This window comes from Brevibacterium sediminis, assembly GCF_013623905.1.
Taxonomy (GTDB): Bacteria; Actinomycetota; Actinomycetes; order Actinomycetales; family Brevibacteriaceae; genus Brevibacterium; species Brevibacterium sediminis.
Genome location: NZ_JABKDD010000001.1, coordinates 917,766 through 960,133, shown reverse-complemented (window position 1 = coordinate 960,133; position 42,368 = coordinate 917,766). Strand labels below are relative to the sequence as shown.

Sequence of the window (42,368 nt, the reverse complement as noted above, 5' to 3'; positions counted from 1 at the left end):
TTCGAGCCCGCCCGATTTTCCATCGCACTCGTGACGCGATCGAGGCGCACCTGACGGTTGTGTTCACGGCGCTGGCTGTATCGAGGTTCATGCAGGAAGCGACGGGGATGTCCTTGAAGAAGATCGTGACCACGCTGCGGCCTCTTCGTGAGTTCGTGGGCGAGATCGATGGGCACGAGCTTGTGTTCCCTCCCGAACTTCCGCCATCGGCCGCGAAGTTGATCGAAAACGTGGAGAATTTCGGGCCCGTGCTGGGACACTAAAGTGAATCAACTCAGGTCGCAAAATCTCGCAGCTGCAGCGGCGTCTTTGGGCCTCGCAGACAGCTACGAGGACCTCGAAACCAAAGCGAAACGATGCGTCGCTCAACGGGTGACTGAAGTTGACAGTGCGGTGCTCAAGGAGAGTGCAAAGGAAAACATTGATGCTCTTCGCCTGCTGATCTGGCCCGGCAGCAAGGACCCTACTGTCTAACACTGCTGTACTTACCTCCCGCGGTCGACTTCTGTTAGACAATGTCATTCTGCTCCTCGCAAACGCAGCTCGCGATCGCACGGAGGTTGTCTAGACCGCGGTTGGCCGAGGCCGTCGTGGTTAGTGACAGCTCCCGGTTAGCCTCACTCCATAGCAAGTTCCGATACCAAGGCGTCTCATAACTTTCGTGTCTTGAAACCCATGCCTTCGAGTACAGTCCAGGTTGAGCTGAAGCGTCAACACTCAGCTCATACGAAGTGGCTCGACGCCGCGATGTTTCGCAGATTCCACCTTGCCCAGGCAAACAGATGCAACTTAACCCAGGAAACTACTAGGTGATTATGATGCTATGCTCAAATTCCAGGTCTGTTCCTGGATCCCCTCAAAAAACGGAGAATCTATGCGTAAGCGCATATCATTGCCTGCAATTGTTGCCTTGGCACTTGCATCGTCGATCGTTGCGATGCCCGCTTCAGCGACATCAAGCGAACCAAATATTGATTACAGCGATCACCTGGAGGTGACTGCCGGGTCCAGCAAACTGGAAGTCGCCAAGGAGGACGAAGGCACGACCTTCTACTCGCTTCCGGCAAAGAAGCTATCGGCGCGAAGCGCCTCAGCAGCCCCGCTGTCGGAAGTAGAAGCATACGAAGTGCGGAGTCCGTTTCAACTTGATAGTGAGATGGGTCCGGACGAAGTGACTGACTGGACCAAACCTGAGCAGTGGGACTCGTCCGAAGGTACTTCGGAGACCAAGGAGGTCACCGCGAAGCCACTGCCAACGATGAAGGCCACCGTGCCCCAGGTTTCCCGGATTGATACCAGCGATGGTTCAACAATTAAATGGCCTGAATCGGCAACTGGTGAAAAGACAGTGATTGTCAACGGAAACATTGTCGGGACAAGTGAGGGTAGCGAGATCGAGGTCGATTCTGAACTCCTCGACGAAGAGTCGACTGTGCAGGCGGCAAGCATCGACGAAAGCGGCCAGCCGGTCACGTACACGCTGCCGTCAGTCGAGGCAGCGAAGGCGAGTTCTAAGAAGGCCACTGTTTCCGCGGTTTCGCACAAGACTTTCATTCCGTACAAGTGGGTGCATCTCAAAGGTTTCAAGGGCCTGGGCTGCAGCGTCAACTCCGGTAAGCTCCCCAAAACTGACATCTACCATGCTGGTAATAACCGCAGTTACAAGTTACCGACAAGCTTGAGTACCGTGACGGCTGAGAAGAACTATAAAACCGCTATGCTGGCCCGGGTGGCCTGGGAAGGTCCAAACGGTGGAAAGAATATCCTCACCATGAAGGGCGTAGGGGCAACCAAGATGTATGACTTCAAGAAAAAGCATCTGGCCACTCGCACCGCCTCTTCGAAACACATGTATTTCAAAGACGCGACCAAAGGGTCAAGCCTCGCTCGCATCACCTTTGAAGTCGAGGTGGGGAATCCGTTCTGTGTGACTGGGGCGATCAAGCACCGGTCGAACTTCATCCTCCACCGATCGGGTGTCATTCAGGCCAGCGGCCAGGGCCGAGACGTACCAAATCACGAACTCGCAGGATTTGCTGCTTCGGGAAACAAATTCAAGTGGGGCTGGCTGAGCAAGTCGAAACTGAATAGTTTCGATTGCCTCATCTCTAACCGCAGTTGCAAACCGCAGAACTGGAACGGTAAGGTCACGCTCCCCTAACTCTAAGCGCTCTACGTTCCATTCAGGCACCGTCTCGCGCTGACGCAGTAAGTTTTATCGCAGCGCGGGGCGGCGCCACTAATACCGAAAGGACAGTTGTGCACAAGGAAAAGCACGCTCCGCTTTTTTACGTAGTAGCGACCTCAGCAATCGCGGCAATAATTCTATTCGCGACATCTTTCGCTTTTTTTAGCGAAGCGCCTAATTTTACTTCATCTCTGATATTCCTGATTTTGTTCGGACCGGTCGCGATTGTTTTTCTGATCGCGGAAGTGCTGATTTTCTCTCTCCCGGGCTTCAGCTTTGCTTGGCGGGTGAAGAAGAATGACTCGTTGATGACGTTTATTTGGTGTATTGGGGTTCCTGCGGTCGTCGCCTATGTACTGGGAACTGCCGGTGCTGGTCTGATGGATAGACGACGTGAGTACTTTTCGTATTTTGAGCTCTTTCAGTATTACAGCGCAATTCTTGCGTTGCCGACAATTGCTTTGTTCGTATCTGGAATAGTCTCGGTTCCTGTTCTTAGGCGTTCGAGGGCGCGCAAAGAGAAGTGACTCCCTTTCGTTGCTGAGGCGGGGGCGCCGGTGTGAAGCCGTATTCTGAGAGTTGTGCAAACGTCTTCTGAGATTGACATGCGGGGACGATCAGCGGCCCGAAAACGATCGTTTTCGCGACGTCCCATCTTCATCAGTGCATTCCTCAGCCTTTAGGCGGCTTCAATGTCGCACAAACGTGTACCAGAACCGGAAACGACCCTCGGACGGGAATTGACACAGCGTCTGTGAAATTGATTGCCCAACAGTGTTCTTGGTTCAAGACTCTTCGGTAATAGATATGCCCATTTCCCGGTAGCGTTCTCGAGTGCGTGCTGAAGCTCCGATAAGCACCACGCTTGAAGAGGCTTCTGCAGTGGGAAAGTCCGTCAAAGAATCGGTGATGAACTGTGCCTTTTCAATCGAAACACCAAGTTCGAGTAACGCAGCCAGTTTCCGTTCGCCCACACGATGGTCACGGACTGTCAGACCGTTCGCCCGCGAACTAAGGAGTGAAGCCGACAGCAAGTCGTAGGGGACTCTAGCGCCTTCGAGTAGTGCTTCAGCAAGACGTCTTTCAGAAGCCGTGGCGATGACAATCCGAGCGCCCTGGGCGTGTTGACGACGAATGCGGTGAACAGCTTCAGCGCGTATCCATTTCGGGTCACTGGCGAACTTTTGCCCCAGCTGCTCAGCCAGGGCGGTGTATTCCCCGTCTGTTATGCCATCCAGTGCGGTCTCAGCGATCCTGCGGGACAACGACGCCTTGCTCTCACCCGGCATTGTCAAGGCCGTCCAAACTGATCGAACTAGGCACAATGGGGAGCGGAAAAGTCGGTATGCGACAAGCGCGGTAAATGTGTCTTTGCGAGTAATCACACCGTCGAGGTCATACACCACCAACTCAGGCCCATCAGATCGCGCGCTACTCATAGCCACCAACGCTATCAAGCTCGGTGATGACGATGGATCGATGCTATGACAAGTCGCTGTCGGCGTGTGGTAATTGTGGGGTATGAGTTCGTCTCGCACCAGTTCCCGCAGGCTTGGTTATGGTCGGGTCCCTACCGTCGGTCAGAATCTCGAACAGCAGCTCGACTCCCTCAAACAAGCCGGATGTTCACGGGTGTTTTCCTACACTGGATCGGGAGCAAGCTCGGACCGGCCCGGAATCAAAGCTCTGCGCGACCACGTGCGCCCCTGTGACACAGTGTTAGTCACATCTCTCGACCGCTTGGGGCGCTCGATGTCGGGCATCCTCGGTCTCATCCACGAATTCGCCGAAGAAGACGTCTCCGTTGAGACGCTGGACGGCTTATCCACCGACCCTCGCAAGCCAGGGGGCAAGATCCTTCTCGCCGTCACAGCAGCAATGGCAGAGGTGGAGCGAGACCTCATCCTCGAACGCACCAACGCTGGTTTGAAGTCCGCACGCGCCAGAGGACGAACCGGTGGCCGTAAGCCCAGACTGGCGCCGTCACAGGAACAGGCGTTACTTTCCATCGTCGACGCCGGGCAGCAAAGCCTGACAGCCATAGCCGATGACTTCAACATCTCTTGGTCAACGCTCTACAGGGTCCTCGAGCGGCATCGGGACAAGTCAGGCGCCGGTCCTACCGTAAGCAGGCCAGGGCCTGACTGAAACGAAGAGTCCCGTCGACCACAATGCGGTGGAGGGTGGCACTGGTTAGCACCACCCTCTACCGCGTGCAACTACTCGGTCTCAGATTACTGTCTCTTCAGACCGGTGACTGTCACCTTCTTCGTCAACTGCACCGCTCGGTTCTTCGGCGACCAGGTCTGCCACTTGCCGTTGTACTTCACAGTTCCTTGTTTGTTGCCGGTGTGATACCACCTGATGCTCTTCCACTTTCCCGTTTTAGTTCCGGTTCCTTTGAAACCGTAGTAGTTGGCGCCACGCATACAAAAGAATCCCGATGCGGCGCTACAGCCTGGGCCTACGATTGAGATCTTGTGCGCTGAGATACCTGATTCACCTTTAGCAGCGACGACTTTCCCGTCGTCAGGATCTACCACGACTGTGGCCGGGACCCCTGATTCATCAATCTTCTTAACTTGATCGGGATCGGTGGTGGCTCCAGGTACGAGCTCGAGGGGATCGACTTCTTCGCCGCTTTCCAACAATTCGTCGACACGGTTACTTTCGCTCACGGGAGACGACTCAGTTTGCTGAATGCCGTCATCCGACGCTGCTACCGCAGGGCCGGCAGATATTCCAGTACCAGCAACTAATGCTAGTCCGCCAATTATCGAGATAAGCTTCCGCATGATCTTCTGTTCTATCAGGGAAGCGCGAAGTCCGGTGCTTCCTTCCGACTCCGTATCTCCTTGTTGGGGATTGTCATTACTTTCGAGCATCTGGCAGTAGTGGGAAACTTGCCGCTGATCGCCACGCGACTAGCCGACGTGTATATCCCAACAGCTGTGAACGTCTGCTCACGACGAGTCTACGGGAAGCCTTCAGCGTTTGGTTAGATGCGCCACAGGGAATTATCACTTCACGCCCACTCAAGCTAGGCCAAATTCCCAACCACATTTGGCTTAAAGGCAGCAAGCAGGGGTCTTGGTGGTAATGGAACAGGGTTGAGCGCTAAGCCCTGCTGGGTTTCGTTTCGGTGAGGGTTTTATGGACGACGCCGACGGAGATGCCAAGGCCAACGGCGATGGTCCGGATGGACTCACTACGGGTTCGGCGCGCGTGGTTCGCGGCCCGTTTGTCATCATCAATGACAGTGGGTCGCCCTCCCGGCGGGCTGCCACCCAAAATCCCTCCGCTAGCGCTCCGTGATTTCGGCTGCCCTTAAACATCACCCTGTCGCCAGCCGGCCCGCGAGAACCATGGAGGCCAGAGGCGGATTTCCTGGTCAGATCATCTCCGAGGGCGGTTCGCGCTCCACTAGAGAAGTGGCTCAGGTCACTCCAGCTGCCGAGTGAAAAGGGGTTGGAATCTCATCCTTTTAGGGGATGTGCTTTGCGAAAACTTCCGTTAGCGTGACTCAAAGGTCAATCCTGACCGTTCACTGAAGAATGATTGATAGAAACACGAGAGTGGAGTGAAGACTTCAAAGACGATAGCGACGGTTGTTCTCGCGCTTGCCCTGTCGGCAACTGGTGCGACTGGAGCAATGGCGAGTGACACCGCCTCCAGCAACGTCAGCGCCTCAAGCGAACAGGCAACCTCAGGTGAAGCCATTGTGCAAGATGAGGCAACCGGGGGAGGCTTCACTACCCAGGCGAAGAAGAGCCCGGGCGGCGGAACATGGAACTACGGTAGCGAGAAAGTGACGACGAAGGCCGGAAAGCAGAAGAAGTGCTACTCGCACTACTTCCACCGCACAAAGCGCCACTCTGGCACCGCAATCATCGGCTCCGTCAATGTGACGAAGACCGCGAGCAAGGGCAAATGGGCCAACGCAAACGCCTACGGCAAGAGGTCACAGACCTGCAAGACGAAGTGGAGCGCGAACGCGTAATCAAAGCCGTTCGAGTATTCTCACCCGAGCTGGGGTGAACCGAAGAGTCGGCTCACCCCAGCTCGGGTGATCTTCTGCTAATGATAGGAAACCTATGCGGATACCCTTCAAGGGTGGCATCAAGACTTTGGCGGCATTCGGGATAAAATCGTGTGCCGCGGGGGTGCTCATTGCCGTGACTGTCGGCCTCTTCAGCGCCTTCACGCTCGTTTCAGACGATGCTTCGGCGCTCAATGACTGGAGTGAAAGCACAGACTATGCCGTCTACTTCCCCCGAAGCAATGGAGACGACCTCCAAGCCATCAAGGACGGCACTGACGGGATCTCCAAAACCGTAGCCGAGCACATCTACCCCGAGCTTGACGATCGCGGAGGGATCTACGTCGAGGCAGCTGACATGGATGTTGTCGGAGACGACCCTGTGCTGCCCTATGTTCAGATGAGCGTGAACTCCAACTATCTTGAGAAGTATCCGATTCTCGATAGCTCGGGAAAACCCATCGTGGTTTCAAATGAAGAAACGGACTGGGTGATCGCTGTTCCTGAGTCTCTCAAGGACCGCGAGGATCTGATCCGGGACTATGTCCAGGAATCCCGCAATGGCCCATCCGACAGCGACGTCGAATACTCAGAAGCAAATGGCTACGAAGTCAGTGATGCAGTTCGCAAACAGAAAGTGCGCATCATCTGGACACAGACCGGCCAGGATCTGTTCACGTTTAACACCCAAATACGACCGGAAGAGGGCAACACGTTGCCTGATCCCATCGTCACGGTAATGACACGTTCGAACACCATCGCCAGCGACTGGGAGAACACGATCACCGGTGAAATCGACACTCCAATGAAGGTCAGAGTCGATGGAGACCCTGAGAAGGTCTACCAAGAGCTTCTGCCCCTGTTCGAGAAGTACGAACTCGATGACAACTTCACTGCACTCGTCTACCCTGCCGATGCAATCAACGAGCAGTTCTCCCTCTCATCTGAAGATGCACGTTGGTTGATCACTGCCGCAGTTGTGGCGGGAGCCCTGACCGTGGTCTTAAGCATCGTGGCTGTTGTAGTCGCCTATGAACGATGGCGTGTGTACTCAGCTATCCGCAGGCTCCACGGCTACTCCAGGCTTAAAAGCTTCGGGGAGGTCTTCGCAGGGCTCGCAATGTCCTGGTTGCTCCTCATCCCTGCCGCCCTGGTGGCAGCCACCAGTTTCTATGTTCTCGGAGGCCATGTGGCAATCCCAGAGTATTTCCATCCTCTGGTGCTTCTCGATGAATGGCCGACTCTGCTTGCTGTCACCGGCTCCGTTGTGCTCGTGGAAGCAGTCATAGCCATCACTGTTGTCACGGTCTTCGATCGCCGCCATCCCGCTCTCCGCCTCAAGGAAATCTGATATGCCCAGCCGTCAAGAAGTAGACCCTGTCGTTTTCGATAACGTCGAAAAGACCTACACCGGGCGGACTGTACTCAGTCACGCTAGTTTTTCTGTCAGCCCTGGGGAAATGGTCGCATTCACTGGGCCCAGCGGATCTGGGAAGTCGACAATCCTCAATCTCGCTGGACTCCTCGACTCTCCCGATGCGGGCGAAGTTCGACTTTTCGGCACCAAAGCACCACGGCCCCGCTCGCGAGATGCCACTCTGTTCTTGCGCCATCGCCTCGGGTACCTGTTCCAAAACTTCGCTCTCATTGACTCCGCAACGGTTCGCGAAAACCTGAAAGTCGCTTTGACCTACTCTTCCGACCGCAGCGATCACACAAAGCAGATCGCCCGCATTCTCGAGCGCGTGGGTCTGCCTGGATACGAGAATCGTCGCGTCTACTCTCTCTCCGGAGGGGAGCAGCAGAGAGTAGCCATCGCGCGTCTTTGGCTGAAACCATGCGAACTCGTCCTCGCCGACGAACCCACCGGATCACTCGATGAAAACAACCGCGATGAAATCGTCAAACTCCTGAGGGAAATGAGCGCCGACGGACGGACCATCCTCCTCGCAACGCATGACCTTCGGGTGGCTGAAATCTGTACTAGAACCGTAGAAGTCGCCTCCCTGAGTAAACCCAAACGAACATCAAACCAAGATGCAGGCCGCGAGGACGCACATTCGTGAGAAACTTCGTCGCGATCACCCTCTTCCTCACCTTCATCATCACAGCAGCTCTTGGACTGACCACCGAAATCAAGCGTGCGCAGGAAACCGCCACTGAGAATCTCACCCAGGACATGGCGGTCTTCATGTGGCCCCGCGATGTACCCGTCCAGGATCCCTCGGCGACAGAACGAATTCTCACTACCGCGGCGGATGAGAACAATGTCAATCTCGTAAGAAGAACCGTTCGCCAGGCAGATGGAAACGGCCTCGACCTCACCTACTACATTCGACTCAACCACTCAACGAAGATCTTTGACCGCGCAGGCCTCACAGGCGAAAACACGCTCACCAACTCCGAAACGCAGGCGACAGGGACAGTGCTGTCGACGAAACCCGGCGCTACGAAAGAGACTCCGCAGAGCCTCGCGAATAGCTACGACCTCACATTCCGCCCGTTAGAAGACATGTTCGCGAACCTCCCAGCAATTGGTGTCTACAAAGCCGAAACCGATAATCGCAGAGATTTCGAGGGCTTCCTTGGAGCGATCAGCCGGCAGGTGAATGAAGAGATCCTCGAAACAGATCCAGATGCAGCATTGACCACTCCTACCACGTTCGTTGAAGACACTGACGATGCAGTGGATGCCCAACCGTTGTCGACAACGCCCCTTCTAGCGCTTTCTGGAACCTTCGCCGCGCTGGTCATTGTGGCTACGATCGGTGCGCTAGCTCGCGACGCTGCAGCGCTGGGAGTGCAACGGTTGCACGGCTACTCCCTCATGCGAGCATGGTGGTCACGGCTAGGACTGAGAGGGGTGCTCAGCACTGGCACGGCCGCACTATTGTGCATCGCAGCGCTGCCATGGATACCTGGAATGGATATCGCAATCGCGGCGCGAGTTCTTGCAGTCCCATTCATCAGCACAACCGTGCTCACCGCAGCAGCTTCGCTGTCCGGGGTGCTGATCATCAACCGGGTCCGCGTCAGCGATCTTGTCAAAAAACGCTTCGCATGAAATCGACTGTCGTCACCTCGTTTGCTATTAAAGGATTGAGACGCTTAGTTCCTCAGGGATCGGGAGAATAGGCCCCGGCTCCTTTGAGTGCGTTGTAGAGAGTCTGCCGAGAGACCTCGTATCGACGGGCGACTTCGGCCACGGAGATCCCCATGTCGATCATCGCTCGGCAGGCTTGCACGTCCTCGTCGGTGAGCTTGCGCTGATAGACGCCTTGAGCTTTGGCCAGCTCGATCCCTTCACGCTGGCGCTCGAGGATCCGCGCACGCTCAAACTGTGCCATCCCCGATAGGAATGTCAGGAAGAGTTCCTGCATGGGGGAGCTGCCATCTTTGGACACAGTGATGTTCTCCGAGACGAAGGTGACGGTGCAGCCCTTCCCGGTGAGCGTGTCGACAAGCGAATAGAGATCTCGGGTGTCTCGCCCGAGTCGATCCAGCGAGGCGACACGAATATGGTCGCCCTCTCGTGCATAGTCGATGAGCTTGTTCAGGCCGGTCCGGTTGGCGCGGGACTTCCCGCTGAGCTTGTCCTCGAAGGTCTTATCGCACCAGCCGATGATCTCGTATTGCCGGCCAGGATTCTGATCGGCGCTGCTGACGCGCACGTAGCCAAGCGTCTGCCCGAAGAGAGCATCTGAGGGGTTCTCGGAGTCGGTAGGCATATCTGTCCAATCGGTGAAATCAGGACCCGTTTGACAGCATTCTTCCGGCCGGGATCTCGGATGTCAAAGGGGTATACCCATTAGGCAGTCTTCCGGCGAGATGGCTTGCGCTCCTCAGGCGACGAGAGTTTCTAATCGGTCTTCTTGGGCCTGAATCCTGGTGACTTGCCACATTGGCATGCGGCGACTACTGTTGCCAACATGGCAAGTGGATCTTCTGACCATGAGCGCGACGAAAGGCGAGTGTTCGACGAGGTGATTCACTCGCCCATCCGGTTGCAGGTGTGCGCTGTGCTGGCGGCCTCGGCAGATCCTGTTCGATTCTCAGAGGTTCAAACAGCTCTCGGCATCACCGACTCGCATCTGTCGAAGAACGTGCGGGTATTGCTCGACGCCGGGTACGTCGACCAGTCGAGCCGCTCTGCCCAAGCCGGGGCTCGTTCGCGCTCGGTCACCATGCTTGCCCTTACCGGTGAGGGGCGGGCAGCCTATCGAGGTCACGCCGCCTGGCTGGAGCACCTCACCCGCGCTCCTGCGCAGTCATAGAAGCACGCCGCAATCAGGTTGAGGAGAGATCATGCCTACACTGGAAGAAGCGCTGAACGAGACATTGTCGGCGGAAGCTGTGGAAGCGTCGTTCGTCCACGCGGTCGCCGGTATCCGAACAACTGAGAATGCCTATGTGAGCCCCCGCGAAGGTGTCGCCCACTCACGCACTCGGTTCGAGATGCCTGACGCGGACGGTCCTGGTGCTGACAACCGTGGCGAGAGCATTGCCATTCATGACGTGCTGCACACCCGCGCTGCGGGCAGTGATGACTGGATGACGGTCGATCTTCCTCGACCTGCGCTCGGGCCTTTGGCGCTTCTGACGCTTCTCTACGGCGCGGAGCTCGAGCAGCCCATGGACCTCGACTCCGGGTTTCTCGAAGTTGAGGTCGAGGCCTCTCGCGCGCTGATGCGCGTCCCGGACAGCCTTCGCAGCACGCTTGACGATATAGTCTCCGCGCGACCGGAGGCTGGGGTCGCGGCCTTTCCAGAGGCGAGCACCGCCCGTGTGTCTGTCGGTGGCGGGCCGCTTCATATCTCGGAGATGGCGATGACCGTGTATCGCGGCGGGGAGGCGGAGACCTTTGCGCTGGAGGTTCATCCCGTATCAGCGAGGACGGTGAGTATCCCCCGGGGGATATCGCCAAGGCTCGCCTGAATGACAGCCCCTTCAATTCACCTGCCCGACGAGGCCAAACGTCGGGACGACGAGTTCACTACGGCCACGAACTCCTTTCCGACCCCTCCGAATTTGGGTGAGTTTGGGTTTAGCCGTGGTCAGCGATCCATGATCCAGGCAATCCGCGGCGCGGCCTGCCGGGGATATGGTCTCAAAGACCAGAACCACGGCACTAGATGTGTCAGATGGGGCGAAACATACCTGCCCCTCGGTCTTCTCCTGTGTTTCCAGAGTGGCGTTAGGCATACCACCCTCTCGGGTCATCGGTACAGTCGCGCCGAAACGGTCAGCACTGTTGTCCACGGTCTGAAGAGTGAAATCATGTCTCTGCGCGTTTCGCGGCTCGGTCGCGTCGTTAATGTAGACAGCATCCAAGCAAAGCAGGTCCCGATTGTCGTCACGGTCGGCATACAGGTCGCTGACTGTGACCGTGACATCACCCTCGCATTGGGTTGCCTGGTAGACCCCGCCGAGGATGTCATCGGGCATCTGACCATCGAACTTGGCTTCGTCGTCAGGGAGTGGAATCGAGTTCGCCCGCTCCTCCTCTAAAGCGGCTGCTTCCGCGTCGGGGCTCGAATCCGCCGCCTCACTACTCGTACCTTCGGCTCGGTCGCTGGAGATCTGGTTAATGAGGTTTCTTCCGACGATAGAGGAGACGATCGCGAGGATCACCGCAAGACGTGCAGCAATGAGTCCGACGAGCGCTGAGCTCCGATTCGTCGCAACACTGCGACGGACCCGACGGATCCCGATTATGCCGAACACTGCGGCGACGATGGCAGCCGGGATCGCGGTGAAAATCGAAACGAAAGGGATGAGCGCCAAAGCGACGGCAACGATCCCGAGGATCAGCGCGTGAGCCCGAACCCGTTCTGTTGGAGTTGTGGCGGGTAAGGGAGTCTCGTCGGTTCGAAGCCTGAGGGGAGCAATGGGTCACTCCGTTGGGACATGGGTCCCTTCCACGAGAATCATGGGTGGGCGTAACGAGACGGGACCTGACCACTTTAAGACACTCTGAAATGAAAGTATTTCCTTGTCTCATGAGTGGTGAGCCCTACCGCCAGTCCCTGACCGAGCCTGGGTGGGCGAGATTCTTGTCGGGCAATTGTTCGTTGCTTTTGTGGGCATTGGGATTCGGAAGTCATTCCGGCTCTTCGCAAATGAGGGGGTAGCAGCGGGGCGTGGGGTGGGCGCGTTGGTGCCGGGATAGACGTCGAGGTCTCCCGATGATGGAAGTTCTACGCTCGCCATCAGGAAGACCTCGACGTGCCCAACGCTACCTTCGACAGCCCCGACCTGACGACCTTCGCCCGCCTCGGCGAGCTCGGTCTGGTGGTGGTAGGTCAACGGCTCACGCCCCGGCGGGCGGTGCTGGAGTGCCGGCTCGCCGAGGAGGATCCGTGGTGCCGCGCCTGCGGAGCCCGAGCGACCTCGCGAGGATCCATCTCCCGGTCCTTCGCCCACGAGCCGTTCGGTCACCGACCCACCACGTTGCTGGTGCGGATCCGCCGCTACCGGTGTGATCACTGCGGTGACCACTGGCGCGAAGACACCACCGCTGCGGCGGCTGAACGGGCGAAGCTCTCCCGGGGCGGGATGCGATGGGCGTTGGAGGCCCTGGTCATCGACCACCTCTCGATCGCGCGGGTCGCTGCCGGGCTGGGCGTGGCCTGGCACACCGCGAACGACGCCGTTCTGGCCGAGGGGAAACGCCTGCTGATCGATGATCCGGCCCGCTTCGACGGAGTCCGCGTGATCGGCGTCGACGAGCACGTCTGGCGGCACACGCGCCGCGGCGACAAGTACGTCACCGTGATCATCGACCTCACCCCCACCAGGAACAAGACTGGGTCGGCAAGGCTGCTGGACATGGTCGAAGGACGCTCCAAGGCAGCGTTCAAGGCCTGGCTCGAAGCGCGCCCCAAGAGCTGGAAGGACCGCATCGAGGTGGTCGCAATGGACGGATTCACGGGGTTCAAGACCGCGACAAGCGAGACCCTGCCCGGCGCGGTCGCGGTCATGGATCCCTTCCATGTCGTCCGCCTGGCCGGGGATGCTCTGGACGACGGCCGCCGACGCGTCCAACAGAAGCTCCACAAGCGCCGAGGTCGGAAAGACGACCCTCTCTACAAGGCCCGCCGCACCCTCCACACCGGGATCAAGCTGTTGACCGAGCGCCAACGCGACCGCCTCAGCGCCCTGTTCGCCCACCATCCGCACGCTGCGGTCGAGGCGACCTGGGAGATCTACCAGGCCATGATCACCGCCTACCGAGAACCCGACCGGACCAGAGCCAGAACGAGGATGGAGAAGGTCATCGCGGCCCTCAGCGGGAAAGTCCCAGACACACTCGTCGAGCTCGAGAAGCTCGGCCGGACGCTGACCAAGCGCGCCGACGACATCCTGGCGTTCTTCGACCGCCCCGGCACCAGCAACGGCCCCACCGAAGCAATCAACGGCCGCCTCGAGCACCTCCGCGGTTCTGCCCTCGGCTTCCGGAAACTCACGAACTACGTCGCCCGCAGTCTCCTCGAATCAGGCGGCTTCAGAAACCAGCTACACCCTCAGATGCGATGAGGCAGTAATGCGCCCGCGCTCCCCCGAGGGCGCCTTCCCGCTTCGACTGCGCGACGTCATCTCCAGGAGCGAGGCCAACGAGAGAAGGAGCGCGATCTCCGGTGCGTAGAAAGGTCAGCCCAGTTCACTGCCAATGACGGACAGGAGCTGCAGCTTCTCGTGGGCCTCGCTTCCCGGCGCCGCGGTGTAGACCAGCAGCAGGTGAGCCTGTTCGGGTTCGACAAGGGTCTGGCAGTCCAGCTCCAAGAGGCCGACCTCGGGATGGATGAATCGTTTCCCCGTTCCCGGGCGAAAGCCCACCTCATGACGCTCCCAGAGGGTGCGGAACTCCTGGCTCTCCTCGAGGAGGCCTTCAGCCAACGCCGCAGCGTGAGATTGCGGTCCGCGCCTGCCGATGACCTCGCGCAGGCGGGAGACAAAGACACGGGAGAGATGGTCGTGCTCACCGCTGGCATAGCGGGCGCGAGCGGACGGGTCCGTGAACCATCGGTACCCGATGCTCCGTGCAGGCCCTTGGTAGACAGTGAGATCACCGGTCAGCGCGATGCCCAGGCGCGTCTGGCGGAGGGTCTCGCCGAGCTCGGTGACGATCTCCGCCGGTGTGTCTTGGAGGCGGTCGAGGATCCTCAGTAGTCCCGGAGCGATGTGCTGCTCGCTCGCCCCACTCCTGCTCGGAGATGTACGACCGGCGAGGTGGAACAGGTGGTCGCGCTCGGCATGGTTCAGATGCAGTCCTTGTGCGATCGAGGCGATCATCTGCTCTGAGGGTCGCGGTCCGCTGGCGCGTTCGAGGCGGGCGTAGTAGTCCGGGGACATGTGGCACAGTGCCGCGATCTCCTCCCGGCGCAGCCCAACCGTGCGGCGGCGCACTCCGCGAGGGAGCCCGACATCCTCGGGCTGCAGTGCTTCGCGTCGGTGCCGCAGGAACTCCGCCAGTCCGTCTCGGTCGATGTCCATGTACGTCCTCTCGTCCCCCCCCCCCCCCCCATTCTGACGCGAGGGAACCGGGTGGATCCAGGTCCTCCCGATCCACCCCTCCCCACGGTCGACCACCGTGATGGATCTGCTCAGCCACTGATCGGGAGGTCCTGGATCCGCCTCCGGCAATGCGTCAGGCTCGCTAGAGACCGAGGAACTTCCTGAGAGAGCGCAGAATTCATGACCCGGAGCCCCATCGACATCACCCTTCCCGATCTGACCGGCAAGCGCGTCCTGCTCACCGGCGGCAGTGACGGTATGGGGCTCGTCATCGCCGCGCGCCTCGCCGCCGCCGGAGCCGACCTCGTCCTCCCCGTCCGTAACCAGTCCAAGGGAGAGGCGGCGATCGCGACGATCCGGGAGCGAGCACCGAAGGCGAGCGTGTCCCTGCGTTCCCTCGACCTGTCCTCCCTGGACTCGGTCGCAGCCCTCGGCGAGACCCTGAACTACGAGGGTGATCCGATCCACATGTTCATCGGCAACGCCGGCATCATGCATCCGCCCGAGCGGCAGACCACCAAGGACGGTTTCGAGCTGCAGTTCGGCACCAACCACCTCGGCCACGCCGCCCTCATCGGGCATCTCCTGCCTCTCCTGCAGGCGGGAGGCGCCCGGGTGACGCTGCAGATCAGCATCGCCGCGAACCAGGGGGCCGTGAACTGGGAGGATCCCAACTGGGAGCGCTCCTACGATTCCATGGACGCCTACTCCCACTCCAAGATCGCCTACGGCCTGTTCGGACTCGAACTCGACCGACGCAGCAGAGTCGCGGGATGGGGCATCACCGCGAACCTCTCCCACCCCGGCGTCGCACCCACCAGCTTGCTCGACGTCCGCCCCGAGATCGGACGCACCCACGCGGTGCGCTCTCGAGGACTGATCACGCTGCTGTCCCGGATCGGGATCATGGGCACCGTCGCCAGCGCTGGCTTGCCAGCGCTGATGGCCGCCACGACGCCCGGCGACCAGGGCGGAAAGTTCTTCGGTCCCAGCGGCATCCGCGGGCTCGGCGGCCGCCCTGCCGAGCAGAAGCTCTACTCCCGCCTGCGCAGCCCTGACGACGCCACCCGCATGTGGGACCTCACCCAGAAGCTCACCCAGGTCCGGTTCCCGAGCCGCTGACTACACCCTCGTCGTCTGTCAACCACGATCATCTCCCCGGCCACGAGGCCGCTGGACAAAGGAGCACCATCATGACTGACCTCACCGGAAAAGTCGCCCTCGTCACCGGGTCCGCCCGTGGCGTCGGCGCGGAGATCGCCTCTCGGTACGCATCTCTCGGAGCGAAGGTGATTCTCAACTACGCCTCCGACGCGACCGGCGCTCGTCGTACCCTCGAAACTATCCAGGACGCCGGTGGCGAGGTGATCGCCGTCCAGGCGGACCTGCGAGACCTCATGCAGATCGACGCATTGTTCGAGGCCGCGATCGCCGAGTTCGGAAAGATCGACATCGTCGTCGCCAACGCGGGCGTGGAGATCATCGACCAGCCAGTGCTTGATGCCACCGAAGAGGACCACGACCGCCTCTACGCGATCAACACCAAAGGCACATTTTTCACCCTCCAACGCGCCGCGCGTCATATCGCCGACAACGGCAGGATCCTCCTGATCGGCTCGAGCACCACCTGCGGCCCCTTCCCCGGGGTGGGACTCTACGGGTCCTCGAAGATGTCCGCCCGCTACCTCGTCCGCGTTCTCGCGATGGAGATCGGACACCGCGGAGTCACCGTTAACACGATCCTCCCCACCGTGATCGAAGGAGCAGGCGTGTTCACCGAGATCGCCGCCGACGACCCCTTCAAGCTGCAGAACCAGGCTCGGCCCATCGGCGGACGTATGGGACGACCCGACGATGTCGCCGACGCCGCCGAGTACTTCGCCGGCGACCTCGCCGCATGGGTGAGCGGCCAGGACCTGCTCGTCAGCGGGGGAGCAGCACAATGACCTCGAACGGTTCAACCCCGCGATGGCCGACCGGGCGAGGTATCCGCAGCGGCATCGTCCTGCAGTTCGGCGCCGACCGCGCCGACATCCTCGCCCGCGCACTGACCACCGGCGACCCCCTCGCAGATGCCGTCGTCGACGTGGAACACACTGGTGACGGCAAGGAGGTCCGCAGTCAGCTGCGTCAGGGCGTCACCCAGGGTCTCGCATCCATCTCTGATCCCCATCCGGCCATCGCGGCGCTCCTCGCCGACGCCGAGACGCTTCCCGACTACGCCAGCGACGAGGTCCTCGACACCGGATCGCTGCCGTTCTTCACGATGCCGTCCGCCGCACACATCGTGTCCCTCAGCGCCGGTGCCCTCATCCGCGTCTACCAATCACCGTCGATCGCGGAGGTGCTCACCACCACCGGCAGGCTCATCGACGGCGCTGACCGCCGCATCCGCGAGACCGGGACCTGGGTCAGCACAGCGATGCTCCCAGGGTCCCTCCGCCCAGGAGAAGCCGGATACGTCGCGACGCTGCAGGTGCGCATGCTGCATGCCAGAATGCGGCACCTGGCTCTCACCCGGGGATACGACGAGAATGTCCATGGGGCACCTATCAACCAGGTCGACCTCGCCCGGACCTGGATCGACTTCACACTGACCTCCCTCGAGGCAGAAGCACAGATGGGCCTCGGGCTGACCACCCCGGAGACCGAATCGCTCTACCGCTACTGGTGGGTCCTCGCGCACCTGCTCGGCATCAGGCCAGAACTCGTCGAAGGAATCCAGAGCAACGCCCAGGCCCAACGCCTGGACGACATGCTCCAAGCCGTCACCGGCCCCCTCATCCCCGAAGCGCAAGCCCTTGCCACGGCAACGCTCAAGTCCGTCTCCGAACTCGTGAACGACTTCTTCAACGTGCCCACCGCACTGGGAACCCCAGTCCTGCACGCACTGGCACGGCGCTTCCATCGATCCAACATCAGCGACGAGATGGGACTGCGACACAACGCAACCGCCGACCGCGCCCTGAACATCGCCATCACACGAATCCGCCGCCACCGCACCAAGCTCCGGAGCGACCCAGTCCGCTGGCAGCAAGAGCAGGACAGACAGCTCGAAGCCAGTCGAGCTCAGCTATCCACAGACCCGGGTCTGCTGTATGCGCAGTAAGTTTCGACAAGCCGTGTTCCTCGGAGTGAATCGGCCTAGGTCTGATGCCGCTGCTGTTTGAGTCCGAGAGGATGGACAGCGTGCCGAAGAAGATCGATCCCCAGCTGCGCGCGAGGTGCGTGCGGCTCGTCAGGGAGCACCTCCAGGAGTACCCCACCCTGACTACCGCCGTCACCGCAGTGGCTCGGCAGGAGGGCGTCTCGCGGGAGTCTGTGCGGCGCTGGCTGGCCCAGGCCGAGGTCGACGACGGGACCCGTCCCGGCGTCACGACCGAGGAGTCTGCCGAGGTCAAGAGGCTGAAGGCGGAGAACAAGCGGCTTCGCGAGGACAATGAGATCCTTCGTCGGGCGTCGATTATCTTCGCGGGGGAGCTCGACCCCCGAAACCGATGATCTGCGCGTTCATCGACGAGATGCGCACCCAGGGCTATGCAGTCGAGCCGATCCTCCGCGTCCTGCGCCAGCAGGGCCTGACGATCGCTGCACGCACCTACCGGTCCTGGAGGAGGCCGGCCCGCATCGCTGCCCGCACCGTCACAGACGCCCTGGTCGAGGACAAGATCCGCCACCTCGCCTGGACGACCCACCCCGTCACCGGGGACTGCCGCGCGGATAGGTGACAGTTGGGGTGTCAGGCCGCGAGGGCGACCGGGTTCATGATGGTCTCGTGTTCGATGGGGGTCAATCGGCCCAGGCGGGCCTGCCGGCGTCGTCGGTGGTAGGTCCTCTCGATCCAGGTGATGATCGCGATCCGGAGCGCTTCTCGGGTCCGCCACCGCTTGCGGTCCAGGACGTTCTTCTGGAGCAGCGCGAAGAACGATTCCATTGCGGCGTTATCACCGGCAGCACCGACTTTCCCCATCGATCCGATGAGGTGATGGCGGTTCAGCGCGTGCACGAACTTCCGTGACCTGAACTGAGATCCTCTATCCGAACGCACGATGCAACCGACAGCGTCACGGCGCCTGGATATCGCGTTGTCCAGCGCGTTCACTGCGAGGCGGGCCTTCATCCGGTCGCTGATGGAGTAGCCCACTATCCGTCCGGAGAACACGTCCTTGATCGCGCAGAGGTAGAGCTTGCCCTCGTCGGTCCAGTGCTCGGTGATGTCGGTCAGCCACAGCTCGTTGACGTCATCGGCGGTGAAGTCGCGCTTGACGAGGTCATCGTGGACCGGCGGGCCCGGGCGCTTCCCGTTCTTGCCGCGCTTCTTCCCGAACGCGGACCACCACTGGTTGTCCCGGCAGATCTTCCACGCCGTCCGCTCGCACATCACCTCGCCGGCCTCGGCGGCTTCACTGACGAGGAACCGGTAGCCGTACTCGGGGTCGTCGCGATGGGCGTCCACCAAGGCGTGGGCTCGATAGGCCTGAACCAGTTCGGACTCGGTGACCTGGTGTTTAAGCCAGCGGTAGTAGGGTTGGCGGGAGAGCTTCAGGACCCGCAGGGACACCGCGACGGGGACCCCGCCCGCGGCGAGCTCGCTCACGAGCGGGTAGAACCTTTTCCCGGCAGGTTCGCCTGGGACAGGTAGGCGGCAGCACGGCGCAGGACCTCGTTCTCCTGCTCGAGCAACCGGATCCGCTTGCGGGCATCGCGCAGCTCGGTGGAATCCTCCCGTGTCTTGCCGGGACGGTTGCCGTCGTCGATATCTGCTTGGCGGATCCACTTATGGAGCGTCATCTCGTGGACGCCGAAGTCCTTCGCGATCTGCGCGATCGTGACGCCGTCCTCGCGGGACCGGGCCACTCGCACGACATCTTCGCGGAACTCTCGGGGGTAGGCAGCGGGCATGATGCACATCCTTCCAGGCCGCCCAGCGGGCAAGCCAGATCAGATGTCACCTATCCGCGCGGCAGTCCCCCGGACAGGTGCAGATCACGCCAGAGAGCCTGTACGGGCGTCGGAAGTGATGCGGACCCTGGGCCTGGAGGGCATACGCCGGATGAAGAAGGGCCTCATCGCATCTGAGGGTGTAGCTGGTTTCTGGGCTCTTCGCAGATGAGGGTGTAGGAGCTGTCGGCGTGGCGGTGTCGGGGTAGACGTCGAGGTCTCCCGATGATGGAAGTTCCTACGCTCGCCATCAGGAAGACCTCGACGTGCTCAACGCTACCTTCACCGCGCCCGATCTCGATACCTTCAGCCAGCTCGACCGCCTGGGCCTGACCGTGACGGGGCAGCTGATCGAGCCGCATCGATCGGTGTTGGAGTGTCGCGTGCTCGAACCGGACAACTGGTGCCATGGTTGCGGCCAGCAGGGCGTCTCCCGGGGCACCGTGGTCCGGCATCTCGCCCACGTCCCGCTGGGCTGGAGACCCACAGTGCTGCAGGTCAGAGTGCGTCGTTACCGTTGCCCGGACTGCTGCAGCGTGTGGCGGCAGGACACCACTGCCGCGGCCGAGCCCCGGGCCGTGCTCTCCCGGCACGCCGCTCTCTGGGCAATAAAAGGGGGTGGTCATCGATCGCTTGTCCGTCGCCCGGATCGCCGCCGGGCTCGCAGTCGCCTGGAACACCGCCAACGATGCGATCCTGGCCACCGGCCAGGACCTGCTGATCAACGATCCCACCCGCCTTGACGGGGTCCGCGTGATTGGCGTGGACGAGTACGTGTGGTCCCACACTCGCCGGGGCAGCAAGTACGTCACCGTCATCATCGACCTGACCCCGATCCGCGACGGCAACGGCCCGTCCAGACTGCTGGACATGGTCCCGGGGCGCTCAAAGAAGGTGTTCAAGACCTGGCTCGAGGGCCAGACCATAGCGTTCCGGGACGGGGTCGAGGTCGTCGCGATGGATGGATTCTCCGGCTTCAAGACCGCGACCGCCGAGGAGCTGCCCGAGGCGACCGCGGTGATGGACCCTTTCCACGTCGTCGCCCTGGCCGGCGAGAAGATCGATCAGTGCCGCCAACGCGTCCAACAGGCCACCCTCGGCCATCGGGGCCGATCTGGGGATCCGCTCTACGGGATCCGGCGCGTGCTGCACACCGGCGCTGACCTGCTCACCGACAAGCAGGTCATCCGGCTGAAGGCCGTGTTCGCCAGCGACGCGCATGTCGAGGTCGAGGCGACCTGGGGCATCTACCAGCGCATCGTCGCCGCCTACCGCCACCCCGACCCGGCGACCGGGAAGAAGGCTCTGTACGCCGTGATCGACGATCTCTCCGAAGGAGTGCCCACGCAGCTCACCGAGCTGATCACCCTCGGCCGGACATTGAAACGGCGGGCCCTGGACGTGCTGGCCTACTTCGACCACCCCGGCACCAGCAACGGCCCCTCCGAAGCGATCAACGGCCGACTCGAACACCTCCGCGGCACCGCCCTCGGCTTCCGCAACCTCGCCCACTACGTCATCCGATCGCTACTGGACACCGGAGGATTCAGAACCGAACTACACCGCCATCTGTGAAGAGCCTCTTTAGGTGACTTGCTGGGTGCGGTTCGAGGCTTGGGAAGTTGATTTCGACGGCGGTTGGAAGGGGCGCGATTCGTTTGTGGATATCGGCCGTGCTCGAGGTGGTAGGTGCCTATCTCGGTGATCGTGGCATCCCACTTTCCGTTGCTCTTGCTGACCTTGATGAGTTTTCGGTCTCTGAGTGCACCGGCGCTCATCTTGAACGTATCGTTCGGTGGATTGTCTATGTCCGCGCCATCGGCCACCCAGCGAAGAACTCTGAGTTGCATATCGTTGACAGGTCGGTTCATATGGGTAGTTTCTCACTGGAACCTCGCGACTAGTGCCATGCCATACTATTCAGATGAGCCAGGAACTATTCGACGAGCTGAGCCACGAATTCTTGACGTCCTCCAGTACGATGGTTTTTACTCAGCTTGGTCTGTCTAGGTTTGCTGATTCGGCCAATATTCGACCTACCGCCAGCAATCCTGATCCACTCATGACGATCAGCCAAGACGCGCCCACCACACCGGGTGCTCGAATAGATGCTCGATGGCGACTCAGCGATCTTAATGGCGCAATCGACACGAACGGCTGGTTGCGCGAATGGCTCACTCATGCATGGATCACGCTCATCTTCGCTCGGTGGGAGAATTATTATCGGCCAGAGTTCGCGAGGCTTGAGGGAGTCGAACTCAATAAAATTTCGTCAGATGTCATGGGTGATTTGCGGCACTTGAGGCACGATATTGCCCATCACAATGGGGTCGTTTCTAAAGATCATGGCGTCAAGTGCAAAACGGTGACGCGGTTCAACGTGGGTGACAAAATTATCCTCAGTCCAGACGAAATTCGTTTGCTCCGAGACAGTCTCGAAGTGGTCGTCGATCGGGAGTAGTCGGTTCGCTGGCTAGCACATAGACGACTGCGGTCGGCGAGCTATATCGGATGGTTCGGTTGCACATTCCTTATCGACTATTCGCCCCGTCGGGCAGGCGAAGTGGAGTTTCATGTCAGACCTACCTGCCAATATGTACGTATGACAGGGGACTCGCCGAATCAGGAAGACCTCGATCGGCTGCGGACTGACCAATCTGGCAAATGCTGGTGGTGCGGTGGAGCTGCTGACAGTCGAGAGCACAAACACAAAGCAAGTCTTCTTCGCCAAATGTGGGGAGAAGAGGGACTTTATCTTGGTCGGGACGGGCAAGAACTTTGGTCTGTGCCGAGTGTGAAGAGCAGCGCCGTCAAGTTTGGAAAGACGTTGTGTCGCGAGTGCAATAACGCCCGAAGCCAACCATTCGATGAGGCATACGACAAATATGCGAAGTACGTTTGGGAGCATGCGCGAAGTCTCAGCCGCGCAAAACAAATTGACTGGGCCGATGTCTATGGGCCGGATTGGCAAGAGTCAGTGCGCGATCTCGGGAAGTACTTCATAAAGGCCACCGGGTGCTGGATGGCGGACGGTGGCTTTTCTCCCCCTGCTGTATTTGTACAGTTCCTCGAAGGCGGGCCTCTGGTTGACGCGGCAGTCATGCCCATGAGGCAACAGTCGGCGACTCTGGCATATCGGGCAATGCGGCTCGGGGGAGAGCTCGATTTCGACCGGGGGATTGGTTTTCTGGATGGAAAGGCATGGCTCAATTCAGAGCGTACAGACCTGGCCGGATTCGATCAGATCTCTTACATCAGTGACATTTGTGTGCGAGTTGCATGGCACGATCAAGGCGGACCCGGGCCTGTATTTTGGGACACCCGGGTCCCGCCCTTGACGGTTATGCCAGCAATGTTCTCGCAACGGGTGCTGGCTATGAGGATTGGCATCAGGTCACTTCGGGAGCGGATGGTTGGAATTCTCCGCCGTCGTGACACGGCCGGGGCAGAACGAGGTCAGAGCGATAGAGAGTAGGCTAGGTTACCCGGCCTACCTTGGAGGATCTAGCTTTCAGCTCAGATGTGCGATCCTCGGCCCGACAAGGAACAGGCGGGCGTTGAGGGTTTCGACTCCGCGTGTGTGTTTCACCCAGCCCAGCGTTGCACATCCCCAATCGTTTGTTCGCCCCGGCTAGTAGGGGAAGGCTGCACATAATTGTTGATTAATGCTTCGGGATACTTGTGCGGCTGGGTCATCGCTACCCTTACTAAAGGTCGAATGGTGGAGTCGGTGTGGACTAGCTGAGGTCGAGGACGATCCTTTTGGTCCAAGTTGTCCGTCAGCTGAGGCAGGAGTCGTCGACGATTTCAGGTGGAATGGACCGTTTTCGGCATTGGTTACGAAGGACTCTTGTCATTCGGCTCGTGCTGGAGAATGCGAGTGAACCGCTGGTTTCTGTATAACTGTCGCTACCGCAGGACGTCGACGTAGGTGCTTCACCAACTGAGCGGAAGCGATATTTGAACGGCCGATAAGCCCCTGACCTGCACTTTTGTAAAATAGGCATTCCAATTTCGGCAAGCTTGGTCATCGAAGCATGTCTCAGTACGTTCTGCGTCAGCTCGCAGAAGCCTGATCGCAGGAGACGAGGCCTGAGCGGCGACTTCGCCGCACCAGGCTGCGCTGTGAGTCTGCGACTCGCGGCAGTCGGTTCGCGCTGAGGCGCTGAGCCGGAACACAACGAAGGCCGGTGGGATTTGTTCCCACCGGCCTTCGTCGTGCCCGGGCGCGTGTGACGGTGCCGTTGATCGAGCATCCCTCACCGTTCGCGTCACGTCCTCCACGCAGTTCGGCATCCGTCACCGTTCGTGACTAAACACACCGCTGCCAAGGAATCCGTCACCGTTCGTGGCAGATCGCCTCGTTGCAGCGGTGCGCTGTGCGGCGAAGGGTGAGGGACGGTCGCTGTCGCGCGGGATTGTCGGGAAGCGTGAGCGCGTCCGCGGGAATCCGTGCGCTGGCGGTCGGCCACCTCGGCGTGGGTGGGGGTGGGCGCAAATGCGACCATCACTCATCGGCAGTCGCTCAACACCGTGCTGCAACGGGTTGGTGTGCCATGAACGGTGAGGGGTGCGCTCGCAATGGTGCGAATTGCCGGCGCCGAGGCGGTGTGACCAGAAGGCTGAGGGGTGGTGTGCCGCGGGGAGGTGCAGCGGGAAAGCTGAGGGATACTGCGCCGAGGCGGTGCAGCGAGAAGGCTGCGGGGTACTGCAGCGCGGAGATATGTCGCGAAGGGTGAGGGACGCATCTGTGAGCGATAGGATGGGGCGGATGGAATCTGTCCGCCAACGATGTCGTCAGAACTGAGGCCGCATGACCTTTCTCGAATCCCTCGGCTCGCCTGCCGATCTGCGTCGACTCTCGGCTGGCGAATGCGAAGTGCTGGCCAAAGAGATCCGCGACTACCTCATCACGACCGTGTCCGGCACGGGCGGACATCTGGGCCCCAACCTCGGAGTCGTCGAACTGACCATTGGCCTCCACCGCACCTTCGACTCGCCGCGCGACACGATCATCTTCGACGTCGGCCACCAGACATATGTGCACAAACTGCTCACCGGCCGCCGCGAGGAGTTCCCCACCCTGCGGCAGCGCGACGGCCTCTCCGGCTACCCGAGCCGGCAAGAGAGCGAGCACGACGTCGTTGAGAACTCACACGCCTCGGCCTCCCTGTCCTGGGCCGACGGCATCGCCAAGGCCCGCCAGCTCACCGGTGAGCGAGACCGCCACGTCGTCGCCGTCATCGGCGACGGAGCCCTGACCGGGGGAATGGCCTGGGAAGCGCTCAACACCATCGCAGCCGACACCTCCACCCCGCCGAGGCGGCTGGTCATCGTCGTCAACGACAATGGCCGCTCCTACGCCCCGACCGTCGGCGGATTCGCCGCCCATCTCGACGAACTGCGCACCACCTCGAGCTACGAGAGGCTGCTCACCTGGGGCAAGGAGACGCTCCGCCAATCCGGCCGACCCGGCCGCGCCGCCTACAGCGCCATCCACGGCGTCAAACGCGGACTCAAAGACATGGTCAGCCCACCCGAGACCGGAATGTTCGACGAACTCGGCATCAAATACTTGGGCCCTGTCGACGGACACGACCTGCCCTCGGTCGACAAGGCCCTCCAACTGGCCAAACAGTTCGACGGCGGCCCCATCATCGTCCACATGATCACGCAGAAAGGGCACGGATTCGACCCGGCCGTCAACGACGACGCCGACCAGTTCCACTCCGTCGGCGTCATCGACCCCGTCACCGGGAGATCGACACCGTCGAAATCGACGTCATGGACCTCCGTGTTCGGCACCGAGATCTGCGCACTCGCCGAGGAACGCGAAGACATCGTCGCCATCACCGCCGCCATGCTCCTGCCCGTGGGGCTGGCGAAATTCGCCGAGGAGTTCCCCGACCGCGTCTTCGACGTCGGCATCGCAGAACAGCATGCGGTCGCCTCGGCGGCGGGCCTGTCCTACGGCGGACTCCACCCCGTCGTGTGCATCTACTCCACGTTCCTCTCCCGTGCTTTCGACCAAGTGCTCATGGACGTCGCCCTCCACCGGCAGGGTGTGACCTTCGTCCTCGACCGTGCCGGTATCACCGGCCCCGACGGAGCCAGCCACCACGGAATCTGGGACATCGCGATGCTGCGCGTCGTCCCCGGACTGCGCCTCGCCGCACCCCGCGACGCCGCACGGCTGACCGAAGAGCTGCGCGAAGCCGTCACCGTCTCGGACGCCCCGACCGTGGTGAGATTTCCCCGCGGCAGCGTCGGAGCCGATATCCCGGCGCTGAGGAGGCTCGACGACGGCGTCGACGTCCTCCGGGAATCGTCCGCAGAGGCCACCGCCGATGTGCTCATCGTCTCCGTCGGACCGTTCGCCAGGTTGGCCGGGCAAGTCGCTGACGTGCTGGAAGGCCGCGGGATCACCTCCACAATCGTCGATCCCCGCTGGGTGCTGCCTGTACCCGAATCCGTCGTCGCTCTCGCCGCCGAGCACAGTCTCGCCGCGGTCATCGAAGACGGAGTGAAGATCGGCGGTGTGGGTTCACAGGTCCGCTCCGACCTGCGCGAAGCCGATTCGCGGATCGGGGTGCTCGAACTCGGCGTGCCCGATGAGTTCCTGCCGCAGGGGACACGTGAAGAGATCCTCGCCGAAGTGGGCCTCTACGTCGACACGATCGTGTCCGAAATCCTCAAGGCCCTGCCCGCCGAGGTGGCCGACCGTGCCGCTCAGAGTTCCCGCCGCGCGGTGTGAGTCCATGCGCCCAGAGGCGACGGAGGACCGAAGCTCGACCCTCGGGACTTGAGCGTGAGTTCAGGCCTGGGGGAGTCCGGCCAGGGTCTTCTTCAGCGCGGGGGCACTGAGCTCGATCTGCCAGGGTCGGGCTCCCGCCTCGCCGAGGTAGCCCTCGACGTCGACGCTCGACTCCGCGGCCAGGGATTTCACGATTGCCGGCTGGAGGAGTACATCGTGGGGGATCGTCAGCTCTTCGGAGAGCTCCGACATCGCTGCCTTGAGCGCCGCCACCCGCTCTTTGAGCTCCGCCGGGTTGAATGCGCTGCGTTTCGACCGTCCGCGCTCGGACCGTCCCGGCAGCTCTTCGGCCCCCAAACGGGAGGCCTTGCGGTAGGCACGGAAGAGTCGGGCCGCCTCGGCGCGGGAGAGTCTGCGCCACTGAGCCAAGATATCGTCGCTGGACTTCACACCGGATTGGGCGAGGGCGACGAGCTCACGATCGCGCAGGATCTTCGTGGGAGCCAGATCGGCTTCTCGGGCCATGGAGTCACGGGTCTGCCAGAGCTCACGGACTCGTGCGATGTCGCGGCGGGACCTGATCTTCGACAGTCCATGCGTGCGTCGCCACGGCTCATCGAAGTGCTTCGGCGTGAAATCGAGCAGGTGCGTGAACTCCTGCTGCGCAAACTCCCACCGGTCCGAGTCGAGAAGCTGCTGGTGGAGGATGTCGCGGATCGGCAGGAGCACTTCGACGTCGAGGGCGGCATAGTTCAGCCACTCCTTCGGCAGCGGACGCGTCGACCAATCGGCGGCCGAATGCTCCTTCGCCAGCCGCACCCCCAGGGTGCGTTCGGCGACCGCGGCCAGACCGAACTTCTCCCATCCGAGCAGCCTGGCGGCCAGCTCGGTGTCGAACAGAGCCGCCGGGCGCATTCCGCGCTCCTGCAGGCACGGCAGATCCTGTGTCACCGAATGGATGACCCACTCATCAGTTCCGAGAGCCGGGTTGAGGGCGCTGAGATCACCGAGCGTCTCGGAATCGAGGAGGAAGGTGCCCGCGCCTTCACGTCGCAGCTGAACGAGGAAGGCGCGCTGTCCGTATCTGATGCCGGACGCGCGTTCGGCGTCGACAGCGATCGGACCGTTGGCGGCGGCCAGACTGGCGATCGAGGTGGAGAGGTCCTCCGGGGTATCGACGACGTCGGGGATGCCGTTCGCGGGTGTTTCCAAAAGCGGTAGTTCAGATGTCATCGACGGCGCCCGGGCAGGGCTGTGACTCCTTCAGGAAGTGGTGGCAGTCCGGCGACTGTGCTGAGCAGATCGATCCAGGCCTCGAAGTGATTGCCGATCAGATCCGGCTCGTCAATCACGGGTGTCCACGAGGCGCGCAGCTCCAAGTCTATCGTGGCCGGGCGATCGGCCAAGGTGCCGAAGCTCTCGGACAGCACGCGTGTGGTCGTCCCGCCGGCGGCGAGCACCTGGCAGTCGTTGGCATCGAGGGCATCTTCGAGCCAGCTCCATGCCACATGCCCGAGCATCGTCTCATTGCCGAGTTCGTGTTCGAGTTCGGCGCGGATATAGGAGACGACCCGGAAGGAGCCTTCCCATTCCTCGGGGGCGGCGGGATCGAAGAGGACGACGATACGGCCGGTGGCGAGTTCGTCGATGGTCTCGCCGCTGGCCCGCAGGAACGTCTCATCGGCGCTGACCTCGGCGCCGAGAGCATAGGAGTACGGGGCCAGCTTGGCCGGGGCCGGAATCTCGGAAATCGACACGTTGTTCGTGCTGCGCGCCTGACGCAGCACCGACGTCACGGCGGAGAACTCCGCCGGAATGCGATTGAGAGGTGAGGTGTTGACCACAGTTGCCACGATAGAGCAGCCGCGGGGACAGAGGAATCATCCACGCCGAGGCGGCCGCGGACAATCCGTCGGACCGTGTCCTCGGCCGAATGCTGAGACGGCAAGACGGCCCGTCTTGAAACCGCCGGCGAGTGGGCATGAGCGATCGAAGAATGGGAAGATAGCCCCATGACATCACCCCTGTTGGCTGCCCTGCGTTCGGAGCCGGTTTCACACACTCCCGTCTGGTTCATGCGGCAGGCCGGCCGCTCCCTGCCTGAATACCGCAAGCTGCGCGAAGGCACTCAGATGCTCGATGCCTGCCGCGACCCCGAGATGGTCTCCGAGATCACCCTCCAGCCGGTCCGCCGCTACGGCGTCGACGCAGCCATCTTCTTCTCCGATATCGTCGTCCCGCTCCAGGCCGCCGGAGTCGATGTAGAGATCGTTCCCGGCGTCGGCCCGGTCATCGCCTCCCCGGTGCGTTCCCGCGCCGATATCGACGCCCTGCCCGATCTCGACGCCGCCGATATCCCGGACATCACGGAATCGATCCAGCGGGTGACCGCCGAACTCGGCGAAGCCACCCCGCTCATCGGTTTCGCCGGTGCCCCGTTCACCCTGGCCAGCTACCTCATCGAAGGCGGTCCGAGCAAGAACCACGAGAAGACGAAGTCACTCATGGTCTCCGACCCAGAGGCGTTCTCGGCCCTGCTGAGCAAACTCGCGACGATATCGGCGACATTCATCGACGTGCAGCTGAACGCCGGCGCCAAGGCCTTCCAGCTCTTCGACTCCTGGGCCGGCTACCTCGCTCGGGAGGACTACGAGAACCACGTCCTCGAACACTCCACCGCAGTCTTCGACGCACTGTCCGGACACGATGTGCCCAGCATCCATTTCGGCGTGCAGACCGGTGAGCTGCTCGGCTCCATGGCACAGGCCGGATCGACGACCGTCGGCGTCGACTTCCGCGTCGACCTGGCTGATGCCGCCACTCGCGTCAATCCCGGTCAGGCACTCCAGGGCAACCTGGACCCGGCCCTGCTCTTCGCTCCGTGGGAAGCGCTGTCCGCCCGCGTCGAGGCGATCGTGCGCAAGGGACTCGAACTCGACCGCGGATTCGTCTTCAACCTCGGCCACGGCGTCCTGCCCGACACCGACCCCGAAGTGCCCGGACGCGTCGTCGACCTCGTCCACCGCGTCTCGGCCGAGATCCTCGGCAGCCGCGGCTGATCGAATGACTCGGATCACCGTCGTCGGAGGAGGGATCTCCGGCCTCGTCGCCGCCTATCGTCTCTCCGCCGAGCACCAAGTCACAGTGCTGGAATCAGGCGACCGCCTCGGCGGCTGCCTGAAAGCGACCACGCTCGATGGAGCCGTGCCCGTAGGAATCGACTCGGGAGCCGAAGCGAGCCTCAACCGGCGTCCGGAGACGAAGAGCCTGGCCGCCGAACTCGGCCTCGACTCGGTGTTCCCCTCGACCCGGCACAGTTCGCAGGTGCTCAGCCGGGGAAGCCTGCACCCGATTCCCAAACGGACGATCATGGGCGTGCCCGCCGAAGCGGCCGAGGTCGAATCCCTCATCGGCACCGAGGCAGCCGCTCGCTTGGCGGCCGAACGGATCACCCCGCCGATCGAGGGTGATGACGTCTCGCTCGGGGACTTTCTGTCCGCGCGCCTCGGCGGCGCCATCGTCGACGAACTCGTCGATCCGCTGCTCGGCGGGGTGTACGCCGGTCGCTGCCGGGACCTGTCCCTGGCCGAAACGGTGCCCGCGCTGCTGCCCGCCGCCGTCGAAGGCACCTCGGTGCTCGACCTCGTCGCACAGCTCCTCGCCGCCCGCGACGCCCAGACCGCGTCGGCAGGGAACCCGGAACCGGTGTTCATGAGCTTCGAAGGCGGAATCAACCGCCTCATCCCGGCCCTGCACGAGGCGATCGTGCTGGGCGGCGGGACGGTCCGCCTCGGTGCCGGTGTCACCGGGATCGACCGCGAGGGCGAGAGATGGATCGTCCGCGGCGAGGGGGAGGACATCGAATCCGATGGGCTCGTCCTCGCCACGCCCGCTCATGTGACTGCCGGGCTGCTGGCGTCGGTGGCCCGGGAATCGGCGAACCGCCTCGGCGAGATTCCCTATGCCTCCACCGCCTTGGTCGCCGCCCTCGTCGACCTCGGGGGAGTCGAGCTGCAGGGCTCGGGGTTCCTCGTCCCCGCGACCGAGGACACGTTCATCAAGGCCTCGACCTTCGTATCGAACAAATGGCTGTGGACGGCCGACCATATCCCCGCGGGGACGGCCCTGGTGCGGATGAGCATCGGACGTTTCGGCGACGGACCCGAGGTGTGGAGCAGGTTCTCCGATGAGGAGATCGTCGAACGAGCATTCGCCGACTGGCAGACGGTCACCTCCCGTCCGGAATCGCAGCTGCTGGGCTCGGAAGTCCAGCGCTGGAACTCCGCACTGCCGCAGTACCTGCCCGGCCACGCCGGACGCATCGCCGCCATCGACGCAGAGATCGCGTCGCTGCCCGGCCTCGAACTCGCCGGATCCGCCTATGGGGGAGTCGGCATTCCCGCCTGCATCGCCCGCGCGTGCGCAGCGGCCCAGAGACTGAACCGACCCGCAGACGACCACCGTGACACCTCAGAATGAAGAGAAGAGAGAAGGAGCAGATATGAGCGAATACACTCAGCCCACCGACGCCCAGATCGAAGAAGCGAACGAGCAGACGCGGTATATCGCCTACTCCGTCTTCGCCTCCGCCGGAGAACTCGGCGATGCCGACCGGAGGGAACTCGCCGATGAGCTGCATGCGGCTCTGGCGCCCCTGAAGGAACGCGGTCTGATCGTGCGCGGAATCTACGACGTCTCCGCCCTGCGCGCCGATGCCGACGTCATGTTCTGGTACCACGCCCCCGAGATCGAGGTCGTCCAAGCCGCCTACTCGGCGATCCGCCGCAGCCTGATCGGCGGGGTGCTCGAACCCGTCTGGTCCGTCGTCGGAATCCACCGCCCGGCGGAGTTCAACAAGGCGCACCTGCCGGCTCTGCTGACCGATCCGGAGCCCGGCGATTACATCTGCGTGTACCCGTTCGTGCGGTCCTACGACTGGTACCTCCTCGACCCCGCCGAACGGGCGAAGATGCTGCGCGACCACGGCATGGCCGCCGCACCGTACAAGGACATCAAGGCGAACACGATCGCCTCCTTCGCCCTCGGCGACTACGAATGGCTGCTGGCCTTCGAGGCCGCCGAACTCCATCGCATCGTCGACCTGATGCGCGATCTGCGCAACACCGAGGCGCGCCTGCATGTGCGCGAAGAGGTTCCGTTCTACACCGGACCGCGTCGCGAACTCGTCGACATCATCTCCGACTGGCGCTGAGCGAACGTCATTGACCCGGCCGGGGCTGAGGCAGAGAGCAGGTCGCCCGGCCGGGACGGAGGCAGCGAGAACGAGACAGCGGGAAAGGGCCGCCGCACCGATTCGGTGCGGCGGCCCTGTGCATGGTCGGGGAGTGACCGGCGGCTACCTGCTGCCCTTCTTCACCACATAGGAATGGCCGTTGGCGTCGGTGCGCATCTCCAGCCCCATGGCATCGAGCTGCTGGTGCCGCAGCGTCTCGTCCTCGAAGTATCCGCCCGGGCGCGTGTTGTCGACCTGCGCCGGCCCGACGATCTTGCGGAAGAAGTTGTTGAGCCAGCCCACTCCGCGCTGGGACTCCGGATGCTGGTTCTTCTTCCGTGCCGAATTCTTCTGCTTCTTGTCCTGTTTCCGGTTCGAACCATCGGGGGAAGGCTGCGAGGCGGACGACATAGCGAGGATCCTATCGACGAGGTGCCGTTTGGGCGAGGACTGGGCAGGTTTCACATTTAGTGTACACTAACCATTAGCGTACTAAGTAATCTTCGAAGAGTATGCACGCCCTGATTGCCGACACGGAGGATCGACGACACACGATGCTGGAATCCGAAGCTTCGACGGAGCCGGTGGACAACCCGCTGGCGCTGGAAAGCCAGATCTGCTTCGCTCTGGCGGTGGCGTCCCGCGGGGTGATCGGCGCGTATCGCTCCGTGCTCGAACCGATCAGTCTGACGCATCCGCAGTATCTGGTCATGCTTGCGCTGTGGCAGCACGAGAAGCTGCCGATGCGCGAGATCGCTCGACTGCTGCGACTCGAACCCGCGACTGTGTCCCCGTTGGTCAAACGCCTCGAAGCGCTGGCCTATGTCACGAAGACGCGCAGCGACAGCGACGAGCGGATCGTCGAGGTCACCCTCACCGACACCGGCCGTGAACTGCGCAAGACCGCCGAGGCGATTCCCGGAACGATGATGGCCAAGCTCGGCATGGACGTCGACGGAGTGCGTGAACTGCACGCTGTGATGCAGAAGATCATCGCCTCCGTCGACGCCGCTGCCGAGGTCGAGGGCTGATCGGTCAGCCGGCCGGGCGCTCCATCGGGGTGTGCTCGATCCCGTCCTCGTCGAAGCGCGGACCGTTCGGGGCGAAGCCGAGGGACGAGTACAGCCCCTCGAGGTGCGACTGCGCATTGAGCGTCAGCGGGGCAGTCGACCAGGCGTGGACGATGTCGCTGAGCAGTCGGCGGCCCCAACCCTGCCCGCGGGCGTCGGGGTGGGTGGCGACACGACTGATGCTGCGTGCTCCCGGCCTGGCCGCCGGTCCGTCGGGCAACTCCGCCGGCAGCAGACGGGCATAGGCCCATGGCGAGGGGTCGCGTCCATGCTCGGCGCCGTGAGTGTCCGACATCGCCGTGGCCGGTCGAGGGTAGAAGAAATGCAGAGTCTCCGGCAGTGAGTCCACCCCATCGGGGTCGAGGAACACGCACTCCTGTTCGACGACGAAGACCCGTGAGCGCAGCTGCAGAATTCCGTAGAGCTCCGTGGGCCGGAGCTCGTCGAAGTTCTTCACGACGAGCTCGGTCGCCTCGGTGCGCTGAGTGTCCGTCGCCACCTCAGCTGTCCGCAGCGTCGGTGTTGAGCTTCAACGAGATCGAGTTGATGCAGTAGCGCTGATCGGTGGGAGTGCCGTAGCCCTCGCCCGAGAAGACATGGCCCATATGCGAGTCGCAGTTCGCGCAGCGGACCTCGACGCGTTCCATGCCCATCGAGGTGTCGCGGATGTAGCGGACCCGGTCCTCGGCCAGAGGCGCGTAGAACGACGGCCATCCGCAGTGCGAGGCGAACTTCGTATCGGAGGGGAACAGGTCGGCTCCGCAGGCCCGACACTGGTACATCCCGGCTGCCGTCTCGTCGTTGTACTCGCCGGTGAAGGGGCGTTCGGTCGCGCCCTGGCGCAGCACCGCGAACTCCTCGGGAGTGAGCACGTCCTGCCAACGGATCTCCTCAGCCGCGGCCCCCTCGTTCGTCGAAGTTCCAGCGTTGATATCTGATGACTGAGTCATCGTGACCTCCGGTCTCTGTCAGTGACGGTGATTGCGGCGAGGAGGAGAAGATCTCCGCCCCTGGTGAGCGCAACAGCGAGTGACACTCGCTCATTCCGCACAACAGCGTTTGGTGCCTGATCATTCCGTAGGCAACAATGAACACAGGAGGTTTTCATGGTCCGCGACACGAAGTTCCCCGCCCGCCTGCTCGCCGCCGGTATCGGCGTCGGCGCCGGACTCGGTGCCCTGATCTCTGTGGCGTCGTCGGGTCTGGCCGCCTACTTCGCCCGCAAGATCATCGTTCCGGAGAACGCCCCGGAAGAACTCGACATCCTGCACATCGACGGTTTTCCGCCGAATATGCGCATTCAGCTACCCGCCGATGAGGAGACCACGGTGCCCGGCACCTATGGTCTCTACTTCAACCAGGGTTCGGGACATGCCGTCGTCGGCGATATCGTCGAGTACGATCCCCGCTCGCGCACCGTCTCCCGAGAGATCCTGTCCGTCACCCGCGGCGATATCCGACGGGCCTGGCGGGGACGGTGGACCGGAGTCGTCTATCCTGATCCGATCGCTGCCGGAGTGAATTTCGACGACATCGAGATTCGCTCCGACGCCGGTGACCTGCCCGCGTGGCTGCTGCCGACCGACCATCCGGAACCCCACGACACCTGGGCGATCCTCATCCACGGCCGAGCCAGCACCCGCGCCGAGGGACTGCGCGCCGCTCCCGTGCTCAACACCCTCGGGGTGCCCTCGATCGCGATGTCTTACCGCAACGACGCCGAGGTGCGGGTGGAGACCACATCTCGCTACGGGCTCGGCGACACCGAATGGATCGACGTCGACGCCGCCATCGACTTCGCGGTCGAACACGGAGCGAAGAACGTCGTGCTCTTCGGCTGGTCGATGGGCGGAGCCATCGCCCTGCAGGCGGCCTCCCGCGGACGCAACCGCAGGTTCGTCACCTCACTGGTCCTCGACGGACCCGTCGTCGACTGGGTGAACGTGCTCGACGGGCAGGCGAAGAAGAACCTGCTGCCGACACCGATCGCCAAACTCACGCTCGAGATGATCACGCAGCCATGGGCGCGGCCGATCACCGGGCTCGAGACCCCGCTCGATCTCGATCGCATGGATTGGGTGACCCGTGCCGCCGAACTCGATGTGCCGGTTCTGCTCATCCACTCCGATGACGACGAATTCGTCCCCTCCGGCCCCTCCCATGCGCTGGCAGGTGTCAGACGGGATCTGGTCACGATGCCGTCATACGGCAAGGCCCATCACACGAAGGAATGGAACATCGACCCGGTGCGCTGGGAAGACGATGTCGCGAACTTCCTCGAAGCGAAGATCCTGCCCAAGGACTGAAACCCCGTTCTCACGGCTCGAGAGTGAGTGTGTCCTCTGCCGCCGCAGCCACGGCTTCCTTCGAGTACGGCCATGGTCGATTGACATTGGCGGCCCAATCGTTCGTCTGATCGTCGTAATGCGGGTGGAAGGCATGCCCCGACGCGCCCGTGAGGTTGATCCAGTTCGAGGCGTCGAAGTTCGACAGATCGACCGTCTGGCGCATCGACGGCACCCAGTTCGTCTCATAGCCGACCGAGGCATCCCACCCGGTGGCATGGACGACGCCCGAACCGCCGGAGACCTCATAGGGGCCGCGGTTGAACAGCTTCTCCACCGGTGTGATCCCGGATTCGCCGAGGCTGGCGTTGCGGATCGTCAGGCGGTGCAGGATTCCCCACCGCCACGTCACGGGCTCCGGTCCCAGCAGGTCCTCCGTCTCCGCCCACGCCGTCTTCATGGCCTTGCGCAGAGCCTCGTCCCGACCTTCGACGCCCTTGCCCGACCACCACTGGGAATCCGGGTCTTCGAGCAGTTCCGAGAGCACGAGGTACCACCGTGAACCGCCGGCGGGGGACACCCCGTCGGGAAGCTTCGAGCTGATGGTCTGCTCGAGCAGCGTCTTCGTGAGCACATTGAAGTAGGCGGCGCCCGCGCTGTTCGCGGAGTCGAAGCCGTTCCAGCTCTTCAGCAGCTTCTTCGCCTCGAGGATGTCCTCGTCACCATGGGAGTGGATCTTCACCGCTTCGGGTACGAGCTTCGCGGCGAACGGATTCTGGTCGTCGTTCTGGATCTCCGCCATGTCCATCGGCCGCAGCTTCCGGCCCTCGTCGACCGCGTCCTTGATGCGTTTCGTGATGCGGCGGGCGCGATCCCCGTAGTCGAAGTCCTCACCCAGCTGCACTGTCTCACCGGGGACGGCGACCGGGTTGTTCGCGGTGACGATCCATCCGCGTTCGGGGTTGTACAGGTGTGGGAGATCCTCGAAATCGACCCAGCCCTGCCAATCCTCGTCGGATTTCCACCCGCGTCGGGGCACGGTGCCGTCGGCCTTGCCTCGGCGTGGGATCATTCCGGGGGCCTGATAGCCGATGTTCCCGGCGACATCGGCGTAGACGAGGTTCTGGGAGGGCACGTCGAACAGGGACGCCGCGTGCCGGAACTCCTGCCAATTCGTGGCCTTGTTGATGGCGAACACCGCCGAGGCGGTCGTACCCGGACGCAGAGCCGTCCAATCGAGGGCGAGACCGTAGTGCTCCTCGGCCGGTCCTGACTTAGGGTCGTGCGAATCCGCCCCGGTCGTCGCATCGAGTGCTTTGCGATACGTGCCGTCGAGCTTCGACACGAGTGGGCCGTTGCGGGTGGAGCGGATGGTGATCTCGCGTCGGTCCTCGCCCGCGACCTCGATCGTCTCCTTGCGCACCTGCAGCGGTTCGTCTCCGTCGTCGTGGATGACCTTCCCGTCGCGGATCTTCTCCACGACGAGGTCGGTGACATCTGCGCCGAGGTTCGTCAGTCCCCAGGCGATCGACTGGTTGTGGCCGATGACGACTCCCGGCAGTCCGGAGAAGGAGAAACCGGTGACGTCGAAGGGGCAGGCATCGGTGACCTTCTTGCATCGCAGTCCCACCTGGTACCAGACCGAGGGCATCGCCGGGGCGAGGTGCGGGTCATTGGACAGCAGCGGTCGACCGGTGTTCGTGTGGTCCCCGGAGATCACCCACGAGTTCGACCCGATATCGTCGCTGTTCTGTCCCAGCGTCGGCGGCAGCGATGTGAGCGTATTCCGCAGTTCGAGGAGATCATCGGTGGGGACGGCCGCCTCGGTGTCGGTGTTCCCTGTTCGGGGTGCCTCGGTGACGGTGCCTCCGGCATGTGCCTCATCGTCCTCCCGTGCACGGTCGTCGACTCGCGGCTTCTGCTCGACGTCGTCGCCGCTGCGGTCCTTCGGTGCCTTGTCGCCGGCTCTGCCGCCGAGGATCGTCGGACGCGTGGCATATGGGTAATCCGGATAGAGGTCGCTCATCTGCTCGTCGGTGAGCTCCGTGCCGAGGATCGACCGGTCGATCTCGTCTTCGAGGTTCGATCGCAGATCCCATGCCATGGCCTTGAGCCAGGCGACGCTGTCGACCGGAGTCCATTTCTCGACCTCGGTGCTGCCGGTCTCGAGGCCGAGGACGGCGTATTCGAGGGACAGCTCGGTGGGGGATTTGTCCTTGAGATAGGCGTTGACGCCGTCCGCGTAGGCCTCGTAGTAGCCCAGACTCGTCTTGTCGAGCTTCTTCACCTCCTGCTCGGCGACCTTCCGCCAGCCGAGCGTGCGGATGAAGGTGTCGGTGCCCAGCTGGGATTTGCCGAAGAGTTCGGAGAGTCGTCCCGAGGTGACGTGTCGGCGGAAGTCCATCTCCCAGAACCGGTCCTGAGCGTGGACGAACCCCTGAGCCAGGAACAGGTCGTGGGCGGTTTCGGCCTCGATGGTGGGAACACCCGATTCGTCACGGTGGACGGTGACCGGCGCGTCGAGCCCCGGCAGCGAGATCTCGCCGTCGGTGGTCGGGAAGGAGCGACGGACGAGGAACAGTCCGACGAGGGCGAGGATGAGGGCGAGGACGAGGACTCCGGCGATGACGCGCAGCAGCACACGAGCACTGACCGACAGGTTGGGACCGCTGGTTGGGCGGAGCACCTTGAGCAATGCGCTCGATTCCTTCTCATTCTGCGCATCGGGTGCCGCCATGAGTCTCCTTCGGCCGTCCTGGAAGTTTCGGTTCTCAGCAAGTATAGGTGTCAGGAGGCTCGGGTCTGTGGACCTCAGGCGGCCTGGGTCTGTGGACGAAGGTCACGAGGACGACGGAGATCATCATGAGCAGGAACCAGGCCACCAGCTTCGTCAGCGGCACCAGGTGCCAGCCGTCGTCCTGACTCGGATACAGCCAGGCACCGGCCGCGGTCCCGATGTTCTCGGCCACCCAGATGAAGAAGGCGACGAGGAGGAAGGCCAGCAGCACGGGCATCGTCAGTGTCCTGCGATGGATATGGAAGTACATGCGGCAGCGGAAGAAGACGACGACGGTGGCCAAGACGAGGAGCAGTCGGAGGTCGACGATGAAGTGGTGGGTGAAGAAGTTGAGGTAGATGGCGGCGGCGATGATCACGGTCAGCCACCTCGGCGGGTAATGGCTGAACCGCAAGTCGAAGAGACGGTACACGCGGACGATATAGGAGCCGACGGCGGCGTACATGAACCCGGTGAACAGCGGTACTGCGCCGATGTGGAGGACCCCGCCGGGGGCGTAGTTCCATGAACCCACGGCGGTCTTGAAGATCTCCATTCCGGTGCCGACGATGTGGAAGACGATGATGACGATGAGCTCGCGACCGGTCTCGAGTCGAGCGACGAGCATGCCGATCTGGATGAGTACGGCGAGGATGACGAGGAAGTCGTTGCGGGCGATGGCCGCGTCATCGGGGTAGAGCCAAGCGGTGAGGATGATCGCTAAGAGCATGAGAGCACCGAAGAGACACGCCCACGCCTGTTTGATTCCGAAGGCGAGGAACTCCCGCATCCCGGCGGGGACGCGGGGGAGAACGCGGTCGGCGAAGGCGTCGAGGACTGCCTCGAGTCGAGTGAGTTCGCGGCGATCAGCCATATGGGTCCTTCGACGACGGGGACGCGGGGAATGTGGAGTGCCAGCGTATCGCGCGAGTGGGCCGGGCAGTCGGAGCGGGCAGTGTGACATCGCCGTGTCCGAAGGAGGTGAAATTCTGAATAGAACTTGCGAGTCACCTTCACAGAAACTGGCAATGCCGTTAATCTGTGCATCAGTGTCGCAGGAGTGCTGCGACGCAGCGGCGCCGACAAGGCAGTGTCGACGGCGACGCGAACCCATTGGCGTCCGTGATAACCAGAAGGCGGACAGACTGCAGAGGAAGCAGCCCCGATGAAACCGATCCGACTTGTCACCCCCGCACTGGCTGCGGTGCTCACCGTCACTCGACGGCGGGGGCCAGCCGCAGCCCGCGCCGACTAACGCGCCGACGAAGGAATCATCCGATTCGGATACACCGACGGAGCCTGCAGCGACCAAGGCAGCGGACTCCGCGGACGCTCCCCAGGTGAGCCGGAACGCAGGATCGACGACGAAGACGTATTCGGCCACTCCGGCAAAGGTCACAGCACTCAAACTCAAAGACTCCGAAGTCAATGTCATCGGAGCCAAGTGGACGGGAGACGACCCACGTCTCGAACTTCGCTACCGCGACTCCGGCGGCTGGTCCTCGTGGGAGACCCTGCCGGCCGACGACGGTGCCGGCCCTGACCGTTCCTCGGCTGAGGGCAAACAGGTCCCTGCAGCGGCTCAGGAAGGACGGACAGAAGCCGTGCCCGTGGTCGACTCCACCTCGGTGGAGATCCGTGCGACAGCGAAGAACGCCGACACGAATGACCTCGCAGTGACCAACGTCGCAAGCCCCGTCACCGGCGCCGACGCGGCCGCAGTGAAGAAGTCCGCCTCGGTCACCGCACAGAAGGCGACAACGCAGGTGTCCCACCACGAACTGAGGGCGAACATCGTCACCCGCCGCGAATGGGGCGCCGACGAGAAGCTCGTCCGCTGCACCACCGACAAGACGTCGACTTCGAAGGGCGTCTTCATCCACCACACCGCCGGATCGAACTCCTATACGAAGGCACAGGCCCCGGGCATCATCCGCGGCTACCTCGCGTACCACACGAAAGAACGAGGCTGGTGCGACCTCGGGTACAACTTCCTCGTCGACAAATACGGAACCATCTACGAGGGCCGTGCCGACAGCATCGATCTGTCTGTGACCGGAGCCCACGCCTCCGGATACAACTCGTACACGATCGGCATCAGCGTGCTGGGCACCTACACAGGGTCCGCGCCGAGCACGGCAGCCCAGAATTCGGTCAAGCGGCTCATCGCGTGGAAGGCCAACCAGTACGCCTTCAACCCGACGGGAAAGATGACGCTCACCTCCGGCGGAGGAAGCACGAGCCGGTATCCCGAAGGCAGGAAGGTCAGCCTCAATGTGGTCTCCGGCCACCGGGACACGAGCTACACCGCCTGCCCGGGAAATGCCTTCTACTCCCGACTCGGATCGATCCGGTCCGGTGCGAAGTCGATGCAGTCCGATGTCGGTGGTTATCCGGTGAAGGGAGCCATCGGCACGTACTACCGGTCGCACTCAGCGCAGACGGGCGAGGCCCGCAGCCTCGAAGGGAAGCTGTCCAATCCGAACGGCGCCTATCAGCGCTTCGCCAAGGGCACCGTGTACTGGTCGTCGAAGACAGGGGCGCACCTGAACAAGGGCGGAATCCGCAACGGGTACAAGCGCGCCGGATACACCAAGGGCTTCCTCGGCTACCCCAGCAGCGATGAGAAGACCTTCAAATACCGCAAGAGCGCCTACTACCAGAACTACGAGAACGGGATGATCACGTGGTCGTCGGCGACGAAGGGACAGCCGATGCGCGGCGAGATGCTCAAGAAGTGGAAGTCCCTCGGCTGGGAACGCAGCAAGCTCGGACTGCCGAAGACGGACCAGTTCTCCTCGGCGGGCAAGATCCGTCAGAACTTCGAGCACGGGTACATGACCTACACGAAGAGTCAGGGCGTCAAGGTCTATCTCACCTGACCGAACGCAGGGGACATAGACTCGCCTCATGCACATCCTCCTCTTCGGCGCCTCCGGTCACGTCGGCACCGGGCTCGCCCAGCAGCTCAGTCCGCAGCACAGAATCACCGGCATCGTCCGCCGCACTCCGGACACGGAGACGGCGTACGAACCGGTGACTGTGCCGGACTGGTTGGACGAGCCGGAGGCGGTCACCTCGGCGCTCGCCTCCAGAGACCTGCCGCCGGTCGATGCCGTCATCGCCGCCATCGGCGGGTGGTACATCGACGAACCGGTGCTCGACCGAGGTCTGGAGAAGTTCGATGCGGACTATGACTCATACCTGCGCGGGCACTTCACAGCCTGTGCGATCTCGCAGTCCCTGGCCACCGACCGGACGAGCGCGATCCGGGGAATCGTCCACCTGGCGCTCAACGGCGTCGCCAGCGTCGAAGCGCTGGCCGGGTCAGGGGCGATCAGCGTCTTCGGCGCCGCGCAGAAGATGCTCATCGAAGTCGCCGCAGCGGAATCGACGAGTGTGGCCTTCCGCGAACTGCGGATCATGGCTCCGATCGGCGGCGATGATCGCAATGATCTGTCCGGGGGAGTCGAAACCGTCCAACTCACCGAGGTGGCCGACGGGATCACCGCGATCCTTGACTCACCCGATCGCTTCGAGGTGAGCACCGAGATCCACGCGAACGCTGGGACCTCTGCCGGCTGACTGCTTCGACTCAGGCGCGGGTGTAGCGGAGGAAGACCTGGTCGTCCTCGGTGCGCACATCGATGAGGCGCAGATCGATCTCGGCCTCGAGCCCGGAGAAGTGGCTGCCGGGAGTGCGGATATAGCAAGGACTCACGCTCAGATGCAGTTCCGCGCCCGGATAGTGCTCGAGCAGCCGGAACGCGAGATTCGGACCGGATTCGCACAGCAGCACCGACTCATCGGTCGGTACCGATTCGGGGGAGGGTGCCGTCGGTAGCGAGGCAGCCACCTCGGTGATCGTTTTTGCTGTGAAGTGCTGGGCACGATAGTCGAGGCCGCGGGCGTCGAGCTCGCTCTGCAGTGCGGTCGGATCGGACTCGGTGAGCACGTGCACGGGGGTGTGCTGCAGCGTTTTGCCTGCGGCGTTGATGACGGGCAGCTGCGGATTCAGCGCGGTGCGGCGGTCGACGATGATCGCGTTCGCGCTGCGTCGCAGGGCGAGGAAGCGCCGGAAGTCGGCGTCCGTGGACACCCCGGTCGACCAGCCGTTCTCGGCGAAGGATCCGTTGATCGACTGGACGAGGGAGAGGATGAGACGGCGCACGGGTTCCTGCTCTTCTGCTTCTTCGGCTCTGCTATTTCTTGACTTCGGGTGCCGGCCCCATGGCGATGCGCGGGTTAGCGTCCGGATCGATGGTGCGCATGATCCACTTGAGGTCCGCCTCGTCGAGGGTGACGCAGCCGTTCGTGCCGGAATCGTGGTCGAGGTGCAGCCAGATTCCGCCGCCCTTGTCCCAGCCCATCGGTCGGGTCTTGTCCGTCGGCGGAGTGCCGGGCCTGCGGTTGTAGTCGATGGCGATGATGTAGTCGAAGACCGATTCGTAGTCCGCCCCATAGGCCACCGTCGCCGAGGAGGGCAGACGATTATCTTGGGTGTACGGCAGGTCGGTGCCCGGGTTCGCCTTGAAACCGCCCGCGTCGCTGAGTGTGAACACTCCGAT

At 62.4% G+C, this 42,368-nt stretch carries 39 protein-coding genes and 2 pseudogenes (1 of these 41 only partly in view); 26 read left to right on the top strand and 15 right to left on the bottom strand.

The annotated features are described in order from the left end of the window. The 3 genes and pseudogenes from HK108_RS04445 to HK108_RS04435 form a co-directional block, all read left to right on the top strand. Positions 1 to 263: pseudogene (locus tag HK108_RS04445) on the top strand (IS1634 family transposase); the annotation flags it as partial. A 611-nt stretch (positions 264 to 874) separates the two neighbouring features. Beyond that, positions 875 to 2,161 (top strand): hypothetical protein, encoded by a 1,287-nt coding sequence (locus tag HK108_RS04440; RefSeq protein ID WP_181270620.1) that lies wholly within the window; start codon positions 875 to 877, stop codon positions 2,159 to 2,161. A 98-nt stretch (positions 2,162 to 2,259) separates the two neighbouring features. Further along, entirely contained in the window at positions 2,260 to 2,715 is a 456-nt protein-coding gene (locus HK108_RS04435) for a hypothetical protein (RefSeq protein WP_181270619.1), read from the top strand. Between the two features lie 258 nt (positions 2,716 to 2,973). Here the strand turns inward: HK108_RS04435 and HK108_RS04430 are convergent, their stop codons facing one another. Next, a complete protein-coding gene (locus HK108_RS04430) occupies positions 2,974 to 3,627 on the bottom strand; it encodes a haloacid dehalogenase-like hydrolase (protein ID WP_229663945.1) in 654 nt (217 codons plus the stop codon). Between the two features lie 82 nt (positions 3,628 to 3,709). Between HK108_RS04430 and HK108_RS04425 the strand changes: the two genes are divergently transcribed. Continuing rightward, positions 3,710 to 4,336, top strand: a complete 627-nt coding sequence (locus tag HK108_RS04425; RefSeq protein ID WP_181270618.1) for a recombinase family protein — start codon at positions 3,710 to 3,712, stop codon at positions 4,334 to 4,336. A gap of 86 nt (positions 4,337 to 4,422) precedes the next feature. On the opposite strand, the gene HK108_RS04420 is transcribed toward HK108_RS04425, so the two are convergent. After that, positions 4,423 to 5,073: a hypothetical protein gene (locus HK108_RS04420; protein WP_181270617.1), complete on the bottom strand. Its 651-nt coding sequence runs from the start codon at positions 5,071 to 5,073 to the stop codon at positions 4,423 to 4,425. Between the two features lie 767 nt (positions 5,074 to 5,840). On the opposite strand from HK108_RS04420, the gene HK108_RS04415 reads away from it, so the two are divergent. The 4 genes from HK108_RS04415 to HK108_RS04400 all read left to right on the top strand — a co-directional run bounded on the left by HK108_RS04415 (position 5,841) and on the right by HK108_RS04400 (position 9,291). Beyond that, on the top strand, positions 5,841 to 6,188 hold the full coding sequence (locus HK108_RS04415) for a lactococcin 972 family bacteriocin (protein WP_181270616.1): 348 nt from the start codon (positions 5,841 to 5,843) through the stop codon (positions 6,186 to 6,188). A gap of 94 nt (positions 6,189 to 6,282) precedes the next feature. Further along, the gene (locus HK108_RS04410; protein WP_181270615.1) at positions 6,283 to 7,578 is read left to right on the top strand and encodes a bacteriocin-associated integral membrane family protein; all 1,296 of its coding nucleotides are present in this window, start codon (positions 6,283 to 6,285) and stop codon (positions 7,576 to 7,578) included. A gap of 1 nt (position 7,579) precedes the next feature. Then, entirely contained in the window at positions 7,580 to 8,293 is a 714-nt protein-coding gene (locus HK108_RS04405; protein WP_229663944.1) for an ABC transporter ATP-binding protein, read from the top strand. Further along, positions 8,290 to 9,291: a bacteriocin-associated integral membrane family protein gene (locus HK108_RS04400; RefSeq protein ID WP_181270614.1), complete on the top strand. Its 1,002-nt coding sequence runs from the start codon at positions 8,290 to 8,292 to the stop codon at positions 9,289 to 9,291. The genes HK108_RS04405 and HK108_RS04400 overlap by 4 nt, the downstream gene beginning before the upstream one ends. Positions 9,292 to 9,343: 52 nt before the next feature. Here the strand turns inward: HK108_RS04400 and HK108_RS04395 are convergent, their stop codons facing one another. After that, a complete protein-coding gene (locus HK108_RS04395; RefSeq protein ID WP_181270613.1) occupies positions 9,344 to 9,955 on the bottom strand; it encodes a recombinase family protein in 612 nt (203 codons plus the stop codon). 144 nt (positions 9,956 to 10,099) lie between these two features. Between HK108_RS04395 and HK108_RS04390 the strand changes: the two genes are divergently transcribed. Both HK108_RS04390 and HK108_RS04385 read left to right on the top strand, forming a co-directional pair. After that, positions 10,100 to 10,501, top strand: coding sequence for a transcriptional regulator (locus HK108_RS04390; RefSeq protein WP_258233213.1), 402 nt, complete (start codon positions 10,100 to 10,102; stop codon positions 10,499 to 10,501). A 31-nt stretch (positions 10,502 to 10,532) separates the two neighbouring features. Further along, the gene (locus HK108_RS04385) at positions 10,533 to 11,162 is read left to right on the top strand and encodes a hypothetical protein (RefSeq protein WP_181270612.1); all 630 of its coding nucleotides are present in this window, start codon (positions 10,533 to 10,535) and stop codon (positions 11,160 to 11,162) included. Between the two features lie 12 nt (positions 11,163 to 11,174). Here the strand turns inward: HK108_RS04385 and HK108_RS04380 are convergent, their stop codons facing one another. Then, positions 11,175 to 12,011, bottom strand: coding sequence for a hypothetical protein (locus tag HK108_RS04380; RefSeq protein ID WP_181270611.1), 837 nt, complete (start codon positions 12,009 to 12,011; stop codon positions 11,175 to 11,177). A 441-nt stretch (positions 12,012 to 12,452) separates the two neighbouring features. On the opposite strand from HK108_RS04380, the gene HK108_RS04375 reads away from it, so the two are divergent. Continuing rightward, positions 12,453 to 13,763 carry an ISL3 family transposase gene (locus HK108_RS04375; RefSeq protein ID WP_181270610.1) on the top strand — a complete coding sequence of 437 codons (1,311 nt, stop codon included), beginning with the start codon at positions 12,453 to 12,455 and terminating at the stop codon, positions 13,761 to 13,763. A gap of 114 nt (positions 13,764 to 13,877) precedes the next feature. Here the strand turns inward: HK108_RS04375 and HK108_RS04370 are convergent, their stop codons facing one another. Then, positions 13,878 to 14,720, bottom strand: coding sequence for a helix-turn-helix transcriptional regulator (locus HK108_RS04370; RefSeq protein ID WP_181270609.1), 843 nt, complete (start codon positions 14,718 to 14,720; stop codon positions 13,878 to 13,880). A gap of 201 nt (positions 14,721 to 14,921) precedes the next feature. On the opposite strand from HK108_RS04370, the gene HK108_RS04365 reads away from it, so the two are divergent. The 5 genes from HK108_RS04365 (at position 14,922) to HK108_RS19180 (ending at position 18,469) form a co-directional block, all read left to right on the top strand. Further along, on the top strand, positions 14,922 to 15,863 hold the full coding sequence (locus HK108_RS04365; protein WP_181270608.1) for an SDR family oxidoreductase: 942 nt from the start codon (positions 14,922 to 14,924) through the stop codon (positions 15,861 to 15,863). A 71-nt stretch (positions 15,864 to 15,934) separates the two neighbouring features. Beyond that, a complete protein-coding gene (locus tag HK108_RS04360) occupies positions 15,935 to 16,687 on the top strand; it encodes an SDR family oxidoreductase (RefSeq protein WP_181270607.1) in 753 nt (250 codons plus the stop codon). Continuing rightward, positions 16,684 to 17,850, top strand: coding sequence for an oxygenase MpaB family protein (locus tag HK108_RS04355; RefSeq protein WP_181270606.1), 1,167 nt, complete (start codon positions 16,684 to 16,686; stop codon positions 17,848 to 17,850). Before HK108_RS04360 ends, HK108_RS04355 begins: the two co-directional genes overlap by 4 nt. Before the next feature lie 80 nt (positions 17,851 to 17,930). Next, positions 17,931 to 18,242: a transposase gene (locus HK108_RS19185; protein WP_181270605.1), complete on the top strand. Its 312-nt coding sequence runs from the start codon at positions 17,931 to 17,933 to the stop codon at positions 18,240 to 18,242. Continuing rightward, positions 18,239 to 18,469, top strand: coding sequence for a hypothetical protein (locus HK108_RS19180; protein WP_181270604.1), 231 nt, complete (start codon positions 18,239 to 18,241; stop codon positions 18,467 to 18,469). The genes HK108_RS19185 and HK108_RS19180 overlap by 4 nt, the downstream gene beginning before the upstream one ends. A gap of 11 nt (positions 18,470 to 18,480) precedes the next feature. On the opposite strand, the gene HK108_RS04340 is transcribed toward HK108_RS19180, so the two are convergent. Continuing rightward, a protein-coding gene (locus tag HK108_RS04340) for an IS3 family transposase (protein ID WP_181270603.1) occupies positions 18,481 to 19,643 on the bottom strand; the annotation gives its coding sequence in 2 pieces (ribosomal slippage) (positions 18,481 to 19,356 and positions 19,359 to 19,643; 1,161 coding nt in all). Between the two features lie 305 nt (positions 19,644 to 19,948). Here HK108_RS04340 and HK108_RS04335 point away from each other — a divergent pair. The 3 genes and pseudogenes from HK108_RS04335 (at position 19,949) to dxs (ending at position 26,436) form a co-directional block, all read left to right on the top strand. Beyond that, positions 19,949 to 21,257, top strand: a pseudogene (locus HK108_RS04335) (ISL3 family transposase). 349 nt (positions 21,258 to 21,606) lie between these two features. Next, entirely contained in the window at positions 21,607 to 22,143 is a 537-nt protein-coding gene (locus HK108_RS04330) for a hypothetical protein (protein ID WP_181270602.1), read from the top strand. Positions 22,144 to 24,495: 2,352 nt separating this feature from the next. After that, positions 24,496 to 26,436, top strand: a complete 1,941-nt coding sequence (gene dxs / locus HK108_RS04325) for a 1-deoxy-D-xylulose-5-phosphate synthase (RefSeq protein WP_181270601.1) — start codon at positions 24,496 to 24,498, stop codon at positions 26,434 to 26,436. A 60-nt stretch (positions 26,437 to 26,496) separates the two neighbouring features. On the opposite strand, the gene HK108_RS04320 is transcribed toward dxs, so the two are convergent. Further along, a complete protein-coding gene (locus HK108_RS04320) occupies positions 26,497 to 27,648 on the bottom strand; it encodes an HRDC domain-containing protein (RefSeq protein WP_229663943.1) in 1,152 nt (383 codons plus the stop codon). A 17-nt stretch (positions 27,649 to 27,665) separates the two neighbouring features. Beyond that, on the bottom strand, positions 27,666 to 28,280 hold the full coding sequence (locus HK108_RS04315) for a DUF3000 domain-containing protein (RefSeq protein ID WP_172169860.1): 615 nt from the start codon (positions 28,278 to 28,280) through the stop codon (positions 27,666 to 27,668). Between the two features lie 168 nt (positions 28,281 to 28,448). On the opposite strand from HK108_RS04315, the gene hemE reads away from it, so the two are divergent. From hemE to hemQ, 3 genes are read left to right on the top strand one after another with little or no spacing between them, the layout of a single operon-like run. Continuing rightward, positions 28,449 to 29,495 (top strand): uroporphyrinogen decarboxylase, encoded by a 1,047-nt coding sequence (hemE, locus tag HK108_RS04310; protein ID WP_181270599.1) that lies wholly within the window; start codon positions 28,449 to 28,451, stop codon positions 29,493 to 29,495. 4 nt (positions 29,496 to 29,499) lie between these two features. Further along, the gene (gene hemG / locus HK108_RS04305; RefSeq protein ID WP_181270598.1) at positions 29,500 to 30,915 is read left to right on the top strand and encodes a protoporphyrinogen oxidase; all 1,416 of its coding nucleotides are present in this window, start codon (positions 29,500 to 29,502) and stop codon (positions 30,913 to 30,915) included. Positions 30,916 to 30,937: 22 nt separating this feature from the next. After that, complete coding sequence (gene hemQ, locus HK108_RS04300) at positions 30,938 to 31,648, top strand: hydrogen peroxide-dependent heme synthase (RefSeq protein WP_181270597.1); 711 nt, start codon at positions 30,938 to 30,940, stop codon at positions 31,646 to 31,648. Between the two features lie 144 nt (positions 31,649 to 31,792). Here hemQ and HK108_RS04295 read toward each other — a convergent pair whose 3' ends face one another. Beyond that, positions 31,793 to 32,134 (bottom strand): hypothetical protein, encoded by a 342-nt coding sequence (locus HK108_RS04295; protein ID WP_229663942.1) that lies wholly within the window; start codon positions 32,132 to 32,134, stop codon positions 31,793 to 31,795. A gap of 47 nt (positions 32,135 to 32,181) precedes the next feature. On the opposite strand from HK108_RS04295, the gene HK108_RS04290 reads away from it, so the two are divergent. Next, positions 32,182 to 32,700: a MarR family winged helix-turn-helix transcriptional regulator gene (locus HK108_RS04290; protein ID WP_229663941.1), complete on the top strand. Its 519-nt coding sequence runs from the start codon at positions 32,182 to 32,184 to the stop codon at positions 32,698 to 32,700. Between the two features lie 4 nt (positions 32,701 to 32,704). Here HK108_RS04290 and HK108_RS04285 read toward each other — a convergent pair whose 3' ends face one another. Together HK108_RS04285 and msrB are read right to left on the bottom strand one after the other, a co-directional pair. Next, positions 32,705 to 33,238, bottom strand: coding sequence for a GNAT family N-acetyltransferase (locus tag HK108_RS04285; RefSeq protein ID WP_181270596.1), 534 nt, complete (start codon positions 33,236 to 33,238; stop codon positions 32,705 to 32,707). Between the two features lies 1 nt (position 33,239). Further along, positions 33,240 to 33,689, bottom strand: coding sequence for a peptide-methionine (R)-S-oxide reductase MsrB (msrB, locus tag HK108_RS04280; protein WP_139908177.1), 450 nt, complete (start codon positions 33,687 to 33,689; stop codon positions 33,240 to 33,242). 156 nt (positions 33,690 to 33,845) lie between these two features. Between msrB and HK108_RS04275 the strand changes: the two genes are divergently transcribed. After that, positions 33,846 to 35,045 (top strand): alpha/beta hydrolase family protein, encoded by a 1,200-nt coding sequence (locus HK108_RS04275; protein WP_139469807.1) that lies wholly within the window; start codon positions 33,846 to 33,848, stop codon positions 35,043 to 35,045. 10 nt (positions 35,046 to 35,055) lie between these two features. Here the strand turns inward: HK108_RS04275 and HK108_RS04270 are convergent, their stop codons facing one another. Continuing rightward, positions 35,056 to 37,761 (bottom strand): penicillin acylase family protein, encoded by a 2,706-nt coding sequence (locus HK108_RS04270; protein WP_181270595.1) that lies wholly within the window; start codon positions 37,759 to 37,761, stop codon positions 35,056 to 35,058. A gap of 34 nt (positions 37,762 to 37,795) precedes the next feature. After that, a complete protein-coding gene (locus tag HK108_RS04265) occupies positions 37,796 to 38,674 on the bottom strand; it encodes a DUF817 domain-containing protein (protein ID WP_181270594.1) in 879 nt (292 codons plus the stop codon). A 466-nt stretch (positions 38,675 to 39,140) separates the two neighbouring features. On the opposite strand from HK108_RS04265, the gene HK108_RS04260 reads away from it, so the two are divergent. Both HK108_RS04260 and HK108_RS04255 read left to right on the top strand, forming a co-directional pair. Further along, positions 39,141 to 40,682 (top strand): N-acetylmuramoyl-L-alanine amidase, encoded by a 1,542-nt coding sequence (locus HK108_RS04260; protein ID WP_181270593.1) that lies wholly within the window; start codon positions 39,141 to 39,143, stop codon positions 40,680 to 40,682. A gap of 28 nt (positions 40,683 to 40,710) precedes the next feature. After that, positions 40,711 to 41,385, top strand: a complete 675-nt coding sequence (locus HK108_RS04255; protein ID WP_181270592.1) for an NAD(P)-dependent oxidoreductase — start codon at positions 40,711 to 40,713, stop codon at positions 41,383 to 41,385. A 10-nt stretch (positions 41,386 to 41,395) separates the two neighbouring features. On the opposite strand, the gene HK108_RS04250 is transcribed toward HK108_RS04255, so the two are convergent. Both HK108_RS04250 and HK108_RS04245 read right to left on the bottom strand, forming a co-directional pair. Next, a complete protein-coding gene (locus tag HK108_RS04250; protein WP_181270591.1) occupies positions 41,396 to 41,971 on the bottom strand; it encodes a hypothetical protein in 576 nt (191 codons plus the stop codon). 31 nt (positions 41,972 to 42,002) lie between these two features. Continuing rightward, positions 42,003 to 42,368: the final stretch of a L,D-transpeptidase family protein gene (locus HK108_RS04245; protein WP_181270590.1), read on the bottom strand. The gene runs 477 nt beyond the window's last position; 366 of the gene's 843 nt are visible here — the last part of the coding sequence; the start codon falls outside the window, past its right edge; its stop codon occupies positions 42,003 to 42,005.

What these genes read in the sequence shown, in the direction of transcription:
- hemQ (WP_181270597.1), top strand. Translation starts at nt 30,938, where the DNA reads ATGAGCGAATACACTCAGCCCACCGACGCCCAGATCGAAGAAGCGAAC.
- HK108_RS04255 (WP_181270592.1), top strand. Translation starts at nt 40,711, where the DNA reads ATGCACATCCTCCTCTTCGGCGCCTCCGGTCACGTCGGCACCGGGCTC.
- HK108_RS04360 (WP_181270607.1), top strand. Translation starts at nt 15,935, where the DNA reads ATGACTGACCTCACCGGAAAAGTCGCCCTCGTCACCGGGTCCGCCCGT.
- dxs (WP_181270601.1), top strand. Translation starts at nt 24,496, where the DNA reads ATGACCTTTCTCGAATCCCTCGGCTCGCCTGCCGATCTGCGTCGACTC.
- HK108_RS04415 (WP_181270616.1), top strand. Translation starts at nt 5,841, where the DNA reads ATGGCGAGTGACACCGCCTCCAGCAACGTCAGCGCCTCAAGCGAACAG.
- HK108_RS19180 (WP_181270604.1), top strand. Translation starts at nt 18,239, where the DNA reads ATGATCTGCGCGTTCATCGACGAGATGCGCACCCAGGGCTATGCAGTC.
- HK108_RS04365 (WP_181270608.1), top strand. Translation starts at nt 14,922, where the DNA reads ATGACCCGGAGCCCCATCGACATCACCCTTCCCGATCTGACCGGCAAG.
- hemE (WP_181270599.1), top strand. Translation starts at nt 28,449, where the DNA reads ATGACATCACCCCTGTTGGCTGCCCTGCGTTCGGAGCCGGTTTCACAC.
- msrB (WP_139908177.1), bottom strand. Translation starts at nt 33,689, where the DNA reads ATGACTCAGTCATCAGATATCAACGCTGGAACTTCGACGAACGAGGGG.
- hemG (WP_181270598.1), top strand. Translation starts at nt 29,500, where the DNA reads ATGACTCGGATCACCGTCGTCGGAGGAGGGATCTCCGGCCTCGTCGCC.
- HK108_RS04425 (WP_181270618.1), top strand. Translation starts at nt 3,710, where the DNA reads ATGAGTTCGTCTCGCACCAGTTCCCGCAGGCTTGGTTATGGTCGGGTC.
- HK108_RS04270 (WP_181270595.1), bottom strand. Translation starts at nt 37,761, where the DNA reads ATGGCGGCACCCGATGCGCAGAATGAGAAGGAATCGAGCGCATTGCTC.
- HK108_RS04330 (WP_181270602.1), top strand. Translation starts at nt 21,607, where the DNA reads ATGAGCCAGGAACTATTCGACGAGCTGAGCCACGAATTCTTGACGTCC.
- HK108_RS04370 (WP_181270609.1), bottom strand. Translation starts at nt 14,720, where the DNA reads ATGGACATCGACCGAGACGGACTGGCGGAGTTCCTGCGGCACCGACGC.
- HK108_RS04405 (WP_229663944.1), top strand. Translation starts at nt 7,580, where the DNA reads ATGCCCAGCCGTCAAGAAGTAGACCCTGTCGTTTTCGATAACGTCGAA.
- HK108_RS04410 (WP_181270615.1), top strand. Translation starts at nt 6,283, where the DNA reads ATGCGGATACCCTTCAAGGGTGGCATCAAGACTTTGGCGGCATTCGGG.
- HK108_RS04355 (WP_181270606.1), top strand. Translation starts at nt 16,684, where the DNA reads ATGACCTCGAACGGTTCAACCCCGCGATGGCCGACCGGGCGAGGTATC.
- HK108_RS04430 (WP_229663945.1), bottom strand. Translation starts at nt 3,627, where the DNA reads ATGAGTAGCGCGCGATCTGATGGGCCTGAGTTGGTGGTGTATGACCTC.
- HK108_RS04395 (WP_181270613.1), bottom strand. Translation starts at nt 9,955, where the DNA reads ATGCCTACCGACTCCGAGAACCCCTCAGATGCTCTCTTCGGGCAGACG.
- HK108_RS04275 (WP_139469807.1), top strand. Translation starts at nt 33,846, where the DNA reads ATGGTCCGCGACACGAAGTTCCCCGCCCGCCTGCTCGCCGCCGGTATC.
- HK108_RS04440 (WP_181270620.1), top strand. Translation starts at nt 875, where the DNA reads ATGCGTAAGCGCATATCATTGCCTGCAATTGTTGCCTTGGCACTTGCA.
- HK108_RS04385 (WP_181270612.1), top strand. Translation starts at nt 10,533, where the DNA reads ATGCCTACACTGGAAGAAGCGCTGAACGAGACATTGTCGGCGGAAGCT.
- HK108_RS04290 (WP_229663941.1), top strand. Translation starts at nt 32,182, where the DNA reads ATGCACGCCCTGATTGCCGACACGGAGGATCGACGACACACGATGCTG.
- HK108_RS04420 (WP_181270617.1), bottom strand. Translation starts at nt 5,073, where the DNA reads ATGCTCGAAAGTAATGACAATCCCCAACAAGGAGATACGGAGTCGGAA.
- HK108_RS04265 (WP_181270594.1), bottom strand. Translation starts at nt 38,674, where the DNA reads ATGGCTGATCGCCGCGAACTCACTCGACTCGAGGCAGTCCTCGACGCC.